This is a genomic window from Streptomyces sp. DvalAA-43 (assembly GCF_900091725.1).
GTDB classification, from domain to species: Bacteria; Actinomycetota; Actinomycetes; order Streptomycetales; family Streptomycetaceae; genus Streptomyces; species Streptomyces pulveraceus.
On the sequence record NZ_FMBW01000045.1, the window covers coordinates 1 to 57671 of the forward strand.

Consider the following 57671-nt stretch of genomic DNA (forward strand, 5'->3'; position numbering starts at 1 on the left):
GACCCCGGCTCCGGCTGGTCGGCCTCGCCCTGACGCTCGTCATGCTGACGTTCGTCGTCCGGCTGCTCCAGGTCCAGGCCGTCGACGCCAGCGCGTACGCGGCCAAGGCCAAGGTGAACCGCTACCTCAGCTACACGATCTCCGCCGAGCGCGGCGAGATCACCGACCGCAGCGGGGTCGCCCTGGCCACCAGCGTCGACGCGTACAACATCACCGCCGACCCCTCGATGTTCACGCCCGAGTTCAGCAAGGCCCCCGACGCGCCCCGGCAGGCGGCGGCGCTCCTCGCCCCGATCCTCCGCACCGACGCCGCCGGGCTGACCCGGAAGCTGTCCCAGAAGGGCCGCTACGTCGTCCTGGCCCGCCGTCAGACCCCGCAGGTCTGGAACCAGATCAAGGACCTCAAGTCCGTCTTCGCCGAGAAGGCGGGCAAGGACCGGGCGAGCGGCGGCCCGGGAGCCAATGTGCTGGCCGGGGTCTTTCAGGAGGCGACCACCAAACGGGTCTACCCCAACGGAGGTCTCGCCGCCGGGATACTGGGTTACGTCAACGCCGACGGCAAGGGCGCGGGCGGCCTCGAATCGCAGCTGGACAAGGAGCTCGCGGGCGAGGACGGCAAGATCAGGTACGCCCAGGCCGGCGGCCGGCGGGTGCCCACCGCGGGCACCAAGGAGGTCCCGGCCGTCCCCGGGGCCGACATCGAGCTGACCATCGACCGCGACATCCAGTGGGCCGCCCAGCAGGCCATCACCGACCAGGTGAAGGAGTCCAAGGCCGACCGCGGCTACGTGGTCGTCCAGAACACCAGGACCGGCGAGGTCCTCGCCATGGCCAACGCGCCCGGCTTCGACCCCAACGACCTCTCGCAGGCCGACGCCGCCTCGCTGGGCAACGCCGCCCTCCAGGACGTCTACGAGCCCGGCTCCACCAGCAAGGTCATGTCCATGGCCGCCGTGCTGGAGGAGGGGGCCGCCACCCCGGGCACCCACGTCACCGTCCCCAACCGGCTGCACCGCGGCGACCGGCTCTTCAAGGACGACATCGACCACGCCACCTGGTACCTGACGCTCAACGGCGTACTCGCCAAGTCCAGCAACATCGGCACCATCCTGGCCACCGGAGAGCTGGGCAAGACGCAGGCCCAGGCCAACAAGGTCCTCTACTCCTACCTGCGCAAGTTCGGGATCGGCTCGCCGACCGGTCTCGACTACCCGGGCGAGACCCCCGGCATCCTCGCCAAGCCCGAGGACTGGTCGACCTCGCAGCAGTACACCATCCCGTTCGGCCAGGGCCTCTCGCTCAACGCCATGCAGGCCGCCTCCATCTACTCGACGATCGCCAACGACGGGGTCCGCATCGCGCCCTCGCTGGTACGCGGCACCCGGGGCGCCGACGGCCGCTTCGAGGCCGCCGCACCCCCCGAGCGGACCAGGGTGGTCAGCGCCAAGACCGCCAAGACGCTCGCCACCATGCTGGAGTCGGTGGTCGGCGACGAGGAGGGCACCGGGACGAAGGCCAAGATCCCGGGATACCGGGTGGCGGGCAAGACCGGTACGGCCAACCGGGTCGACCCGGTGCGCGGCGGCTACCACGGCTACACCGCGTCCTTCGCGGGCTTCGCCCCCGCCGACGACCCGCAGATCACCGTCTACTGCGCGATCCAGAACCCGACCAAGGGCAGCTACTTCGGCGGCCAGATCTGCGGACCGATCTACAAGCAGGTCATGGAGTTCGCGCTCAAGACCCTCCAGACCCCACCGTCCGGCAGCACGCCCGCCCGGCTGCCGGTGTCCTTCAAGCCCGGCGAGTGAACTCGGGGAAACCATCCAGTGACAACCATCACGCCAGATCCCGGGAACCGGAACGAGAACCACCGGAACCCCGGCCCCTCACTTCGCGAGAGGCCGGGTGCGCCCGGTACGCTCACCGCCGTGCCCCACGCTGATCAGTCCCAAACCACCCAGAAGGCCGCCCCTGTGAACTACCCGGGAGCGCCCCGTCCGGACCGGATCGGGCCCACCGCGCTCGGTGAACTGGCAGCCCGGCTGGGAGTCGAGCCGCCGGGAACCGGCGAGGTCACCGGCATCACCCACGACTCGCGGGCGGTACGCCCCGGCGACGTCTACGCGGCCCTGCCGGGCGCCCGCTTCCACGGCGCCGACTTCGCGGCCCAGGCTGCCGGCCTCGGCGCCGCGGCGATCCTCACCGACCCGGCGGGCGCCGAGCGCGCCGCCGCCACCGGACTTCCGGTGCTGGTCACCGAGGACCCGCGCGGCCGGATGGGCGAGCTCGCCGCCGAGATCTACGGGCAGCCCGGTGCCGACCTCCTCCGGATCGGCATCACCGGAACATCCGGCAAGACCACCACCGCCTATCTGATCGAGGGCGGATTCCGCGGCGCCGGCCGTGCCACCGGGCTCATCGGCACGGTGGAGACGCGGATCGGCGACGAGCGCATCAAGTCCGAGCGCACCACCCCCGAAGCCACCGACCTGCAGGCCCTGTTCGCCGTCATGCGCGAGCGCGGCGTCGACTCGGTGACCATGGAGGTCTCCAGTCACGCCCTGGTGCTCGGCCGGGTCGACGGCTGCGTCTTCGACGTCGCGGTCTTCAACAACCTCAGCCCGGAACACATGGAGTTCCACTCCGGGATGGAGGACTACTTCCAGGCCAAGGCACAGCTCTTCACCCCCCGGCGCAGCCGGCAGGGCGTCGTCAACTTCGACGACGCGTACGGCCGCAGGCTGATCACCGAGGCATCCGTCCCGGTCGTCACCTTCTCCGCCGAGGGCCACCCGGACGCCGACTGGCGCGCCGAGGACGTCGAGGTCGGGCCGCTCGGCTCCACCTTCACCGTCGTCGGCCCCAAGGGCGAGCGGATCACCGCCAGGGCCCCGCTGCCCGGCCCGTTCAACGTCGCCAACACCCTCGCCGCGATCGTCACGCTCGCCGTCGCGGGCATCGACCCGCAGACCGGGGCGGACGGGGTCGCGGCCGTGCCGGGCGTACCCGGCCGGCTGGAGCGGGTCGACGCCGGACAGCCGTACCTCGCGGTCGTCGACTACGCGCACAAGACCGATGCCGTCGAATCCGTGCTGCGCTCCCTGCGGAAGGTCACCGAGGGCAGGGTGCACATCGTCCTCGGCTGCGGCGGCGACCGCGACACGACCAAACGCGGCCCGATGGGCGCCGCCGCGGCCCGCCTCGCCGACACCGCCGTACTGACCTCCGACAACCCCCGTTCCGAGGACCCCCTCGGAATCCTCGCCACCATGCTCGCGGGCGCCGCCGAAGTGCCCGTCCACGAGCGGGGCGACGTCCTGGTCGACGCCGACCGGGCCGCCGCCATCGACGCCGCGGTGGCCCGCGCCGAGCCCGGTGACACCGTGCTGATCGCCGGCAAGGGCCACGAGCAGGGCCAGGACATCCACGGCGTGGTACGCCCCTTCGACGACCGCGTGGTCCTGCGCGCGGCCATCGAGCGGTCCCTGGGGCACGCGCGTACCGAGAGCGCCGACCACCGCGCCCACACCCACGAGAACAACAGTCAGGGATGACCAAGTGATCACCCTTTCCCTCGCCGAGATCGCCGAAATCGTCGGCGGGCAGACGCACGACATACCCGATCCGGCGGCAACCGTCAGCGGGCCCGTCGTCATCGACTCCCGAGAGGTGGAACGAGGCAGTCTCTTCGTCGCCTTCGCCGGCGAGCGCGTCGACGGCCACGACTATGCGCAGCGCGCCGTCGAGGCGGGCGCGGCAGCCGTGCTGGCCGCCCGCCCCGTCGGTGTTCCGGCGATCGTCGTCGACGACGTCCTGGCCGCACTCGGCGCGCTCGCCCGCACCGTCACCGGCCGCCTCGGCACCACCGTCGTCGCCCTCACCGGCTCCGCGGGCAAGACCTCCACCAAGGACCTCATCGCCCAGCTCCTCGAACGCAAGGGACCCACCGTCTACCCGGCGGGCAACCTCAACAACGAGATCGGCCTGCCGCTGACCGCGCTGCGCGCCACCGAGGACACCCGTCACCTCGTCCTCGAAATGGGTGCACGCTACATCGGCGACATCCGCTACCTCACCGAGCTCGTCCCGCCCCGCGTCGGCCTGGTCCTCAACGTCGGCACCGCCCACATCGGCGAGTTCGGCGGCCGCGAGCAGATCGCCCAGGCCAAGGGCGAGATGGTCGAGTCGCTGCCCGAGGACGGCGTCGCCGTACTCAACGCCGACGACCCGCTCGTACGCGCCATGTCCTCCCGCACGAAGGCCCGTGTGCTGCTCTTCGGGGAAGCCGCGGAAGCGGACGTACGGGGCGAGAAGGTCCGTCTCACCGAGGACGGACGCCCCGCATTCCAGCTCCACACACCCACCGGGTGCAGCGACGTGACCATGCGCCTGTACGGTGAGCACCACGTGTCGAACGCGCTCGCCGCGGCCGCCGTCGCCCATGAGTTGGGCCTGTCCGCAGACGAGATCGCCGAAGGGCTCTCCGAGGCGGGCACCCTCTCCCGCTGGCGCATGGAGGTCACCGAGCGTCCGGACGGCGTGACGTTCGTCAATGACGCCTACAACGCGAACCCCGAATCCATGAAAGCCGCGCTGCGCGCGCTGGCCGCCATGGGGAAGGGCCGTCGCACGTGGGCGGTGCTCGGCCAGATGGCCGAGCTCGGCGACGCCTCGCTCGCCGAGCACGACGCGGTCGGACGGCTCGCCGTCCGGCTCAACGTCAGCAAGCTCGTCGCGGTCGGGGGCAGAGAGGCCTCCTGGCTGCAACTGGGCGCATACAACGAGGGTTCGTGGGGTGAGGAGTCGGTGCACGTGTCCGACGCACAGGCCGCGGTCGACCTGCTGCGCAGTGAACTGCGCCCGGGAGACGTCGTGCTGGTGAAGGCGTCCCGGTCGGTCGGCCTGGAGCAGGTCGCCATGGCACTGCTGGAGAACGCGTCCGAGGGCGAGGTCGCCGGCCGATGAGGCAGATCCTCTTCGCGGGGGCCATCGGGCTCTTTCTGACCCTGGTCGGAACTCCGCTGCTGATCAAACTGCTGGCCCGCAAGGGGTACGGGCAGTTCATCCGGGATGACGGCCCGCGTACCCACGGGTCGAAGAAGGGCACGCCCACCATGGGCGGCATCGCCTTCATCCTGGCGACGATCATCGCGTACATCGCGGCGAAGCTGATCACCGGCGAGGAGATGCGATTCTCCGGCGTGCTGGTGCTCTTCCTGATGGCCGGCATGGGGCTGGTCGGCTTCCTCGACGACTACATCAAGATCGTCAAGCAGCGTTCGCTGGGTCTGCGGGCCAAGGCGAAGATGGCGGGCCAGCTGATCGTGGGCATCGCCTTCGCGGTGCTCTCGCTCCAGTTCGCGGACAAGCAGGGCAACACCCCGGCCTCCACCAGGCTGTCGTTCGTCGCGGACTTCGGCTGGTCGATCGGCCCGGTGCTGTTCGTCGTCTGGGCGCTGTTCATGATCCTGGCCATGTCCAACGGCGTGAACCTGACGGACGGTCTGGACGGCCTGGCCACCGGCGCGTCGGTGATGGTCTTCGGCGCGTACACCTTCATCGGGCTGTGGCAGTTCCAGGAGTCCTGCGTCAACGCGGACACCCTGACCAACCCCAACGCCTGTTTCCAGGTACGAGATCCACTCGACCTCGCGGTCGTCGCCTCGGCGTTGATGGGTGCCTGCTTCGGCTTCCTGTGGTGGAACACCTCACCCGCCAAGATCTTCATGGGTGACACCGGTTCGCTGGCCCTCGGCGGTGCCCTCGCCGGCCTGGCGATCTGCTCCCGCACCGAGTTCCTGATGGCCATCCTCGGCGGCCTCTTCGTGATGATCACCATGTCCGTGGTCATCCAGGTCGGTTCCTTCAAGATGACCGGCAAGCGGGTCTTCCGCATGGCGCCGCTCCAGCACCACTTCGAACTCAAGGGGTGGTCCGAAGTCCTTGTCGTGGTCCGCTTCTGGATCATCCAGGGCATGTGCGTGATCGTCGGACTCGGACTCTTCTACGCGGGATGGGCAGCCGAGAAGTGAGCGACCAGGACTGGCAGGGCAAGCACGTCACCGTCGCGGGACTCGGGGTCTCCGGAATCCCCGCGGCCAAGGTGCTGCGCGGCCTCGGGGCCGTCGTCACGGTGGTCAACGACGGGGACGACGAGCGTTCCCGTACGCAGGCCGCGGAGCTGGAGGCGCAGGGGATCACCGTGCGTCTCGGCGACGGGGCGACCCTGCCCGAGTCCACCGAGCTCATCGTCACCACCCCGGGCTGGAAGCCCGACAAGCCGCTCTTCACCGCAGCCGCCGAGGCGGGCGTCCCCGTCTGGGGCGACGTCGAACTCGCCTGGCGGCTGCGGGGGCCCGGCGCGGCCCCCTGGCTCGCGGTCACCGGCACCAACGGCAAGACCACGACCGTACGGATGCTCGCCTCGATCCTGGAGGCGGCGGGGCTGCGCACCGCGGCCGTCGGCAACATCGGCGTCTCCCTCCTGGACGCCGTCCTCGGCGACCAGGAGTACGACGTGCTCGCCGTCGAGCTGTCCAGCTACCAGCTGCACTGGGCGCCCTCGCTGCGCGCCGACTCCGCCGCCGTCCTCAACCTGGCCCCGGACCACCTCGACTGGCACGGCTCCATGGCGGCGTACGTCGCCGACAAGGGCCGGATCTACGAGGGCAACCGGGTCGCCTGCGTGTACAACGCGGCCGACCCGGCGACCGAGGAGCTGGTCCGCGAGGCGGACGTCGAGGAGGGCTGCCGGGCCATCGGCTTCACCCTGAACACCCCGGGCCCGTCCCAGCTGGGCGTGGTCGACGGTATCCTCGTCGACCGCGCCTTCGTGGCGAACCGGCAGAAGCAGGCCCAGGAGCTCGCCGAGGTCGAGGACATCGACCCGTCGGCCCCGCACAACATCGCCAACGCCCTCGCGGCGGCGGCCCTGGCCCGCGCCTTCGGCGTCGAGCCCGCGGCCGTGCGCGACGGACTGCGGGCCTTCCGCCCCGACCCGCACCGCATCGAGCACGTCGCGGACGTCGCCGGGGTCGCGTACGTCGACGACTCCAAGGCCACCAACACCCATGCCGCCGAGGCCTCCCTGGCGGCCTACGACCCGATCGTCTGGATCGCCGGCGGCCTCGCCAAGGGCGCCACCTTCGACGAGCTGGTGACCGGGGCCGCCGGGCGGCTGCGCGGCGTCGTCCTGATCGGCCGGGACCGGGAACTGATCCGCGAAGCCCTCGCGCGACACGCCCCCGAGGTCCCGGTCGTCGACCTCGGCCGGACCGACACTGGGGCGATGTCCGAGGCGGTCCGAGAGGCGGCACGGCTCGCCCGGCCGGGAGACACCGTACTGATGGCCCCGGCCTGCGCCTCGATGGACATGTTCGTCAACTACAACAAGCGGGGCGAGGCGTTCGCGGACGCGGTCCGCGCACTCGCCGCCGAGAGCGCCTGACGGGCCCGGACCCCGCGCCGTACCGTCACGGCCGTCGGCCCTCGGCGGCGGTCCCGGGTACGAGCAGTGGAGGGGACAGCGACAATGCCGGCCGAAGAGAGCTCCGCCGGGCCCCGTGGGGACCGCTCACGGGCCGCCGCGGCGATCAGCCGGGCACTCACCCCGCCCCTGCTCACAGGGGCGGGTGCGGGCGCTCCGGTGCCGCTCGGCCCTGCCCTCAGGGTCCGGTCGGCTCCCGGCTCCCGGCGCCCCGCGGCGCCGCGCTCCAGGAACCGCTCCACGGGCGGCGGCCCGCGCACTCCCCGGGGCGGTGTGCGGCGGATCCAGGAGCGGATGCGCAGGGCCTGGGACCGTCCTCTGACCGCGTACTACCTGATCCTGGGCGCGGGCCTGCTGATCACCGTGCTCGGCCTGGTGATGGTCTACTCCGCCTCGATGATCAAGGCCCTGGAGCTGGACAAACCGGGCACCTACTTCTTCCGTAAACAATTCCTCGCCGCCGTCATCGGCGCCGGACTGATGGCGCTCGCCGCCCGGATGCCCGCCAAACTGCACCGGGCGTTCGCCTATCCGCTGCTCATGGGGACCGTCTTCCTGATGGTGCTGGTCCAGGTGCCGGGGATAGGGATGTCGGTCAACGGCAACCAGAACTGGCTCTACCTGGGCGGCCCCTTCCAGCTCCAGCCCAGCGAGTTCGGCAAGCTCGCCCTGGTCCTGTGGGGTGCGGACCTGCTCGCCCGCAAACAGGACAAGCGGCTGCTGACGCAGTGGAAACACCTGCTCGTCCCGCTCGTCCCGGTCGCCTTCATGCTCCTCGGGCTGATCATGCTCGGCGGCGACATGGGCACTGCGATCATTCTCACCGCGATCCTGTTCGGACTGCTCTGGCTGGCCGGTGCGCCCACCCGGCTCTTCGGCGGGGTGCTCGGCTTCGCCGCGCTGATCGCCTTCCTGCTGATCAAGACCAGCCCGAACCGGATGTCCAGGCTCGCCTGTATCGGCGCCAGCGAGCCGGGACCGGGGGACTCCTGCTGGCAGGCGGTGCACGGCATCTATGCTCTGGCGTCCGGCGGATGGTTCGGTTCCGGGCTCGGTGCGAGTGTGGAAAAATGGGGCCAACTGCCTGAACCGCACACCGACTTCATCTTCGCCATCACCGGGGAGGAACTGGGGTTGGCGGGGACGCTGTCGGTACTCGCCCTCTTCGCGGCTCTAGGCTATGCGGGTATCCGCGTGGCCGGACGCACGGAGGACCCCTTCGTGAGGTACGCCGCGGGAGGTGTGACCACCTGGATCACGGTGCAGGCCGTGATCAACATCGGTGCGGTGCTCGGCCTGCTGCCGATCGCCGGTGTCCCGCTCCCGCTGTTCTCCTACGGAGGATCGGCCCTGCTGCCGACCATGTTCGCCGTCGGGCTGCTGATCGCGTTCGCGCGAGAGGATCCTGCGGCGAAGGCGGCCCTGGCCGTGCGGAAGCCCGGGGTGAGATGGAAGACGATGAGACGGCGCGTCAAGAAGCGTCCGTCCGGAGAGCGGTGAATTTCGGTGCATGTCGTACTCGCCGGTGGGGGGACCGCCGGCCACATCGAGCCCGCGCTTGCCCTCGCGGACGCCCTGCGCAGGCAGGACCCGACCGTAGGCATCACTGCCCTCGGCACGGAGCGCGGACTGGAGACCAGGCTCGTACCCGAGCGGGGGTACGAACTCGCCCTGATCCCGGCCGTGCCGCTGCCGCGCAAGCCCACCCCGGAACTGATCACCGTCCCGGGACGGCTGCGCGGCACCATCAAGGCCGCCGAGCAGATCCTGGAGCGCACCAAGGCGGACTGCGTCGTCGGCTTCGGCGGCTATGTCGCCCTGCCCGGCTATCTCGCCGCCAAGCGGGCCGGGGTGCCGATCGTCGTCCACGAGGCCAACGCCCGTCCCGGCCTGGCCAACAAGATCGGTTCGCGCTACGCCCACGGCGTCGCCGTCTCCACCCCCGACAGCAAGCTGCGCGGCGCCCGCTACATCGGCATCCCGCTGCGGCGCACCATCGCCACCCTGGACCGGGCCCGGGTCCGCCCCGAGGCGCGCGCCACGTTCGGCCTCGACCCCAACCTGCCGACGCTGCTGGTCTCCGGCGGCTCGCAGGGCGCCCGGCACCTCAACGAGGTGGTCCAGCGGGTCGCTCCGCTGCTCCAGCGCTCCGGCATCCAGATCCTGCACGTGGTCGGACCGAAGAACGAATTGCCGCGCGTCGACAACATGCCCGGGATGCCGCCCTATATCCCGGTACCGTACGTGGACCGGATGGATCTCGCGTACGCCGCGGCCGACATGATGCTCTGCCGCGCCGGCGCGATGACCGTCGCCGAACTCTCCGCCGTCGGGCTCCCGGCCGCCTACGTCCCGTTGCCCATCGGCAACGGCGAACAGCGGCTCAACGCCCAGCCGGTGGTCAACGCCGGCGGCGGCCTGCTGGTGGACGACGCGGCGCTCACCCCCGAGTGGGTGCAGGGCAACGTCCTCCCGGTGCTCGCGGATCCGCACCGGCTGTACGAGATGTCCCGCGCCGCCGCCGAGTTCGGCCGCCGGGACGCCGACGACCTGCTCGTCGGCATGGTGTACGAGGCGATCGCCGCACGCCGAGGCGCGTGAGGCGGACGGGTCCGGGGGCGGCGCCCCCGGACCCGGCATAAGGAGCGAGCGTGGCCGGACCGACGACCGCCCAGCGCGGATCAGCGCAGCAGAAGGACTCCCCGGCCCGCCCGCCGCGTCCGCGCCCCGAAGGGCGCCGACTGCCCAGCCGCAGAACGCTGATCGTGAGCGGCGTGCTCACGCTGCTGCTCGCCTCCGGCGCCGTCTGGGCGCTCTACGGCTCCTCCTGGCTCCGGGCCGAACAGGTCAGGACCACCGGTGTCGACGTACTGACACCGGCCGAGGTGGAGGCCGCCGCGGCGGTTCCGATCGGGGTCCCGCTGATCTCCGTGGACACCGACGCCATCGCGGCCCGATTGCGCCAGAAGTTGCCTCGTATCGACTCCGTGGATGTCGTACGGTCATGGCCGCACGGAATCGGACTTAAGGTGACGGAACGACAGCCGGTCCTGCTGGTCAAAAAGGGTGCGAAGTTCATTGAAGTGGACGCGAAGGGTGTGCGTTTCGCGACGGTGGACAAATCGCCCGGTGGTGTGCCTCTGCTGGAACTGAAACCTGATCAGTCCGCGAGTCTGCGCCGCTTCGGCAGCGCCCGGCTGGTGCGGGAAGCGGTCCGGGTCGCGGGCGAACTCCCGGGCGGCGTCGCCAAGGACACCAGGGTCGTACGGGTCACCTCGTACGACTCGATCTCCCTGGAACTCACCCGGGGGCGCACGGTGGTCTGGGGCAGCGGCGAAGGAGGGCCGGTGAAGGCGAAAGTTCTCACCGCTCTCATGAAAGCGGCTCCCAAAGCGGGACACTTCGACGTGAGTGCACCCACCGCCCCTGCCGCGTCGGGCAGTTGACGCACATTTGGCCTGGCCAGCACCCTGGTTGGTCAGCGCTACGGGTGATCACATAGGGTGAAAAGAAAAACGGGAGGTTCGGCGTGTTCGTTGAACGTGCGCCACTTGTCGACTTAGTGTCCTGTTCGGAAGAGTCCATGAAGCAGACACACTGGTAACCCTAAACTTCAGCGTTAGGGTTTGGGTCGGCGTTTCGGACCGCCCCAATCGGCATCCGTCGTCGCGGCGGGACTACCGCGAAGCGACGACACGTAACTCGAGGCGAGAGGCCTTCGACGTGGCAGCACCGCAGAACTACCTCGCAGTCATCAAGGTCATCGGTGTCGGCGGCGGTGGTGTCAATGCCATCAACCGAATGATCGAGGTCGGTCTCAAGGGCGTCGAGTTCATCGCGATCAACACTGATGCGCAAGCCCTGTTGATGAGCGACGCCGACGTCAAGCTCGACGTCGGCCGCGAACTCACCCGCGGCCTTGGCGCCGGCGCCAACCCGGCAGTCGGTCGCAAGGCGGCAGAGGACCACCGTGAGGAGATCGAGGAGGTCCTCAAGGGGGCCGACATGGTCTTCGTCACCGCCGGAGAAGGCGGCGGCACCGGCACCGGCGGCGCCCCCGTCGTCGCCAACATCGCGCGCTCGCTCGGCGCCCTGACGATCGGCGTGGTCACCCGCCCGTTCACCTTCGAGGGCCGGCGGCGCGCGAACCAGGCGGAGGACGGTATCGCCGAGCTCCGCGAAGAGGTCGACACCCTCATCGTCATTCCCAACGACCGGCTGCTGTCCATCTCGGACCGCCAGGTCAGCGTGCTCGACGCGTTCAAGTCGGCCGACCAGGTACTGCTCTCGGGCGTCCAGGGCATCACCGACCTGATCACCACCCCGGGCCTGATCAACCTCGACTTCGCCGACGTCAAGTCGGTCATGTCCGAGGCCGGATCGGCACTCATGGGCATCGGCTCGGCCCGTGGCGACGACCGCGCGGTGGCCGCCGCGGAGATGGCGATCTCCTCGCCGCTCCTGGAGGCGTCCATCGACGGCGCCCGCGGTGTCCTGCTCTCCATCTCCGGCGGCAGCGACCTCGGTCTCTTCGAGATCAACGAGGCCGCCCAGCTGGTGAGCGAGGCGGCGCACCCCGAGGCGAACATCATCTTCGGCGCGGTCATCGACGACGCGCTGGGCGACGAGGTGCGCGTCACCGTGATCGCCGCGGGCTTCGACGGCGGACAGCCGCCGGCCCGCCGGGAGAACGTCCTGGGCGCCAACTCCGCCAAGCGCGAGGAGCCCTCCGCGCCGGTCAGGACCCCCGAGCCCGTGCGTCAGACCGGTGGGCTGGGCTCCGTGCCCACCCGCGAGGAGCCGCCGGTCCAGGCGGAGCCCGTACCGGTGGTGAGCGAGAGCCACCTGCCGCCGGTCGTCTCGCCGCACGTCCCGCCGGCCCGTCCCGCGTACCAGGACTCCCAGGCCGAAGAGCTGGATGTCCCGGACTTCTTGAAGTGATAGCTCAGCACGACGCACTGTCCTCGGCGGGCGGCGCCCATTTCTCCTTCACCGACAGGTGGGGCGGAGTGAGCGCCGCTCCGTACGGGGAGCTCAACCTCGGCGGCGCGGTCGGAGACGACCCCGCCGCCGTTCTGGCCAATCGCGAGCGCGCCGCCCGGGATCTAGGTCTGGACCCGGCGCGGGTCGTCTGGATGAACCAGGTGCACGGGCGGGACGTCGCGGTCGTCGACGGGCCGTGGGGAGACGCGTCGCCGGTCCCCGCGGTGGACGCGGTGGTGACCGCCCGACGCGGGCTCCCGCTCGCCGTGCTCACCGCCGACTGCACCCCCGTACTGCTCGCCGACCCGGTCGCCGGCGTCGCGGCGGCGGCGCACGCGGGCCGTCCGGGTCTGGTCGCCGGGGTCGTCCCCGCCGTGGTCGAGGCCATGGCCGGGCTCGGCGCCGACACCTCCCGGATCGTCGCCCGTACCGGGCCGGCGGTCTGCGGGCGGTGCTACGAGGTCCCGGCCGCCATGCGTGCCGAGGTCGCGCGGGAGGTCCCGGCCGCCTGGTCCGAGACCAGCTGGGGCACTCCGGCCGTGGACGTCACCGCCGGGGTCCATGCCCAGCTCGAAGCGCTCGGGGTCGTGGACCGGCAGGCCTCTTTGGTCTGCACCCTCGAATCGAGTGACCACTTCTCGTACCGCCGCGACCGCACCACCGGGCGGCTCGCCGGATATGTCTGGTTGGACTGATAGGGCATGACGGACCGTAAGGCTCAACTCGCCGAAAATCTGGCGCGGGTGGAGGAACGTATCGTTTCCGCCTGTGCCGCCGCCGGTCGCGCGCGGGAAGAGGTGACCCTCATCGTGGTCACCAAGACCTACCCCGCGAGTGATGTGCGGATTCTGCATGGACTGGGTGTGCGTCATGTCGCGGAGAATCGTGACCAGGACGCGGCTCCCAAGGCAGCCGAATGTGCGGATCTGTCGCTCACCTGGCACTTTGTCGGTCAATTGCAGACGAATAAGGTTCGTTCTGTGACGAGTTATGCCGATGTTGTGCAGTCGGTGGACCGGATCAGACTGGTCACGGCCCTCTCGGCGGCCGCCGTGCGCGAGGGCCGTGAACTCGGCTGCCTCATCCAGGTGGCGCTCGACGCGGAGAGCGGCGAGCGGGGCGACCGGGGCGGCGTCGCGCCGGACGGGGTCGAGGAGTTGGCCGCCGCGGTCGATTCCGCGCCGGGGCTGCGGCTCGGCGGCCTGATGACCGTCGCACCGCTCGCCGGACCGTACGCGGGACGGCAACGGGCCGCTTTCGACCGGCTGATGGAATTCTCATCCCGCCTGCGCGGGAACCATCCTGCTGCGAACATGGTCTCCGCGGGGATGAGCGCGGACCTCGAGGATGCGGTCGCGGCCGGAGCGACACATGTGCGCGTCGGTACGGCGGTACTCGGAGTCCGACCCGGGCTCGGGTAACGTCGCCAAGCAGGTCGGACCACAGCAGAAAATATGGTCATTCCCGCCTATGGCGGGCAGACCTCAGTGGATCGCGGGGCACTTGGTGACAGATGCCGATCCACCACAGAGCGGAGGACTCGGAGCATGGCCGGCGCGATGCGCAAGATGGCGGTCTACCTCGGCCTCGTGGAGGACGATGGGTACGACGGTCCGGGGTTCGACCCCGACGACGAATTCGAACCCGAGCCGGAGCCGGAGCGCGACCGGCGGCGGCACCAGCCCGCGCATCAGGTGGAGCGGGAGCGGGACGAACCGGTACGAGCGGTGCAGCCTCCCGCGCAGCGGGAGCCGGTTCAGATCCCGGCGGAAAGAGAACGACCCGCCCGGATCGCACCCGTGGCATCCATCACACCTGAACGCCCGAACATGGAGAAGAACGCACCGGTGATCATGCCCAAGGTCGTGTCCGAGCGGGAGCCGTACCGCATCACCACGTTGCACCCTCGGACCTACAACGAGGCCCGTACCATCGGGGAACACTTCCGTGAGGGCACTCCGGTGATCATGAATCTCACGGAGATGGACGATACGGATGCAAAGCGACTTGTCGACTTTGCCGCAGGACTCGTCTTCGGTCTCCATGGCAGCATTGAGCGTGTGACGCAGAAGGTGTTCCTGTTGTCGCCTGCTAACGTCGATGTCACGGCGGAGGACAAGGCCCGTATCGCTGAGGGCGGATTCTTCAACCAGAGCTGAGAACACGACACCGGGAACAACCCGGCCGCGAGGCCGGAGCTACGAGAGCCAGGGGAGAGGGAAGCGCGAAATGGGCGTCGCAGTACAGGTTGTCTATATCGCGCTGATGTGTTTCCTCATCGTGCTGATCTTCCGGCTGGTCATGGACTACGTCTTCCAGTTCGCACGTTCATGGCAGCCCGGCAAGCCGATGGTGGTCATACTTGAGGCCACCTACACTGTCACCGATCCACCGCTCAAGCTTCTGCGGCGGTTCATTCCGCCGCTGCGTCTCGGGGGCGTGGCACTCGACCTGTCCTTCTTCGTTCTGATGATCATCGTCTACATCCTGATCAGCATCGTGATCAGGCTGTGAGCGATACGGTCTTGCCGACTGCCGACGACTACGTAGAGGTGAAGAAGAGATGCCGCTGACTCCTGAGGACGTGCGGAACAAGCAGTTCACGACCGTCCGCCTCCGAGAAGGCTATGACGAGGACGAGGTCGATGCCTTCCTCGACGAGGTCGAGTCCGAGCTGACCCGCCTGCTCCGTGAGAACGAGGATCTGCGCGCGAAGCTGGCCGCTGCCACGCGTGCCGCCGCGCAGAACCAGCAGCAGGGCATGCGCAAGCCGGAGCCGCAGGACCGGCCCGGGGCGCCTGTGCCCGCCGCCATATCGGGTCCGCCGGTCCAGCAGCAGCCGCCGCAGATGGGTCCGCCCCAGCTGCCCGGTGGTGCTCCGCAGCTGCCCGCCGGTCCCAGCGGTCACGGTCCTGGTCCCCAGGGCCCGCACGGCCCCGGTCCGCAGGGCCCGCACGGCCCCGGCCCGATGCAGGGCGGTCCCATGGGTGGCCCGATGGGCGGCCCCATGGGTGGTCACGCCCCGCAGCAGCAGATGCAGCAGATGCAGCAGCCCCCGCAGATGCAGCAGCCCGGTCAGGGCCCCGGTGGCGACAGCGCCGCCCGTGTCCTCTCGCTCGCGCAGCAGACCGCCGACCAGGCGATCGCGGAGGCCCGTTCCGAGGCCAACAAGATCGTCGGCGAGGCGCGCAGCCGCGCCGAGGGCCTGGAGCGGGACGCGCGCGCCAAGGCGGACGCCCTGGAGCGGGACGCGCAGGAGAAGCACCGCGTGGCGATGGGCTCGCTGGAGTCGGCCCGCGCGACGCTGGAGCGCAAGGTCGAGGACCTGCGTGGCTTCGAGCGCGAGTACCGGACCCGTCTGAAGTCCTACCTGGAGAGCCAGCTGCGTCAGCTGGAGACCCAGGCGGACGACTCGCTGGCCCCGCCGCGGACCCCGGCGACCGCTTCGCTGCCGCCGTCGCCCTCGCTGGCTCCGGCCGGTGCGGGTGCGATGGGCCACGGCATGGGCGGCAACCACGGCAGCCAGCCGATGGGCGGCAACCCGTCCATGGGCGGTGGACCCTCGTACGGCGGCCAGCAGCAGATGTCGCCGGCGATGACCCAGCCGATGGCGCCGGTGCGGCCGCAGGCTCCGCAGCCGATGCAGCAGGCTCCTTCGCCGATGCGTGGGTTCCTGATCGACGAGGACGACAACTGAGCCGGGTGCGCGCGTTGAGCGCGTAGCCGTCGGCAGGCTGAGGGCCGGGCCCCGGGGTTTCCCCGGGGCCCGGCCCTTTTTGCTGTGCGGGTGGGGGCGGGGGCCGGTGTGGGGTGTGGGTGCTGCGCGGGGCTGTTCCCCTACCCGCCCCTTCCCGAAACTGGGGCTCTGCCCCAGAGGGGCTGGACGACGATGCCGGGAGTGGCTGGGAGGGGCGTGGGGGCGGAGGGAAGAGGACGTCGGGAGTGACTGGGAGGGGCGTGGGGTGGGGGAAGGAGACGACTGGAGGAGCTGGAAGGGGACGCCGGGGCGGGTTGCGGGAGGCTGGGGGAAACAGGAGGAGGGCCCGGTCGGAATGGTGTCCGGCCGGGCCCTCTTCTTGTTCTTTGCGGTTACTGCTCCGTCTTGCGGAGGCGGAACGTCAGGGACAGGCCCTCGTCCTCGAACGGCTCGCCGTACGTCGTGTCCGCCTCGCCCTGGGCGTACTCCAGGGCCAGGACCTCGTCCGCGATCAGGGCCGCGTGCTCGGTCAGGGCCTCGGTTGTCGCGGATGACGTGGACGTCCAGCGGACGGCGATGCGGTCGGCGACGTCCAGGCCGCTGTTCTTGCGGGCCTCCTGGATGAGGCGGATCGCGTCACGGGCGAGGCCCGCGCGTCGCAGCTCCGGGGTGATCTCCAGGTCAAGGGCGACCGTCGCGCCCGAGTCGGACGCCACCGACCAGCCCTCGCGCGGGGTCTCGGTGATGATCACCTCGTCGGGGGCGAGGGTGATCGTCTCGCCGTCGACCTCGACCGACGCCGTGCCCGCGCGCAGGGCCAGCGAGAGGGCCGCCGCGTCGGCGTTCGCGACCGCCTTGGCCACCGCCTGGACGCCCTTGCCGAACCGCTTGCCGAGCGCCCGGAAGTTCGCCTTCACCGTGGTGTCGACCAGCGAGCCGCCGACCTCCGAGAGGGATGCCAGCGAGGAGACGTTCAGCTCCTCCGTGATCTGGGCGTGCAGTTCGGGGGAGAGCGCCTCGAAGCCGGCCGCCGCGACCAGGGCGCGGGACAGCGGCTGACGGGTCTTGACGCCGGACTCGGCGCGTGTGGCCCGGCCCAGCTCGACCAGACGGCGGACCAGCGCCATCTGGGTGGAGAGGGCGGGGTCGATCGCCGCCGGGTCCGCCTTCGGCCAGCCCGAGAGGTGCACCGACTCGGGGGCGTCCGGTGTGACCGGGACGACCAGGTCCTGCCAGACCCGCTCGGTGATGAACGGGGTGAGCGGGGCCATCAGCCGGGTCACCGTCTCGACGACCTCGTGCAGGGTGCGCAGCGCCGCCTTGTCGCCCTGCCAGAAGCGGCGGCGCGAACGGCGTACGTACCAGTTGGAGAGGTCGTCGACGAAGGCGGACAGGAGCTTGCCGGCGCGCTGGGTGTCGTAACCGTCCAGGGCCTGCGTGACCTGGTCCACCAGCGCGTTCAGCTCGCTCAGCAGCCAGCGGTCCAGGACCGTGCGGTCCGCCGGGGCCGGGTCGGCCGCGGAGGGGGCCCAGTCGGACGTACGGGCGTACAGGGCCTGGAAGGCGACCGTGTTCCAGTACGTCAGGAGGGTCTTGCGGACGACCTCCTGGATCGTGTTGTGGCCGACGCGGCGTGCCGCCCAGGGAGAGCCGCCCGCCGCCATGAACCAGCGCACCGCGTCCGCACCGTGCTGGTCCATGAGGGGGATGGGCTGGAGGATGTTGCCCAGGTGCTTGGACATCTTGCGGCCGTCCTCGGCGAGGATGTGGCCCAGGCAGACCACGTTCTCGTAGGACGACTTGTCGAAGACCAGGGTGCCGACCGCCATCAGCGTGTAGAACCAGCCGCGGGTCTGGTCGATGGCCTCCGAGATGAACTGCGCCGGGTAACGGCTCTCGAAGAGCTCCTTGTTCTTGTACGGGTAGCCCCACTGCGCGAACGGCATCGAACCCGAGTCGTACCAGGCGTCGATGACCTCCGGGACGCGGTACGCCTCCAGCTGGCAGTTCTCGTGCGAGCAGGTGAACGTGATCTCGTCGATGAACGGGCGGTGCGGGTCGAGGCCCGAGAGGTCGGTGCCGGTGAGCTCGCTCAGCTCGGCGCGCGAACCGACGCAGGTGAGGTGGCTGTCCTCGCAGCGCCAGATCGGCAGCGGGGTGCCCCAGTAGCGGTTGCGGGACAGCGCCCAGTCGACGTTGTTGTTCAGCCAGTCGCCGAAGCGGCCGTTCTTGACCGAGTCCGGGAACCAGTTGGTCTTCTCGTTCTCCTGGAGCAGCCGGTCCTTGATGGCGGTCGTGCGGATGTACCAGGACGGCTGCGCGTAGTAGAGCAGTGCGGTGTGGCAGCGCCAGCAGTGCGGGTAGCTGTGCTCGTACGGGACGTGCCGGAAGAGCTTGCCGCGGGCGGCCAGGTCCTCGGTGAGCGTCTCGTCGGCCTTCTTGAAGAAGACACCGCCGACCAGCGGCACGTCCTCCTCGAAGGTGCCGTCGGGGCGGACCGGGTTCACGACCGGCAGGCCGTACGCCTTGCAGACCAGGAGGTCGTCGGCGCCGAACGCGGGGGACTGGTGGACCAGACCCGTACCGTCCTCGGTCGTCACGTACTCGGCGTTGACGACGTAGTGCGCCTCGGCGGGGAAGTCCACCAGGGCGAACGGGCGCTCGTAGGTCCAGCGCTCCATCTCGCGGCCGGTGAAGGTCTCGCCGGTGAGCTCCCAGCCCTCGCCCAGTGCCTTCTCGACGAGCGGCCGCGCGACGACGAGCTTCTCCTCGCCGTTCGTCGCGACGACATAGCTGACGTCGGGGTGCGCGGCGACGGCGGTGTTGGAGACCAGGGTCCAGGGGGTGGTCGTCCAGACGAGCAGGGACGCCTCGCCGGCCAGCGGGCCGGAGGTGAGCGGGAAGCGGACGAAGACCGAGGGGTCGACGACCGTCTCGTACCCCTGGGCCAGCTCGTGGTCGGAGAGGCCGGTGCCGCAGCGGGGGCACCAGGGGGCGACGCGGTGGTCCTGGACCAGGAGGCCCTTGTTGAAGATCTCCTTCAGCGACCACCACACCGACTCGACGTACTCGGGGTCCATCGTGCGGTACGCGTCGTCGAGGTCGACCCAGTAGCCCATACGGGTCGTGAGCTCGGTGAACGCGTCGGTGTGGCGGGTCACGGACTCACGGCACTTGGCGTTGAACTCGGCGATGCCGTACGCCTCGATGTCCTTCTTGCCGTTGAAGCCCAGCTCCTTCTCGACCGCGAGCTCGACCGGCAGCCCGTGGCAGTCCCAGCCGGCCTTGCGGCCGACGTGGTAGCCCTGCATGGTCCGGAAGCGGGGGAAGACGTCCTTGAAGACGCGGGCCTCGATGTGGTGGGCGCCGGGCATGCCGTTGGCGGTGGGCGGGCCCTCGTAGAAGACCCACTCGGGGCGGCCCTCGGACTGTTCGAGGCTCTTGGCGAAGACCTTGCTGTCGCGCCAGAAATCGAGCACGGCGTGTTCCAGTGCGGGCAGGTCGACCTGGGCGGGTACCTGGTGGTACTGCGGCGATGTCATGGGCGGACTTCCTCCGGCGGACGTTTTCCACTTCCGTCGGAGGGACGAGGGCCTCGTCGGCTCCCGCGGTACCACCCTCCTTGGCCCCGGGCGTGTGCCCGTGACCCCCTCATTGGGGTCGCGATGCCGGGTCTACTCGCCTTGCGCCCGTGGGCGGAGCCCACGGTCCAAAGCTTTCTTCCGACGGCTCCGGGTGATCTTCACGACGCGCTCGCCCCCGGGCTTCCACCGTCCCCGGGTCGCTCCTGGCTGCGTACGACGCTACTCGTCCCATCCACGCCTCTCGCTGGGCCCAGTGTACGGGCCCGTACGGGCGACGGCCGACCGGTTTAACCCGGGGGGCGGGGCGTGACCCGAATGGGCAGACGGCGGGGCACGGAGTCCGGGAGGAGGGCCGGGAGGCGGATTACCGGGCGGTGAGCTGGGCACAACCGATGCAGGCAGGTCGGTGTCCGGACGCGGGGAGGGGCGATTCGGCGGCGTGCCCCGTTGCCGCGGGGCTGGGGTCGATTTATCGTCCCAGCACGATTCGCGTGCAAGATCACAATATGTGAAGGGGCCGCGGCCATGGTGGCGAAGAAGACCGCCGCAAAGAAGACGGCGTCGGCCGGATCCACGGGCCCGGCGGCCGGGGAGACGGGCGGCGACGCGGGTATGGAGACCGTCCCGGAGGCCGGTGCGACGAAGGCCGCGGCGAAGAAGGCCGCCGGGAAGAAGGCCGCGGCGAAGAAGACCGCGGCGAAGAAGTCCGCGGCCGGTACGAGGGCGGCGTCCGCCGGGCACATGGACGCCGGGCACGAGGCGCCGGTCAAGAAGGCGGCTGCGAAGAAGAGCGTGGCCAAGAAGGCCTCGAAGAAGGCCGCGGACGCGGCCGAGGGGGCGGCCGAAGCCGCCGGGAAGACGGGAGCCCACACGGTGGTAGCCAAGAAGAGCGCGGCCCGGACCCGCACGGCCGGCACGGGCGCGGCGCCCGTGCCCCCGGCCCGCGGGGTCGCCACGACAGCCCCCGGCGAGCTGGCGGTCCGGCCGGGCGAGGCCCCCTGGACCCCGGAGGAGGTGGCCGAGGCGCGGGCCGGGCTGAGCAGCGAGATCCTGCGGCTGCGCAGCGAGCTGGAGACCGCGAGCGCCGCGCTCGCCGGACTGATGCGTGACTCCGGCGACGGCGCGGGTGACGACGAGGCGGACACCGGCACCAAGAACATCACCCGCGAGCACGAGATGTCGCTCGCCGCCAACGCCCAGGAGATGCTGGAGCAGACCGAGCGGGCCCTGGCCCGGCTCGACGCCGGGACGTACGGACTGTGCGAGATCTGCGGCAAGCCGATCGGCAAGGCGCGGATGCAGGCGTTCCCGCGCGCCACGCTCTGTGTGGAGGACAAACAGAAGCAGGAGCGACGCGGCTGATCCCCGGCGGCGTGTCGTACCCTCGTCTCAGTCAGGAACCTAGGTTGAGGGATTCACGTGGCAGAGGCGGAGAGCATCATCGGTACGCCGGACATCCCCGATGCCGAGGGGACCGCAGAGGACGGGGCAGCGGACCGGGCCGATGACCGGGGCGAGGAGACCGCGCCGGGCCGGGGCAAGCGCAGGATCATGGTGCTCTTCGCCGTGGCCGTGTTCGCCTACCTCATCGACCTGATCAGCAAGATGCTCGTGGTCGCGAAGCTGGAGCACCACGCTCCGGTCGAGATCTTCGGCGACTGGCTGCAGCTCAGCGCGATCCGCAACGCCGGTGCCGCGTTCGGTATCGGTGAGGCGTACACCGTCATCTTCACGTGCATCGCGGCGACCGTCATCGTCGTGATCGCCCGGCTCGCGCGCAAGCTCTACAGCCTGCCGTGGGCCATCGCGCTCGGTCTGCTGCTCGGGGGTGCGCTCGGCAACCTCACCGACCGCATCTTCCGGGCCCCGGGCACCTTCCAGGGCGCGGTGGTCGACTTCATCGCTCCCGCGCACTTCGCCGTCTTCAACCTCGCCGACTCCGCGATCTGCTGCGGCGGCGTTCTGATCGTGATCCTCTCGTTCAAGGGCCTGGACCCCGACGGCACCGTGCACAAGGACTAGATCCCGCAAGGCATACTCGAACGGTGAGTACGTATCCCGAGGTCCGCACCCTGCCCGTACCCGATGGTCTGGAAGGTGAGCGTGTCGACGCCGCCATTTCCCGGATGTTCGGTTTCTCCCGCACCAAGGCCGCCGAGCTCGCGGCCGCCGGGAAGGTGCAGGTGGACGGCTCGGTGGTCGGGAAGTCCGAGCGGGTCCGGGGCGGTGCCTGGCTGGAAGTGGAGATGCCGCAGGCGCCCGCTCCGGTGCAGATCGTCGCCGAGCCCGTCGAGGGCATGGAGATCGTGCACGACGACGACGACATCGTCGTGATCGCGAAGCCGGTCGGGGTCGCCGCCCACCCGAGCCCCGGCTGGACCGGGACGACCGTCATCGGGGGCCTCGCCGCCGCCGGGTACCGGATCTCGACGTCCGGTGCCGCCGAGCGCCAGGGCATCGTCCACCGTCTCGACGTCGGCACCTCCGGCCTGATGGTCGTCGCCAAGTCCGAGCGGGCCTACACCCTGCTGAAGGCGCAGTTCCGCGACCGGGTCGTCGAGAAGAGGTACAACGCGCTGGTGCAGGGCCACCCGGACCCGATGAGCGGCACCATCGACGCCCCCATCGGACGCCACCCCAACCACGACTACAAGTGGGCCGTCACCGCCGAGGGCAAGCCCTCCGTGACGCATTACGACCTCATCGAGGCCTACCGCTCCGCCAGCCTCCTGGACATCAAGCTGGAGACGGGCCGTACGCACCAGATCCGGGTGCACATGTCCGCCCACCGCCACCCCTGCGTCGGCGACCTCACCTACGGCGCCGACCCGACGATGGCCAAGCGCCTCGGCCTGACCCGGCAGTGGCTGCACGCCGTCCGGCTCGGCTTCGAGCACCCGTCCGACGGCAGCTGGGTGGAGTTCACCAGCGGCTACCCGGACGACCTCCAGCAGGCCCTGGACAAGATCGCGGCGGAGAGCGAATGACCTCCGCGCCCGCCCCGTACACCACGCGTACCGTCGCCGACGAGCAGGACCTCGCGGCCTGCTTCCTGGTCCGCAAGGACGTCTTCGTCGGTGAGCAGGGCGTGTCCGAGGAGATCGAGTACGACGCGTACGACGAGGTCGCCCTGCATGTCCTCGCCGTCGCGGCGGACGGCTCGGCGCTGGGCACCGGGCGGCTGCTGCACGGACCGGCCGCCGCCGACAGGACCGGCGGCGACCCGGCCGTGGGTTCCCTCGGCAGGCTCGCGGTGACCAGGAAGGCCCGTGGCCTCGGGGTCGGCGCCGCGCTGGTGCGGGCCATCGAGGACGCGGCCCGTGAGCTCGGTCTGGACGCCGTCGACCTGCACGCCCAGACCCATGCGACGGGTTTCTACGAGCGCCTCGGTTATGTGGCGTACGGCCCCGAGTTCCCGGACGCGGGCATCCCCCACCGGGCGATGCGCCGCGCCCTGCGGGACTGAGGGCCGCCCGGACCGACTCAGTCCGGCAGGCCCCAGCGGGTCCACGCGCCGTTCGACGGCACATCGCGCGGGACCGTACGCGGGGGGCGTGAACCCCGTGGGGTGACCACCGCGGTGGAGCCGCGCGGCAGCGCGACCGTGATCCGGCCCGGCCCGGTCTCCCGCCAGCGCAGCGGGTGCCCGTGCGCGTCCCGTACCTCGATCCGGCCCTTGATGGAGTGGTCCAGGGTCAGCGGCGCGCCCGCCTCGCTGTGCACCCGTACCCAGCGCGTAGCGCCGCCCGAGCGGTCCGCGTCCACCAGGAAGGCGCCCTGGGTCCGCAGCGAGGCGATCGACGCGTCCGCCCAGCGCTCCGAGACGGACGGGAAGACCCTCACCACCCCCTCGTGCCCCTGCACCACCATGTCGAGCATCGACTGGGCGGCGGACAGCGGGCTCTCCAGGGCGAGGTTCTTGCCCTCCCGGTACATCGTGTTGACCGTCATCGCGCAGTCCGCGACCACGTTCAGATCGGTGAAGAAGGTCAGGAAGTCGAGGGCCTTCTCCGGCTCGTCCATGCTTGAGTACATGGACGAGGCGGTGGCGTAGCTGTAGCCGTGCCACAGCTGCCGCATGGAGACCCAGTGGTCCATGGAGCGCCGCATCATGGCGTGGTCCCCGGGCCGGTCCCAGCTCCGTTCGCGCAGCGGGTACAGCCAGAGCAGGTGCGAGTGGTGCCGGTGCGAGTCGGCGAGCGGGACGTCCTTGCCGATCATGACGCCGGCCGCCGGGTCCTCGGCGTACGGGGTGAGCCTGCGGTCGATGTCCTGCCAGCGCTTCAGCCGCGGATCGTCGTTCCGCAGCAGCTTCGCCGACGCGATCAGGGTGCGCACGCCCCAGCGGATCAGCGAGAGGTCGTAGGTGCAGTCCACGGCGTTGGCGTACTCCGGGGAGCGGGTCTCCGGCAGGTGCAGCCGGCCGTCCGGGCCCTCGTACAGGAAGTGCGCGTAGAAGTGGACGGCCTTCGCGAGGATCGGGTGCACCACGTCGCGCAGGACCGACAGGTCCATCGAGTGCCGGTAGGACTGCCAGACGTTGTGCAGCGCCCAGGTGAGGTTGCCGAAGTTGTCGGAGACATGGGACGAGCCCGGGGCGCCGACGTCGTACGTATCGCCCGCGCGCAGCTGCCAGTCGGAGGGGTGGCCCAGCGCGTAGCTCTCGCCGTCGCGGTGGTCGGCCGGGACCGAGGCCGGGAGGTTGTGTTCGAAGCGGCGGAAGGCGCCGGTCACCGAGTCGAGCTCGGGGTGGTTGGAGCCGTGGACGGGGGCCATGCCGATCTGGACGTTGAGATTCCACCAGACCGCGGTCCAGTTGTTGCCGACCTCGGGGAACCACGGGCCCCATTCGGAGATCGTCGGGCCGTCGGCCCTGGTCGACGCGGCGAGCTTGTAGAGCTGGAGGAGATAGAAGCTCTGCAGCCGCTTGTCCGGTACGGAGAGGAAACTGCGCCGGTAGTACGCGTGCCACCAGCGGCGGTGCCGGTCCACCAGCCGGTCCGGGGCGGTGGCGAGGGTGCGGTCCACGGCCCGCAGCGCGTCGGCGGTCGCCTCGGAGACCCGGCCGGGGAAGCGGTACACGAGGTGCGCGGCGAGCAGCCGCCCGGTGCCCTCGCGCCGTTCGCGCCAGGCGGTGGTCCAGCCGCCGCCCGCCAGGAGCGGCTGCTCGACGAAGCCGTCCCCGGTCCGTGGGTCCGGGTTGGGCGTGTAGTCCTCGGGCTTGCCGCTGGTGCGGGTGGTGGCGGCCCGGAGCCACTGGAAGGACCAGGCCGAGGGTTCCTCGCCGGGGGTGGGGCGGGTGGAGACCAGCAGGGCGCCGGTGTCGTTCTGGACCAGGGCGGAGAAGGCCAGCGAGCCGCGGGTGGTGGTGACGGTGCCGCGCAGCTCGGCGTCGTACGGATCCAGGGTCCAGTCGACGGCGGTGATCTCCCCGGCGAGGGTCAGGGTGAAGTGGCCGATGGGGAGGCGGGAGAAGCCGATGCCGCCGCGCCACTGGCCGCGCTGGTCCTGCACCTCGCTGTGACTGAGCATCAGCTTCAGGGTGTTGGCGGTTCTTCCGGCGTACAGCTGGGCCCCGAGGCGGCCGTTGGCGAGGAACGGGGCCTGCTGCCAGCCGGTGGGGAGCGTGCGCCAGGTCATGGCGGCGTCGCGGACGGTCTTCTCGTGGACGTCGATGGCGGGGTGCTCCGTCGGTTCGGGGCCGGCCGCCGCCCATGAGGTACGGGATCCGGCCAGCCAGAGCGCGGAGGTTCCGGCAGCGGCGGTGGAGACGAAATGCCTTCGGGAGAACGCGGGCACGTGGCTTCTCCTGCCAGTCATATACGTGGTGACGGTCATGTACGTGGTGACGGTTCCTGTCCTTGAATCACGCACGCCGCATACTGCCGGTCGTGCGAGGGCAGCGGAAGGGGGTCGACCGTATAGACATCGGAGGAATGCCGGTCCAGGGGGCGGGAATGAGGGGGTGTTGTCTGGATTGCGGGCCTCGCATGGCAGGCTTTTGGCTGAGATCCGCCGATCACGGAGATCGGCGCCCCGCGCTCCGGAAGGCACCCTGTGGACCAAATGGCACTGCTCCTCCTGCTGTTGCTCGGGGCTGTGGTCACGGTCCCGCTGGGGGAGCGTCTCGGGCTTCCCGCGCCGGTGCTGATGACGCTCGCCGGGGTCGGGATGGCGTTCCTCAGCTTCGTGCCGAATGTGGACATCCCGCCCGAGATCATCCTTCCGGCACTGCTGCCGCCCCTCCTCTACGCCTCCGTGCAGCGAACCTCCTGGCGACAATTCGCCGCCAATAAACGACCGATCTTTCTCCTGGCCGTGGCGCTGGTGTTCATCACGACGGCCGCCGTCGCCGCGGTCGCCAACGCGATCGTCCCCGGGCTGCCCATCGCCGCGGCCGTGGCGCTCGGCGCGCTCGTCGCGCCGCCCGACCCGGTCGCGGCGACGGCCGTCGCCGGTTCGGTGGGGCTGCCGCGCAGGCTCGTCTCCATCCTGGAGGGCGAGGGGCTGTTCAACGATGTGACCGCGATCGTGCTCTACCACGTGGCGATCGCCGCCGCCGTGAGCGGGAGCTTCTCGCTGCCGGAGGCCTTCGGGCTGCTGATCCTCTCCGCGGTGGTGGCCGTGGTGGTGGGTCTGGTGCTCGGCTGGCTCACCATCAAGCTCATGGGCCTGCTCGGCGACGCCACGCTCCAGGTCGGCCTCACCCTGCTGGTGCCGTTCGTGAGCTATGTGCTCGCGGAGGAGCTGATGGGGTCGGGCGTCCTCGCCGTCCTCACCACCGCCCTCTTCCTCGCCGAGCACACCGCCGACGCCGACGACGTCCTCGGGCGGCTCACCGGCCGTACCTTCTGGGAGATCGTCGACACCCTCGTCACCGGGGTCGCCTTCGGGCTGATCGGCCTCGAACTGCACAACGTCTTCGGGACCGCGGACGGGCGCGAACTCCAGATGCTGGGCTGGGGGCTCGCCGTGGTCGTGGTCGTGGTCGGGGCGCGGCTGCTCTATCTGCTGCCCGCCACCTGGCTCGCCAAGCGGCTGCACACCCGGCGCGACGTCAGCGAGGAGATCCCCACCAGCTGGCGGGAGACCGTCGTCATGTGGTGGGCCGGGATGCGCGGCGTGGCCTCGGTCGCGCTGGCGCTCGCGATCCCGCTGAAGACGGACGACGGGAAGCCGTTCCCGGGCCGCGACGAGATCGTCTTCATCGCCTTCGCCGTGATCATGGCCACGCTCGTCATCCAGGGGCTCACCCTGCCGTGGCTGGTCCGCAAGCTCCGGGTCAAGGCGGACACGGACGCCGAGGAGGCCCTGGAGAAGGACCTCGCGATCCGGGCCGCGAAGGCCGCGAAGCAGCGCCTCAAGGAGATCCAGGAGGTCGAGGAGTTCCCGGACGAGGTCACCGAGCGGCTCCAGCGGCTGGCCTACGACGTGGGGGCGCGGATCAGCCCCGACATGGTCGACGACGAGCGCCGCGAGGCGTACGCGAAACGGGCCGAGCGCTTCAAGGCGGTCAGCCGCGTCCAGCGCGAGATGATGTCGGCCGCCCGCCACGCGGTGCTGTCGGCACGCAACGAGGCGGGGGCGGACCCGGAGATCGTCGACCGGGTCCTGCGCCAGCTGGACGTCCGCAGCCTGCGGTGAGGTGCGTGGGCGGCTGCCCGCGGTGAGGCGGGCGGCCCCGTCTCCGCCCGCCGCCCCGTCAGCCGCGCCCCGTGCGGGGCGACCTGTCCCGGTCCGCGGGCCGCTCGTGCGCCGGGCCGGGCGGGTGCGGCCCGGCGTCGGGCGCGAGCGCCGCGGGGGCCGTCGCGATCCTCGGCAGCGCGTACGGATGGTGGTCGCGCAGCCAGCCGATGAGCTGCTCCCTTACCGCGCAGCGCACCGTCCAGATGTCGGACGAGTCCTTCGCCGTGACCACCGCGCGGACCAGGATCGTCGACGGCGTGGTGTCCGTGACGGCGAGGGACCAGTCGCGGCCGTCCCAGGCGGCGCACTCGCCCAGGATGTCCCGCAGCTGCTCGCGCATCGCGGCGACCGGCGCCGCGTGGTCGAGGTGGAAGAAGACCGAGCCGGTCATCTGCGCACCGCCGCGCGACCAGTTCTCGAACGGCTTGCTGGTGAAGTACGAGACCGGCATCGTGATCCGCCGCTCGTCCCAGGTCCGCACCGCGAGGAAGGTCAGCGTGATCTCCTCGATCGTGCCCCACTCGCCGTCCACCACCACCGTGTCGCCGATGCGCACCATGTCGCCGAACGCGATCTGCAGCCCGGCGAAGAGATTGCCCAGCGTCGACTGGGCGGCCACGCCCGCGACGATGCCGAGCACACCGGCCGAGGCCAGCATCGAGGTCCCGAAGGTCCGCATCGCCGGGAACGTCAGCAGCATCGCGCCCACGGCGACCGTCGCCACGATCGCGGTGACCACCCGCTGGATCAGCGTCACCTGGGTGCGGACCCGCCGCACCCGTGCCGGATCGGGGGTGTTCGCCGCGTACCGCGCGTAGAGGGAATCGACGACGGCCGTCGCGATCCGCACCACCAGCCAGGCCGAGCCCCCGATCAGCACCAGGGTCAGGACCTGGCCGATCCCCGCCCGGTGGTCGTTGATCACTTCGAGCCGGGTGTGGGTGTACGAGCCCCGCAGCAGAGCCGCGCACAGCGTCAGCTGGAGCGGTATCCGGCAGCGTCGCAGCAGCCCCCACAGCGGAGTGTCGGGGTGCCGGCCGTCGGCCCGTCTGAGCAGCAGATCGACCAGCCAGCCGACCACCAGTGTGATCACGACCGAGCCGCCGACGACGATCAGCGGGCGCAGTATGTTCTCCATCCCGTCGTTCTCCATGCTCCTGACCGTAGCTGGCACCATGGGTCCCATGAACATCATGCTTTTCCACTCGACGTACGGTCTGCGCCCCGCGGTGCACGCGGCGGCCGACCGGCTTCGTGCCGCCGGGCACGAAGTGCAGGTGCCCGATCTCTTCGAGGGGCACACGTTCGACACCGTCGAGGAAGGGCTGGCCTTCAAGGAAGAGGTGGGCAAGGACGAACTGCTCAGGAGGGCCGTGCTGGCCGCCGCCCCCTACTCCGACCGGGGCCTGGTGTACGCGGGCTTCTCGTTCGGCGCCTCCACCGCGCAGACCCTGGCGCTGGGCGACGAGAAGGCCCGCGGTCTGCTGATGTTCCACGGCACCTCGGACATCGCCGAGAACGCCTCCGTGGACGAGCTGCCCGTACAGCTGCACGTCGCCGACCCGGACCCGTTCGAGACGCACGACTGGCTGAACTCCTGGTATCTCCAGATGCAGCGGACCGGCGCCGATGTCGAGGTCTACCGCTACCCGGGCGCGGGCCATCTCTTCACCGACGCCGAACTGCCCGACTTCGACCAGGCGTCGGCCGAGCTGGCCTGGAAGGTCGCGCTCGGTTTCCTCGCCACGCTGTGACGTGGTCAGGGGCCCCGCACCGGGCAGGGCCCCTCGGGCGGATCAGCCCCGGTACGCGGTCCAGCTGTCGCTCATCCGCTGCACCTGGCCCGCGGTGAACTGGGTCATGCACGAGTCGTAGGTGTAGTCCATGAAGTTGTGGATCGGGTCGACCCCGGTCTTGTTGGTGCAGGTGTCGCGCCCGGTCGGGCACTCGTACGCGGCGCTCTTCTCGGCCGGGGTGTCGGCGACGTAGTCACCGTTTCCATTGCAGCCGCCCTGGAAGGTGTGGTACAGCCCCATCCAGTGGCCGACCTCGTGGGTGGCGGTGTCGCCCTCGTTGTAGTTGGTGGCGGAGCCGCCGGGCAGCGAGGCGTCGAGGATGACGACGCCGTCGTCCGAGGGGTTGGACTTGTACGAGCTGGGGAACGTGGCCCAGCCCAGCAGCCCGCCGCCGAGGTTGGCGGTGTAGATGTTGAGGGCGTTGGCACCGCCCTTGCGCAGCGAGGACTTCATGGCCGTCTCGGCGGCGGAGCCCGGGGAGACGCCGTTGTACCAGGAGCTGTTGTCCGTGTAGTCCGTGCCGGCCAGCGTGTACTGGAAGCCGGAGTTCGTGTTGCCCGATCCCTGTCCGCTGTAGGCGGCGTTCAGGACGTTCATCTGGCTGGTGATCGCGGAGGCGCTGAGCTTGCCGGTCGTCCCGGAGTGCACGACGTGGAAGTAGACCGGGATCGTCGCGCCCGCGGCGAGCGAGGGGCCGCTGAGCCGGCGGTCCGCGAGTCTCTGCTTCAACTGCGCGTCCATGGATTTGGCCTGGGCCGCGGTCAGCTCATTGGGGTCGTCGGTGTGGGCGGCGCCCGAGGGGCGGGCCTCCCGTGCCGTGGCGTTGGTGCCCGCGTCGTCCCCGCACTTCTGGGCGGACGAGGCGGAGACCTTGGAGGCGGCGGAAGCGGCGGAGCCGGAGGGAGCGGAGAGCGGTGCCAGGGCCAGAGTTCCGGCCAGAACGGCGGTGCCGATCGCACGGTTACGCATACGTGGCGATATACGGGCAAGAGTGCGCACGTGGACTCCTCGCGGATGTGTGGGGGAGGTATTTCCTCACCCGCCGCCGGGAGATTACGTGGGCATGTCATTCCTGGAGGAGGAATGATCAGGCCCAATCAGATATTCGCCAAAGGGTGGAAACCGGGAGGAATCTTTCTTCGCATTCCAGAGTTTGAGACAGTGACGTAAACGTAAGCGTTACCCCGGCGGGTGGTGTGTCCCCATTCGAGCCATGGGACACACCACCCGCCGTAGCGATGTCATGCACCGTCAACATATGCGGGGGTGGCCGAAAAAGATCCCTCAGCGCACCGGGCTGTCCACCCGCTCGACCTTCTGCGTTCCGCTGAGCGTCCGGTACGAACGCGTCCAGGCGGAGGTCGCGTCCCGCTTCGTCCGGTCGGAGACCGCGTAGTAGTCCATCTGGGAGCGCTCGGCGGTCACGTCGAGGACGCCGTAGCCGTGCGAGTCCATGTCCACCCACTTCACGTGGCGGTTGGCGGCCTTGACCGCAGCGGCCGCGACCACCGAGACCGTCTGCGGCGCCACGTGCAGGATGTCGTCGATGTTGTCCGAGGTCACCGACGTCACCACGAACTCGGTGGCGGCCGAGGCGGAGAGCGGATACGTCGCCGCCTTCACCGGCACGTCATTGGCCCACGCCATGTGGATGTCACCGGTCAGGAAGACCGTGTTGGTGATCGACCGGTCCCGCAGGTGCGAGATCAGCTCCTTGCGGTCGTCGGTGTAGCCGTCCCACTGGTCGACGTTGACCGCGAGGCCCTCCTTGGGCAGCCCCAGCAACTCGGCCAGCGGTGCCAGCAGATGGGCCGGGACGGCGCCGAACGCGACCGGCGAGATCATCACCGAGGTGCCGACCAGCTGCCAGGTGGCGTCCGAGCCGGCCAGCCCCGACTTCAGCCAGTCCAGCTGCGCCCGGCCGGTGATGGTGCGCTCCGGGTCGTCGACCGCGCCGCTGCCGACCGACGCCTGCTGGGAGCGGAAGGTACGCAGGTCCAGAAGATGGAGATCGGCCAGGTTGCCGAAGCGCAGCCGCCGGTAGACGGTCCCCTCGGTGGAGGCACGGACCGGCATCCACTCGAAGTACGCCTGCTTGGCGCCCGCCGCCCGGTCCGCCCAGGAGCCCTCCACGCCCGGGGTGTGGTTCTCGGCCCCGCCCGACCAGGCGTCGTTGGCGAACTCGTGGTCGTCCCAGATCGCGATCACCGGGTGGGTGGCGTGCAGGGTCTGGAGGTCGGTGTCCGTCTTGTACGTGGCGTGCCGGGTGCGGTAGTCGGCGAGGGTGAGGATCTCGTGCCTCGGCTCGTGCGGCCGTACGGTGTAATTCGCGTCCGGGTAACCGCCCGAGGCGTACTCGTAGATGTAGTCGCCGAGGTGCAGGACCGCGTCGAGGTCGGCGCGGTCGGCGAGGTGGCGGTACGGGGAGAAGTACCCGGCCTCCCAGTTGGCGCACGACACCACCCCGAACCGCACACCGGGCGTGGCGGCCCCGGCCGCCGGAGCCGTCCTGGTGCGGCCGGCCGGCGAGACGGTCCGGGCACCGTCCCCCGCCGAGAAGCGGAACCAGTACGTGGTGGCGGGGGACAGGCCCCGCACATCGGCCTTGACCGTGTGGTCGGAGGCGGCCCTCGCGACGGTCGTGCCCTGGGCGACGACCCGGGCGAAGGCCTTGTCCTCGGCGACCTCCCAGCGCACCGCCGTGTCGGCGCCGCGGCCCGAACCCGGCACCGCGTCGGGGGACGGGGTCACGCGGGTCCAGAGGAGGACGCCGTCGGGGAGCGGGTCGCCGGAGGCCACGCCGTGCAGGAAGGCGGGCCCGTCCGCGGCGCGCGCGGAGGCGGCGGAGCCCAGCACGGGGGCCGCGACGGCGGTGGCGGCGGCGGCCTTGACGACCGTGCGGCGGCTGGGGGCGGAGAGCGGCGAGAAAAGGTGTCGACTGGTCACGGAGCAGCACCCTACTGACCGGTAAGACGAACGGGCAGGCGAACGAAGGAAGTTCGCCTGCCCGTCGGGAAGCCGCTGCCGGGATGTCGCCGGCCGGTCAGCCCTTCAGCGCGGCCGTGATCGCGGTGTTGAAGGCCTCCACCGTCATCGGGGCGTTCTCGCTCTGGCCGTCGGTGAGCGCCTTGCCGTTCATCTTCAGCGTCGGGGTGCCCCGCACGCCACTCTTGTCGAACGCCTCGGACATCTTCATCGCCCAGCTGTCGAACGTGCCGTCCTTGACGTTCTTCTGGAAGGCGGCGTTGCCCTTGAGCGCGTCCACCGAGTCGGCGACCTTGATCAGGTAGGAGTCGTCCTTGAACTTGTCGACGGTCTCCTCCGGGTGGAACTTCGCGGAGTAGAGCGCGTACTTGTAGTCGAGGAAGGCCTCAGGGCTGACATCGAGCGCCGCGCCGAGCGCGCTCAGCGCGTTCTTCGAGCCCTCGCCGTTGGCCGCGTTGTCGATGAACGTGGCACCGATGTACTTGATCTTGTACTTGCCGGCGTCGACGTCCTTGTGCACCGTCTCGCCGACGGTCTGCTCGAACGTGGCGCAGACCGGGCAGCGCGAGTCCTCGTACAGCTCCAGGGTCTTCTTGGCGCTCGACTTGCCGATGACGACCGTGGTGCCGTTCTCGCCCGAGGTGTTCTTGGGCGCGGTCACCTTCTTCTCGTCCTTGGCCGCCTCCCAGTGGGACGGCTTGGTCAGCTGCATGATGCCCCAGGTGCCGGCGCCCACGACGGCCAGGACGCCGACGATCGAGACGCCGACGATGATCTGCCGGCGGACCTTGTCCTTCTTGGCCTGGCGCTCGCGCTCGGCGCGCAGCCGCTCGCGGGCCGCGGACTTGTTGGCCTGGCTGTTGCGCTTGCTCATGTCTGTGTCTCCAGGGTGTGGGGTACGTCGTCGGGGATGTGCGTGCTCAGGCGATGGCGCAGGCCGAGCGCGGCGGTCCCCTCCGTCCCACGGAGTGCACGAGCAGACGGATGTGTACGAGCAGATGCGGGCCGTGTCCGGCGGGCCGCATCCGGCGGCGTACCGCGCGGTGGGCCGTACCGGCCGCGGCGACCGCGACCAGCAGTGGCCGGAACGCCAGCAGGGCGGCCGCCTCCAGCAGACCGGCCAGCGCGGACTCGCCCCGCCGGAGCCAGGCCGCGGCGAGCAGGCCGACCGACACATGGGCGGCGAGCAGCAGCCAGGGCACCGCGGGTCCGGGCGAGGCCAGCAGCGCGGCCGTCGTGTGTCCGGCATCGGCCACCGAGGCGAGCGGGATGACCCCGGCACCGGCCCGCGCCGCATCGGTACCGAACTGGCCGCCGCACAGCACATCGACGCCGACCGAGCGCAGCGGACCCGCGATCGGGCCGCCGGCCGCGCCATAGCAGACGTGCTGACCAGTGGTGAAGACGGTGTCGGCGGCCAGCTCCAGCGGGACCAGCAGTCCGGCGATCGCCCCGAAGCCGCGCTCCCGGCCGGCCAGCGCGTACGCCACGGCGAACACCACGCCGGCCAGCAGGGCGACGGCGGTCAGCGGCAGCGGGACCCGGGAGAGCAGCACATGGGACGCGGTGGAGAGCGTCACGACGAGCGCTGTGAAGAGCGCCGCGCGAACGACTCTGAGCTGCGTCCTGGATATGTCCATCGTCGAGGAGTGTCGCATGCCAACCTGTCAGTGACCCCCGAAGGGGCGTGACTGCGGGGAGAACCGTGGCCGCGGGAGCGACGGAGAAGCCCGACGCGGGAGCTAGAGCCCCGGGATGCGGCCGTTGCGGAAGAGGTCCACGAAGATCTGGTGGTCGGCGCGGGCACGGGCGCCGTAGCTGTGGGCGAAGTCCACCAGGAGGCCGGCGAAGCCCTCCTCGTCGGCCGCGATCGCCGCGTCGATGGCCCGCTCGGTGGAGAACGGCACCAGTGAGTGGCCGCTCTCGTCGTCCGCGGCGGAGTGCATCGTCGCCGTCGCCCGGCCGAGATCGGCGACGACCGCCGCGATCTCCTCCGGCTCGTCGATGTCGGACCAGTCCAGATCGACCGCGTACGGGGACACCTCGGCGACCAGCTGGCCCGCCCCGTCCAGCTCGGTCCAGCCGAGCCACGGGTCGGCGTGCGCCTGGAGGGCGCGCTGCGAGATCACCGTGCGGTGGCCCTCGTGCTGGAAGTACGCGCGCACGGACGCGTCGGTGATGTGCCGGGAGACCGCGGGGGTCTGCGCCTGCTTGAGATAGATCACCACGTCGTTCTCCAGGGCGTCGCTGTTGCCCTCCAGGAGGATGTTGTACGAGGGCAGCCCGGCCGAGCCGATGCCGATGCCACGACGGCCGACGACGTCCTTCACCCGGTACGAGTCGGGGCGGGTCAGGCTCGACTCCGGCAGTGTCTCCAGATAGCCGTCGAAGGCGGCCAGCACCTTGTAGCGCGTCGCCGCGTCCAGATCGATGGAGCCGCCGCCCGGGGCGAACCGGCGCTCGAAGTCGCGGATCTCCGTCATCGAGTCCAGCAGCGAGAACCGGGTCAGCGACCGGGCGTCGCGCAGCGCGTCCAGCAACGGGCCCTCGGCCGTGTCCAGCGTGAAGGGCGGCAGCTCGTCGGTCTTCGCGCCCGTCGCCAGCGCGTGGATCCGCTCGCGGTAGGCCGCCGCGTAGACCCGGACCAGCTCGGTGATCTGGTCGTCGCCCAGCGCCTTCGCGTAGCCGATCAGGGCGACGGAGGCGGCGAACCGCTTGAGGTCCCAGGTGAACGGGCCGACGTACGCCTCGTCGAAATCGTTCACATTGAAGATCAGCCGGCCGTTGGCGTCCATGTACGTGCCGAAATTCTCCGCGTGCAGATCGCCGTGGATCCACACCCGGCCGGTCCGCTCGTCCAGGTAGGGGCCGCCGTGCCGCTCCCTTTCCAGGTCGTTGTAGAACAGGCACGCCGTGCCCCGGTAGAAGGCGAACGCCGAGCCCGCCATCTTGCGGAACTTGACCCGGAAGGCGGCCGGATCGGCGGCCAGCAGCTCCCCGAACGCGGTGTCGAAGACCTCAAGAATCTGCTCCCCGCGCTGCGCCGCGCCGGTCTGCGCTTCCGACATCTCTGGGTGCCTCCTGGTACCTGACGTGCGTGACGACGTACATGACAAATGGGACGGGTGTTCCCGCCCTTCCAACGCGTGACCGTATCCGGGAGTGCCCGTCGATCGTCCCCTCGGAGACGTAGACTTCCACGCTGTCCCCCCAGTCAGCCATCGCCCGTTTCCCGGAGGCACAGCGCCGTGACCAAGCCGCCCTTCACGCACCTTCACGTCCATACCCAGTACTCGCTGCTGGACGGTGCCGCGCGGCTCAAGGACATGTTCGCTGCCTGTAATGAAATGGGCATGTCGCACATCGCGATGACGGACCACGGCAACCTGCACGGGGCGTACGACTTCTTCCACTCGGCGCAGAAGGCGGGCGTCACCCCGATCATCGGGATCGAGGCGTACGTCGCCCCCGAGTCGCGCAAGCACAAGCGGAAGATCCAGTGGGGCCAGCCGCACCAGAAGCGCGACGACGTGTCGGGTTCGGGTGGTTACACCCACAAGACGATCTGGGCGTCCAACGCGAAGGGCCTGCACAACCTCTTCAAGCTCTCCTCGGACGCGTACGCCGAGGGCTGGCTGCAGAAGTGGCCGCGCATGGACAAGGAGACCATCGCCCAGTGGTCCGAGGGCCTGATCGCGTCCACCGGCTGCCCCTCGGGCGAGGTGCAGACCCGGCTGCGGCTCGGCCAGTTCGACGAGGCCGTCCAGGCCGCCTCCGACTACAAGGACATCTTCGGCGAGGGCAAGTACTTCCTGGAGCTGATGGACCACGGCATCGAGATCGAGCGCCGGGTCCGTGACGGACTCCTCGAAATCGGCAAGAAGCTGAACATCCCGCCGCTGGTGACCAACGACTCGCACTACACCTACGCGCACGAGGCCACCGCGCACGACGCCCTGCTCTGCATCCAGACCGGCAAGAACCTCTCCGACCCGGACCGCTTCCGCTTCGACGGCACCGGCTACTACCTCAAGACGACCGACGAGATGTACGCCGTCGACTCCTCCGACGCCTGGCAGGAGGGCTGCGCCAACACCCTGCTGGTCGCGCAGCAGATCGACACCACCGGCATGTTCGAGAAGCGCGACCTGATGCCGAAGTTCGAGATCCCGGACGGCTTCACGGAGATCACCTGGTTCCAGGAAGAGGTCCGCGTCGGCATGGACCGGCGCTTCCCGGGAGGTGTCCCCGAGGACCGGCAGAAGCAGGTCGAGTACGAGATGGACATCATCATCCAGATGGGGTTCCCGGGGTACTTCCTGGTCGTCGCCGACTTCATCATGTGGGCGAAGAACAACGGCATCGCGGTCGGCCCCGGCCGAGGCTCCGCCGCCGGTTCGATCGTGGCGTACGCGATGGGCATCACCGACCTCGACCCGATCGAGCACGGACTGATCTTCGAGCGGTTCCTCAACCCCGAGCGCGTCTCCATGCCCGACGTCGACATCGACTTCGACGAACGCCGGCGCGTCGAAGTGATCAGGTACGTGACGGAGAAGTACGGCGCCGACAAGGTCGCCATGATCGGCACGTACGGAAAGATCAAGGCGAAGAACGCCATCAAGGACTCCGCCCGGGTCCTCGGCTACCCGTACGCCATGGGCGACCGGCTCACCAAGGCCATGCCCGCCGACGTCCTCGGCAAGGGCATCGACCTCAACGGCATCACCGACCCCAAGCACCCGCGCTACAGCGAGGCGGGCGAGATCCGGGGGATGTACGAGAACGAGCCGGACGTCAAGAAGGTCATCGACACCGCGAAGGGCGTCGAGGGCCTGGTCCGGCAGATGGGCGTGCACGCCGCCGGCGTCATCATGTCCAGCGAGCCGATCGTCGACCACGCCCCGATCTGGGTACGGCACACCGACGGCGTCACCATCACGCAGTGGGACTACCCCCAGTGCGAGTCGCTCGGCCTGCTGAAGATGGACTTCCTGGGCCTGCGCAACCTCACCATCATGGACGACGCCGTGAAGATGGTGGAGTCCAACAAGGGCGTCAAGCTGGACCTGCTCGGCCTCCCGCTGGACGACCCCAAGACGTACGAGATGCTCTGCCGCGGCGACACGCTCGGCGTGTTCCAGTTCGACGGCGGGCCGATGCGCTCCCTGCTGCGCCAGATGCAGCCCGACAACTTCGAGGACATTTCCGCCGTCTCGGCCCTGTACCGGCCGGGCCCGATGGGCATGAACTCGCACACGAACTACGCCGAGCGCAAGAACGGCCGCCAGGAGATCACCCCGATCCACCCGGAGCTGGAGGAGCCCCTCAAGGAGGTCCTCGGCCTCACCTACGGCCTGATCGTGTACCAGGAGCAGGTGCAGAAGGCCGCCCAGATCGTCGCCGGCTACTCGCTCGGCGAGGCCGACATCCTGCGCCGCGTGATGGGCAAGAAGAAGCCCGAGGAGCTGGCGAAGAACTTCGTCCTCTTCGAGGCGGGCGCCAAGGAGAAGGGCTTCTCCGACGCCGCGATCAAGGCCCTGTGGGACGTGCTGGTCCCGTTCGCCGGATACGCGTTCAACAAGGCGCACTCCTCCGCGTACGGCCTGGTCACCTACTGGACCGCGTACCTCAAGGCGAACTACCCCGCCGAGTACATGGCGGCGCTGCTGACCTCGGTCAAGGACGACAAGGACAAGTCGGCTGTCTACCTCAACGAGTGCCGCCGCATGGGCATCAAGGTGCTCCCGCCCAACGTCAACGAGTCGCTGTCGAACTTCGCGGCCCAGGGCGACGACGTGATCCTCTTCGGCCTCACCGCCGTGCGCAACGTCGGCCAGAACGTCGTCGACTCGATCATCCGGTGCCGCAAGGCGAAGGGGAAGTACAGCACCTTCCCCGACTTCCTGGACAAGGTCGAAGCGGTCGTCTGCAACAAGCGCACCGTCGAATCGCTGATCAAGGCCGGGGCCTTCGACGAGATGGGCCACACCCGCAAGGGCCTGGTCGCCCACCACGAACCCATGATCGACAACGTGGTGCAGGTCAAGCGCAAGGAGGCCGAGGGACAGTTCGACCTCTTCGGCGGCATGGGCGAGGAGGAGAGCGACGAGCCGGGCTTCGGGCTCGACGTGGAGTTCTCCGACATCGAGTGGGAGAAGTCCTACCTGCTGGCCCAGGAACGCGAGATGCTCGGCCTGTACGTCTCCGACCACCCGCTCTTCGGCCTGGAGCACGTGCTGTCCGACAAGGCCGACTCCTCGATCTCCCAGCTGACCGGCGGCGAGCACGCCGACGGCGCCGTCGTCACCGTCGGCGGCATCATCTCCGGCCTCCAGCGCAAGATGACCAAGCAGGGCAACGCCTGGGCCATCGCCACCGTCGAGGACCTGGCCGGTTCCATCGAGTGCATGTTCTTCCCGGCCACCTACCAGCTGGTCTCCACCCAGCTCGTCGAGGACACCGTCGTCTTCGTCAAGGGCCGCCTGGACAAGCGCGAGGACGTGCCCCGGCTGGTCGCCATGGAGATGCAGGTCCCCGACATCTCCAACGCCGGCACCAACGCCCCCGTGGTGCTGACCATCCCCACCGTCAAGATCACCCCGCCGATGGTCAGCCGCCTCGGCGAGGTCCTCAGCAGCCACCGCGGCGACACCGAGGTACGGATCAGGCTCCAGGGCCCCCGCAAGACCACGGTGCTCCGGCTCGACCGGCACCGGGTCAAGCCCGACCCGGCGCTCTTCGGCGACCTGAAGGTGCTGCTCGGCCCGTCCTGCCTGGCCGGCTGAGCCCGCCGCCGACGCACGGGAGGGGCGCCCCGCGAAAGCGGGTGCGCCCCTCCCGGCCACCCGGCCCTTGGCCGGACCGCGGACGTCTCCGGTCAGTTGTGGCCGAAGCGCCGCTGGTGCTTACGGGCAACATCAGCAGGGCTGCCCTGGGCCTGCGACTGAGGCTGTATCTGCGACTCGTACGAGGTCGCCGCGCCTTCTTCCGCGCCGCGCTCCGGACCGGACGCGCGGTTCTGCCGGCTGCCCTGCTTGCGGTTCTTGTTCTTGGCCATGGTCTTCCTCCTGTGGGGACTCTCGGGGCCAGGACCGCGTTCAGATTCACATAGCGGGACATGCCGTGCATGTTGGATCATTACCGTGCGTAGTGAGGATGCGGGACGCGTCGTTTTCCCGATCCGCCACGCCGATGATCGAGTTCCGGACGTCAAGCCCTGCGCGGTCGGGCAGACTCGAAGGAAACCCTTGGCAAGGACCGCACCCGAACTTCTGGAAGAGGGTGGATCGCGTGGACCGTTGCGTCGTCCTGGTGGACGCCGGCTACTTGCTGGGCGCAGCCGCGAGCCTGCTGGCCGGGGAGCCCGCCCGTTCCCGCATCACCGTCGACCACGCGGCCCTCATCCGGGGCCTGCGCGAGCGCGCCGAGGCCGATACGCAGCAGCCGCTGCTGCGGATCTACTGGTTCGACGGCGCCCCCGACCGCGTTCCCCAGCCCGAGCACCGCAGACTCCGCGTGATGCCCAGGGTGACCGTCCGGCTCGGCGCCCTCACTCGTAGTGACGGGCGCTGGGCGCAGAAGGGCGTCGACGCCGCCATGCACGCCGAACTCACCGAGCTGGCCAGGAACCGGGCCTGCTCCGACGTGGTGCTGGTGACCGGCGACGGGGACCTGCTGCCCGGCCTGATGTCCGCCAAGGAACACGGCGTCGCCGTCCATCTGTGGGCCGTCCAGGCCGCCGACGGCGACTACAACCAGTCCGAGGACCTGGTGGCCGAGGCCGACGAACGCAGGGTGCTCGACCGGGCCTGGATCACCCAGGCGGTACGGCCCAGGGAGACCGGCGGTGTCTGCGCCCCGCCGCCCGTGCCCCGCCCGGAGATCGCCGCGATCCTCTCCGCGCCGCTGCCCGAGGCCGCCCTCGCCGCCTCCGCCGAGCGGGCCTCGGAGGCCAGGGCGGCGGAGGCGGCGGGCGACGCCCCGGCACAGCCCGAGGAAGGCGCCGCCACCGACCGGCCCGCGCACGGTGGCCGGGCCGTCCCCACCCCCAAGGACCTGGCGGGCAGCCTGCGCGGCCCCGGCACCCCGCCCGACCGCCACCTCCCCCAGCCGACGCCCGCCGCGACCCTGCGCTGGTCCTCCGACAAGAGCTGGACGGAGCGCGGCGGACCGCTGGGCGAGCCCGCCGAGACCGCCTCCCTGCCGACGCTGGCCCAGCTCACCAGCGCCGAGCAGCGCTGGGCGGACCGCGAGGAGGACATCACCACCGTCGGCGGCGACCCCTTCGAGGTCGGCCAGGTCTTCGCCCGTCGCTGGATGGAGCGACTCCCGGAGACCGTCCATCTGCAGAAGCTGTCGACCATGTATCCGCGCATCCCGCACCGCATCGACGGCGAGCTGCTGCGCTACGCGGCACGGTTCGGCCTGCTCGCCCACAAGGACGACCAGATCGACGAGCACGACCGCTACGCGATCCGGGCGGGATTCTGGCGGGAGATCGATGTACGCGCCGCGGCCGAGCACACCCCCGCGGCGGAGCGCACCGCCCCGTCCACGGGCTGACGGCCGGGCGGGACGACGGGCGGGCGACCCGGCCGCCGATCACCGCGCCGGCCCCCGGCCGGTGTGGCCCCGGGCGCAATCCGGGGCATCCGACCCCGTACTCTCGTACCTCGTGAGTACGGGCACAGCACAGGCGCAGACGGCGACCGGGACCGTGTGCGCGGTGCGTGATCTGGTCAAGACCTATCCCGCCGTCCGCGGCCGCCGCGGAACACCCGCCGCACCCGAGGTCCGTGCCACCGACGGGATCAGCCTGGACGTGCGGCGCGGCGAGATCTTCGGCCTCCTCGGCCCCAACGGCGCCGGCAAGTCCAGCCTGGTGCGGCAGCTCACCGGGCTGATGCGCCCCGACTCCGGCAGCGTCACCGTGCTGGGCCACGACCTCGTGCGCCATCCCGAGCGGGCCTCCCGGCTGATCGGCTACCTCGGGCAGGAGTCCACCGCCCTCGACGAGCTGACCGTGTCGCTCGCCGCCGAGACCACCGGACGGCTGCGCGGCCTCACGGCGGCGGACGCCCGCGCCGAGCGCGACGCCGTGCTCGGCGAACTGGGCCTCACCGAGATCGCCGGACGCCCCCTGAAGAGGCTCTCCGGGGGACAGCGGCGGCTCGCCTGCTTCGCGGCCGCGCTGGTCGGCGAGCGGCCGGTGCTGGTGCTGGACGAGCCGACGACCGGCATGGACCCCGTCGCCCGGCGGGCCGTCTGGGCCGCCGTGGACCGGCGCAGGGCCGAGCGCGGCACCACGGTGCTGCTCGTCACCCACAACGTCATCGAGGCCGAGACGGTCCTCGACCGGGTCGCCGTGATCGAACGCGGCCGGGTCATCGCCTGCGACACCCCGACCGGGCTCAAGGAACGCGTCGCGGGCGAGGTCCGGGTCGAGCTGGTGTGGCGCGAACGGGCGCCCCTGGACGTACCGGAAGTGGCCGCGCTGCGCGGCTCGGCCCAGGAGTCCGGGCGGCGCTGGGTGCTGCGGCTCGCCCCCGACGAGGCACGGGCGGCGGTCGCCGCGGTGACCGGCGGCGCGGCCTTCGCCGCACTCGACGACTTCACGCTGGCGACGCCCAGCCTGGAGGACGTCTATCTCGCGCTCGGCGGGGACGCGACCAAGGGGCTGGTGAAGTCATGACCGCGGTGAGCGGGACGACCGGGTGCGGATGCGTGGCCGGGCAGGGAGCGAACAGGAGCAGCGCCAGGTGACGAGCATCGTTCCCGCGCACGCGGTGACCGGACCCGTCCGGGCCCCGGAGGACAGCCGTGCCGGGTCCCTCGGCGACGGCTCCGGGGGTGCGGGGGAGCCCGCGCCGCTCGCGCCGCGGGCCCGGCTGTTCCCCTCGCTCGCGGCCGTCTACCGTGCCCAGCTGTCCCGGGCCAGGGTCGCCCGTATCCCGCTGCTCTTCGTCGCGACGTTCCAGTCCGTCGGGATCATGGTGCTGATGCGCGGGGTCGTCGACGGCGGCTCCGAGGCACGGGCCGTCGTCGCCGGTTCCAGCGTCCTCGTCGTGGCCTTCGTGGCGCTCAATCTCCTCGCCCAGTACTTCGGGCAGCTGCGGGCCGGCGGCGGGCTCGACCACTACGCCACCCTGCCGGTGCCGCCCGCCGCGGTGGTGCTCGGTGCCGCCGGGGCGTACGCCTCCTTCACCGTGCCCGGCACGATCGTCACGGCCGTGACGGGGAGCGTGCTGTTCGGGCTGCCGCTGACCCATCTGTGGGTGCTCGTCGCCGTCATCCCGCTCTCCGGGGCGGCGCTCTCCGGGCTCGGCGCGGCGCTGGGGCTGCTCGCGCCCCGGCAGGAGCTGGCCACGCTCCTCGGCCAGCTGGGCATGTCGGCGGCGCTGCTGCTCGGTGTGCTCCCGGCCGACCGGCTGCCCGCGCCGGTCGGCTGGGCGCGCGATCTGCTGCCCTCGACCTACGGTGTCGAGGCGCTCTCGCGGTCCTTCGACGCCCGGCCGGACTGGGCGGTCGTCGCGCTGGACCTCGCCGTCTGCGCGGTGGTCGGCCTGCTCTCGCTGGCCGTGGCGACCTGGGCGTACCGCAGGGCAGCGGTCCGGTGAGGCGCGGCGCGGGGGCGCCTGGCACGATGGCACGGTGACCGCACCTCTGACGCCGCCTCACCAGCCCTCGTCCAACGACCCCTGGCAGACCCCGCCGAACTGGGGCGGCCCGGGGGGCTCGCACCTGATCGGTGCGCACCAGCCGGGAGGGCTGCCGGGAGCGCCCGAGGAGAAGGCGCTCGCGCCGGAACTGCGCCGGGCCGCGGTCGTCGCCCTGCTCCTCACCGTCTGCGGTGTCGCGCTCGGGTTCCTCTGGCTGTGGCTGGCGCCGAGGGTTCCGCTGATCTCCGACAGCACCGCCGTCTTCCTGAACGACAGCGAGGGCGAGGAGGCGATCGGCGCCGACGGTACGTTCGTGCTGCTGGGCCTGGCCTTCGGGGCGGTCTCCGCGGCGCTGGTCTTCTGGTTCCAGCGGCGCGGCGGGATCGCCCTGGTGGTGGCGCTCGCGCTGGGCGGGCTGCTCGGTTCGCTGCTGGCCTGGCGGCTGGGGGTGTGGCTCGGGCCGACCCAGGACGTGGTCGCGCACGCGCGGGCGGTCGGCAAGGGAGTGGTCTTCGACGCGCCGCTCCAGCTGCGGGCGAAGGGGGCGTTGCTGGCGTGGCCGCTGGGGGCGATGGCGGTCCATCTCGCGTTGACCGCGTTGTTCGGGCCGCGGGATCCGGAGCCGGAGTGGGGGGTGTTTCCGGGTGGGCCGTGGGCGCCGGGGGCGCCTGGGGCCGGTGGGCCTGTCGCCGGGGCGCCCGGGTTCGGTGGGCCTGAGGCCGGTGGGCCCGCGGGTGGGGGCGTGCCGCCTGTGCCGCCGGCGCAGCCGTAGTTCTGGGGGTGCGGTGCGTGGTGGACGGGTGTGGGTGCGGTTGGGCCCGGTGGGTGGGCCGCTGCGCGGGGCTTGTCCGCTGCCCGCCCCTTCCCTGAACCGGGGCTCTGCCCCGGACCCCGGTCCTCAAACGCCGGACGGGCTGAATCGGGCCGACGGGCTCAATAGCGCTGACGAGCTGAGCGGCGTCGGGCGGGCGGGGCAGCGCCGGTGGGCTGGTGCCAGGAGCTGAGTAGTGCCGGACGGGCCGAGCAGCGCTGACGGGCTGAACAGCTCCGGGCGGGCCGAGCAGTGCGACGGGCTGGGTGGCGTCGGACAGGCCGAGCAGTGCCGACGGGCTGAACAGCTCCGCGCAGGCGCCCGGCTACCCCCGGCCGATTTCCGCGAACACCGCGTCCGTCAGCGATGCCAGGTCCCCGGGGGAGAGCTCGACCTCCAGGCCGCGGCGGCCCGCCGAGACGCAGATCGTTGCGTGGGAGCGTGCCGACGCGTCCAGCACCGTGCGCAGCCGCTTGCGCTGGCCCAGTGGGGAGATCCCGCCTCGTACGTAGCCGGTGGTGCGTTCCGCGGCCGCCGGGTCGGCCATGGTGGCCCGCTTGCCGCCCACCGCGGAGGCCAGGGCCTTGAGGTCCAGCGTGCCGGCCACCGGGACGACCGCCACGGTCAGGGTGCCGTCGACGTCCGCGACCAGGGTCTTGAACACCCGGTCGGGGGAGACGCCCAGCGCCTGGGCCGCCTCCTCGCCGTAGGAAGCCGATGCCGGGTCGTGGTCGTAGGAGTGGACGGTGAACGCCGTGCCGGACGCGGTCAGGGCGACCGTCGCCGGGGTGCCGCCGGACTGTTGCTGCTTCTTCGGCTTCTTCGCCACGGGGAGACGGTCCTCGGTCGGTCGACGGGGCGGTCGGATCAGTTGGGGTGGGTCGGGGCGCGGGTCAGGTCCACCGCGGGCAGGGACGGCAGATGGCGGATGACGGCGGTCTCGGAGCGCAGCAGCGTCAGTTCCTCGCGCAGCCGGGCCGCCGAGTCGGGTGCCTGGAGCAGCCGCTGTCTGGTCGGTACGTCGAACACGGCCGCCGCCGCGACCAGATAGGAGACGACCATGGGGTCGTCGGGCAGGTCGGCGCCGGTCGTGAGGGAGCGTTCGCTCGCCCCGGCCAGCCGCTTCTGGTAGGTGCGGAAGGCCCGCAGTACGCCCTCGGCGAGCGCGCCCGCCTCCTCCCCGGGCTCCTCGTCCAGCTCTTCGAGCTCGGCCGTCAGACAGGGGCCGCTCGCGTCGACGGAGAGCAGCTTGACCCGGGTGGTGCCGGTCGCCAGGACCTCGAAGCTGCCGTCCGGCCGCTCCCGGATCTTGGCCGCGTCGGCGATGCAGCCGACCTGGTGGAAGGTCTGGATCGGGTCGGGGCCGAAGCCGTCCGCGGGGCCGCGTTCGGCGGGGGTGTTCACCGCGTCCGGCATCCCGGAGCCCGTCGGGGCGGTCTCGTGGCCGTCGCGGATCGCGACCACGGCGAAGCGGCGGGGTTCGTCCTCGTCGGTCTTCAGGAGCTCACGCATCATGGCGCGATATCGCTCCTCGAAGACGTTCAGCGGCAGCACGAGGCCGGGGAACAGCACCGCGTTCAGCGGGAACAGAGGCAGGCGAGCGGTGGTCACAACGGTCAAGCGTAATGGCCGCCGGGCCCGCCGCGGTCGGCCCGTCCCGGGATCGGTGCCGCGCAGGCCACCCGGAGCCGGGTGTCGTCCCGCGCCTCCAGGAACCGGCCGAGCGGATCCTCGGAGACCGACGACCACGGGAACGACGCCGCGAGGGGCCCGATCCGCCGGAACTGCTCCAGCGCTTCCTCCCAGCGGCCCCGGGCGACCAGCACGAACGCCAGCAGATTGCGGACCTCGGCGGGCCAGGGGTCGCCCGGAGTGAACGAGGCGGACAGCTCGATGGCCAGATCCGCCGCCGCGTCGATCCGCTCCTCCTGCACCGAGGTGGTCCGTGCGCCGGGGCCCTCCATCAGCAGGGCGAACGCGGCCCGCAACGGCAGCGCCCGCACCAGCGAGCCGGGCAGCGCGTCCTCGGCCGCCCGCTCGGCGAAGTCGAAGCACTCGCGGTGCGAGCCGTACCAGGCCGCGGAGAGGTACCGCAGCGCCGCGACATGGCAGCCGTAGTGGTGCGAGGAGCGCCGTACCGCCTGCTCCCACAGCGCCTCGAACACGGTGTGCGTGGCGTGGGTGCCGCGCGCGTGGTCGAGCGCCAGGCGCCAGGGCACCGGGTCGCGCGGATCGCTCTCGGCCGCCGCCGTGATCAGCGGCCCCACCTCGCGCAGCTGCTCGGCCCGGACGGGCGACTCCCAGGCCCGGCGGACCGCCAGCTCGGCCTTGACCAGCAGCGCGTCCGGGTCGTGCGGGGCGGCGGCGAGCCAGTCGGTCAGCCAGCCGTCCCGGCTGCGGGCGAAGGTGACGAGCCGGCCGAGGTAGCGGTCCCGGTTCTCCCACTCGGCGCCGTCCCGGGTGGTGGCGAGGAGTTTCGCGGCCGGTCCGTACTCCCCGAGGGCGGCGGCGACGAGCGCCGGGGAGAGCCGCTCGTCGGGGGCGTCGAGCAGCACCTCGTCGTCCGCGGGCAGTCCGGCGGGGCGCTGGGAGCGGCGCCGGATCGTGCACGCGGCACGGAGCAGAGCACGAAGGATTGGCATGGTGCAGACCATTGAAAAGCGCTGGTCGGGACGGCGCCAGAGGTGCGCTGTGAAGCTTTGGTGCCGAGTGAAGGGGTTGTACCGGACCGAGTCAAGAAGAAGTAAAGGAAAGCGTGGAATCTGGCTTGTTCCTGATGCTCCGGCCGAGGGCGTCCGGCCGTTCGGACGCGGCTCGGGCGGCCGTTCGACCACGGCCCACGGGGCCGCGTCGACCGTTCGGCGGAAGGTGCTCCGAACGGTCCGACGCCGCACCGGCTGGTCGGCCGTGGCCGGATCCGGTCAGCCCCGGCGCAGCAGCCGCGAGGCGCCCGCCGCGACGGTGGTGGCCAGTATCCAGCCGAGCAGGACGAGCACCGCCGCCGCCCACTGCCAGCCGCCCTCCATCCGCCAGTAGCCGTCCTGGCCCAGATTGATCACCGGGATCAGCAGATCCAGCGCGTACAGCGCCGGGTTCCACTGCGGGGCCTCGTCCTGCTTGATCGCGTGCGGCACGTGCTGGGCGAAGGCCAGCGTCCCCGCAGCCCACAGCAGAGCCATCCACACCGCGGCCCGCCCCGGCCGGTAGCCGTACGCCACCGTCCAGTCCTGGAGGAAGCCCCAGAGCTTCGCCGCGAGCGGCAGCGTCTCGCGCCGCCGCCGCTGCTTGGCCAGCAGCACCTCCCGGGCGTCCGCGTCCTCCCCGCAGTTGCGCAGCACCGTCGCGAGGCGCTCGTACGGCTCCGGTACGTACTCCGGGGTCGCCGCCGCCACCCACTCCAGGCGCCGGGAGAGCGGGAAGTGTCCGTACGGGACGAGGTTCTCGTAAACGAAACCGCCCATCGCCAGCCCGCCGGGCCCCGGCCAGCTGGTCGACACGTCGATCAGCGTGACGACCCTCGCGCCGTTCAGCACGACCCGGCCCTCGTCCGGCCGTTCCGCGTTGAACCGCAGCTCCGGGGTGACGATCCGGCGCAGCGACAACTCCTCGTACCGGCCCAGCACGAACCGCGCCTTGTGCAGATCGACCGCGTCGCCGAACCGCCCGTCGTCCAGGCGCACCCCGCCGCGGCACTCGAAGACCTGCGAACGCGTGCCGTTCGCCGGGGTCGACGCCATGACGATGCCGAACGGGGGAGTGGTGCCCTGGATCCCGGTGTCGACGCTCACCCACGCCTCGCTCATGTACAGCGTCCGCTCCACGGTCAGCTGCGGGGCGTTGAGCGCGCGCCGCCCCTCGCTGCCGCGCAGTCGGCTGCCGCGCAGGCTCAGCGAACCGCCGACCTTCGCCCCGCGCAGACTCAGCTCGCCGCGCGCCTCGATCAGCTCCGCCTGGAGGTCCTGGGCGACCGCCAGCCCGTCACCGGCCAGCGCGCGCCCGCCCCGGTCCGTGCCGATCTCGATCTGGTTGATCAGCAGATCGGTGCCGATCTGCGCGTCGGTGAGCCGGATCCCGCGCGGGATCCGGCAGCGCGGCAGATGCAGATCGCCCTCGGTGCGCAGCCGGGCCGCCTCCAGCCTCGGCATCGCACAGCCGACGATCCGCAACGTCGTGAAGTGGCATTCCGGCAGCACCACCTCGTTCTCGAAGCGGCACCCGGTCATCTCCACGTACGGAGCGACGCGCCCGCCCGCGAGATCGAGCGTTCCGGTGATCCGTACTCCCCGGAGCTTCAGCGCCGCGACCCGGCCGGGCCGCGGCGGCGGACCCGAGAGCAGCAGACGGGCGACGACGCGCCCGTCCACACTGCGCTCCGGTCCCCAGACGCGCGGCGCGAACGGATCGTCCCGCGCCGGGTCGCGGGCGCGCAGATCGTAGGTACTGCCGTTCCGAAAGGCCTGCCACATGCCCAGCTCGGCCGCGCTCAGACCGTCCGGAAAATCGCCGTCGTGCGGTTCGGTCACGGGTGCCCCTTCCGCTCGGAGCTGTTCTTCCCTCTGAGTGACCATGTGAAAGCTATTGGTCAGCAGTGACGTCCGGGACATGTATCAGCCAGTGATACGGGCGACCGGACGCCGCGGGCGGTCTGCGAGAATTGCGGTGTGATCTCTCGAATCGATCTGCGCGGCGATGCCCTCCCCGAGGGCGGAGCCCTGCGCGACCTGCTGCCCCGTGCCGAGTTCGACGTGGAAGCCGCCCTGGAGACGGTGCGGCCCATCTGCGAGGACGTACGCCATCGTGGCTCCGCGGCAGTGATCGAGTGGGGGGAGAAATTCGACGGCGTACGGATCGACTCGATCCGGGTCCCGGCCGCGGCGATCGCCGAGGCCGTCGAGGGGCTCGATCCGGCCGTGTGGGCCGCCCTGGAGGAGTCGATCCGCCGCGCCCGTCTCGTCCACCGCGAGCAGCGCCGCACCACGCACACCACCCAGGTCGTCCCCGGCGGCACCGTCACCGAGAAGTGGGTACCGGTCGAGCGCGTCGGGCTCTACGTCCCGGGCGGGCGCTCCGTCTACCCCTCGTCCGTGGTCATGAACGTCGTACCGGCCCAGGAGGCGGGCGTCGAGGGCATCGCCGTCGCCTCCCCGCCGCAGAAGGACTTCGGCGGCCTGCCGCACCCCACCATCCTCGCCGCCTGCGCCCTGCTCGGCGTCGACGAGGTGTACGCGGCCGGCGGCGCCCAGGCGATCGCGATGTTCGCGTACGGAACGGCCGAATGCCGCCCGGTGGACCTCGTCACCGGCCCCGGCAACATCTACGTCGCCGCCGCCAAGCGCCTCCTCAAGGGCCGCATCGGCATCGACGCGGAGGCCGGACCCACCGAGATCGCGATCCTCGCGGACTCCACCGCCGACCCGGTCCACGTCGCCGCCGACCTGATCAGCCAGGCCGAGCACGACCCGATGGCCGCCGCCGTCCTGGTCACCGACTCCGTCGAACTGGCCGCGGCCACCGAGGCCGAGCTCAAGCCGCAGATCGCCGCGACCAAGCACGTCACCGACCGGATCGAGCCCGCCCTGGCCGGCCGCCAGTCCGCGATCGTCCTGGTCGACGACCTGGAGGACGGCCTCAGGGTCGTCGACGCGTACGCCGCCGAGCACCTGGAGATCCAGACCGCCGACGCCGCCGCCGTCGCCGACCGGGTCCGCAACGCCGGCGCCATCTTCGTCGGCCCCTGGTCCCCGGTCTCGCTCGGCGACTACTGCGCCGGCTCCAACCACGTCCTGCCCACCGGCGGCTGCGCCTGCCACTCCTCGGGCCTCTCCGTGCAGTCCTTCCTGCGCGGCATCCACATCGTCGACTACACGCGCGACGCGCTCGCCGAGGTCACCCACCACGTCGTGACCCTCGCCGAGGCGGAGGATCTCCCCGCCCACGGCGCCGCGCTCAAGGCCAGGTTCGGCGGAGAGGTCCCGCAGCAGTGACGAACGGCGACACCCCCCGCACGACCAAGCGCATCGACGATCTCCCGATCCGCGACGAACTGCGCGGCAAGTCCCCGTACGGGGCGCCGCAGCTCGACGTACCCGTGCGGCTGAACACCAACGAGAACCCCTACCCGCCGCCCGAGGCGCTCGTCGACCGGATCGCCGAGCGGGTCCGCGAGGCCGCCCGCGACCTCAACCGCTACCCCGACCGGGACGCCGTCGAGCTCCGTACCGAACTGGCCCGCTACCTCACCCGCACCGCCGGGCACGCGGTCACGGCCGCCCACGTATGGGCCGCCAACGGCTCCAACGAGGTCCTCCAGCAGCTGCTGCAGACCTTCGGCGGACCCGGCCGCACCGCGATCGGCTTCGAGCCCTCGTACTCCATGCACGCCCTCATCGCCCGCGGTACCGGCACCGGCTGGATCTCCGGACCGCGCAACGAGGACTTCACCATCGACGTCGAGGCCGCCCGCGCGGTCATCGCCGAGCTCCGCCCCGACGTCGTCTTCATCACCTCCCCCAACAACCCCACCGGCACCGCCGTCGACGCGGAGACCGTGCTCGCGCTGTACGACGCAGCCCAGGCGGCCAAGCCGTCGATGGTCGTCGTCGACGAGGCGTACGGCGAGTTCAGCCACCACGCCTCGCTGCTCCCGCTGATCGAGGGCCGGCCGAACATGGTGCTCTCGCGCACCATGTCGAAGGCGTTCGGCGCCGCCGGACTGCGCCTGGGCTACCTCGCCGCCGACCCGGCCGTGGTCGACGCGGTCCAGCTGGTCCGGCTGCCGTACCACCTCTCCTCCATCACCCAGGCCACCGCGCTCGCCGCCCTGGAGCACACCGATACGCTGCTCGGATACGTCGGCCGGCTCAAGAGCGAGCGCGACCGGATCGTCACGGAGCTGCGCGCGCTCGGCTACGACGTCACCGACTCGGACGCCAACTTCGTCCAGTTCGGCCGCTTCGCCGACAGCCACACCGTCTGGCAGCGGATCCTCGACCGGGGCGTCCTGGTCCGGGACAACGGCGTACCGGGATGGCTGCGGGTCTCCGCGGGCACCCCGGCAGAGAACGACGCGTTCCTCGACGCGGTACGCGAACTCAAGAAGGAGCACGACGCATGAGCCCCCGCGCAGGCCGCGTACCGCATCTCCCGGGGGACGACCCCCGGACCCCCAGCCGACATGGGGCCGACCGCGATCCGGCCCGGCGAGGCGAGCACAACCAAGGAGCAAACGCATGAGCCCCCGCGTAGGCCGCGTGGAACGCACCACGAAGGAAACCTCCGTACTGGTCGAGATAAACCTCGACGGCACCGGCAAGGTCGACGTGTCGACCGGGGTCGGTTTCTACGACCACATGCTCGACCAGCTCGGCCGGCACGGGCTCTTCGACCTCACGGTCAAGACCGACGGCGATCTGCACATCGACTCGCACCACACCATCGAGGACACCGCCCTCGCCCTCGGCGCCGCGTTCAAGCAGGCCCTCGGCGACAAGGTCGGCATCTACCGCTTCGGCAACTGCACCGTCCCGCTGGACGAGTCGCTCGCCCAGGTCACCGTCGACCTGTCCGGCCGCCCCTACCTGGTGCACACCGAGCCGGAGAACATGGCGCCGATGATCGGCGCGTACGACACGACGATGACCCGGCACATCCTGGAGTCCTTCGTCGCGCAGGCCCAGATCGCCCTGCACGTCCACGTGCCGTACGGGCGCAACGCCCACCACATCGTGGAGTGCCAGTTCAAGGCGCTCGCCCGCGCGCTGCGCTACGCCAGTGAGCACGACCCGCGCGCCGCGGGCATCCTCCCTTCCACGAAGGGCGCGCTGTGACCGGCCTCAACACCATCCTGATCGTCCTCGGCCTCTTCCTGGCCGGCGGCGTCTACTCCTTCTCGAAGCAGGGCATGCCCAAGGGCGTCATCGTCCTGCTCTCGATCGCCTCCGTGATGTGCCTGCTGGCAGGCATCCTGCGGATCCAGGGACTCTGGGACTGAGGAACGAGCTGTGAGCGACAACAAGAAGGTCGTCGTCTTCGACTACGGCTTCGGGAACGTCCGCTCCGCCGAGCGGGCCCTCGCCCACGTCGGCGCGGACGTCGAGATCACCCGCGACTTCGACCGGGCGATGAACGCGGACGGGCTGCTGGTCCCCGGTGTCGGTGCCTTCTCCGCCTGCATGGACGGGCTGAGGAAGGCCCGCGGGGAATGGATCATCGGCCGCAGGCTCTCCGGCGGCCGCCCCGTCATGGGCATCTGCGTCGGTATGCAGATCCTCTTCGAGCGCGGCATCGAGCACGGTGTGGAGACGGAGGGCCTGGACGAATGGCCCGGCACCGTCGCCCCGCTGAAGGCCCCGGTCGTCCCGCACATGGGCTGGAACACCGTGCGGGCCCCCGAGGACTCCCAGCTCTTCGCCGGTCTCGACCCCGAGGCCCGGTTCTACTTCGTGCACTCCTACGCGGTGCACGACTGGAGCCTGGAAGTCACCAACCCCAAGATCCGCGCCCCCCGGGTCACCTGGGCCACCCACGGCGAGCCGTTCGTCGCCGCCGTGGAGAACGGTGCTCTGTGGGCCACCCAGTTCCACCCCGAGAAGTCCGGCGATGCCGGCGCCCAGCTGCTGACCAACTGGATCGAGACGCTGTAATGCCGAAGCTTGAACTGCTCCCCGCCGTCGACGTCCGCGACGGCCAGGCCGTCCGCCTCGTGCACGGCGAGTCCGGCTCCGAGACCTCCTACGGCTCCCCGCTGGAGGCCGCCCTCGCCTGGCAGCGCGCCGGGGCCGAGTGGCTGCACCTGGTCGACCTGGACGCCGCCTTCGGCACCGGCGACAACCGGGCGCTGATCGCCGAGGTGGCCGGTGCCATGGACATCAAGGTCGAGCTGTCCGGCGGCATCCGCGACGACGCCTCGCTCGCCGCCGCCCTCGCCACCGGCTGCCGCCGGGTCAACCTCGGCACCGCCGCCCTGGAGACCCCGGAGTGGGTCGCCAAGGTCATCGCCGAGCACGGCGACCAGATCGCCGTCGGCCTCGACGTCCGCGGCACGACACTGCGCGGCCGCGGCTGGACCCGCGACGGCGGCGACCTCTACGAGACGCTCGCCCGCCTCGACTCCGAGGGCTGCGCCCGCTACGTCGTCACCGACATCGCCAAGGACGGCACGCTCCAGGGCCCCAACCTGGAGCTCCTGAAGAACGTCTGCGCCGCCACCGACAAGCCCGTCGTCGCCTCCGGCGGCGTCTCCTCGCTGGACGACCTGCGGGCCATCGCCTCGCTCGTCCCGGACGGCGTCGAGGGCGCGATCGTCGGCAAGGCGCTGTACGCGAAGGCGTTCACCCTCGAAGAAGCGCTCCAGGCGGTCTCCGGATGAGCGACTCCGTCAACCGTGTCTCCTCCGGTGCCCCGTGGGAGGAGAAGTTCGGCTACTCCCGCGCGGTGGAGCTGCCGAACGGGCTCGTCCTGGTGGCCGGCTGCACCTCGGTGGAGAACGGGGAGATCTCCGCGGGCGGCCCGTACGAGCAGGCCGTCACCTCCTTCCGGGTCGCCTTCGACGCGCTGAAGCAGCTCGGCCTGGGCCGCGAGGACGTCGTCCGCACCCGGATGTACCTCACGCACGCCCGGGACGTGGACGAGGTCGGCCGCGCCCACAAGGAGCTCTTCGACGACGTCCGCCCCGCCGCCTCGATGATCATCGTGTCCGGTCTCGTGGATCCGAGCCTGGTCGTCGAGGTCGAGGTCGAGGCGTACCGGGCAGGTGCGCGATGAGCCTCGCGGTACGCGTCATCCCCTGCCTGGACGTCGACAACGGCCGGGTCGTCAAGGGCGTCAACTTCCAGAACCTGCGCGACGCGGGCGACCCCGTCGAGATGGCGAAGCTGTACGACGCCGAGGGCGCCGACGAGCTGACCTTCCTGGACATCACCGCCTCCAGCGGCGACCGGGAGACGACCTACGACGTGGTGCGCCGCACCGCCGAGCAGGTCTTCATCCCGCTCACCGTCGGCGGCGGCGTCCGCACCGCCGACGACGTCGACAAGCTGCTGCGGGCCGGCGCGGACAAGGTCGGCGTCAACACCGCCGCCATCGCCCGCCCCGACCTCATCCGGGAGATCGCCGAGCGCTTCGGCCGCCAGGTCCTGGTGCTCTCCGTGGACGCCCGGCGCACCTCCGGGGGCACCTTCGAGGTCACCACGCACGGCGGCCGCAAGGGCACCGGCATCGACGCCGTCGAATGGGCGCACCGGGCCGCCGAGCTGGGCGCGGGCGAGATCCTGCTCAACTCGATGGACGCGGACGGCACCAAGGACGGCTACGACACCGAGATGATCACGGCGGTACGCAAGCACGTGACCGTCCCCGTCATCGCCTCCGGCGGCGCCGGCCGGCTCGCGCACTTCGCACCCGCCATCGAGGCGGGCGCCGACGCGGTGCTCGCCGCCTCCGTCTTCCACTTCGGCGATCTGCGGATCTCCGAGGTCAAGGGCGCGCTCAGGGAGGCCGGACACCCGGTCCGCTGAGCAGCCGCACCTACGAGCCCGACGCCGGGCGGAGCCGGGCAACCGGCCCCGCCCGGCGTCGGGCTTTTCCGCCGTCCCCTCCGCCGTCCAGGTGTCTCCTCGGCCGTCCGGAATCCCGCAGCTTTTATTGCGCAAGAAAGATTGCGCAAGTTTCCTTTTCCATCTACGGTCGGGGACATGGCAAGCAAGGAATCACGCCGGGTCTCGGACCTGGAGACCCTGAAGGCGTTCGGTCACCCGCTGCGGATGCGGCTCTACCGGGCGCTCTACATCGCCCGCGAGGCCACCGCCTCCCAACTGGCCGACCAGGTCGACGAGGCGGTGTCGCTGGTCAGCTACCACCTGCGCAAGCTCGCCGACCACGGCCTGATCGAGGAGGCCGAGCAGCAGGGCACGGACGGCCGCGAGCGCTGGTGGCAGCCCGCCTCGAAGGGGCTGAACTTCCACGAGGAGGACTTCGACGACGCCCCCGAGAAGGCCGCCACGCACGCCGCCGTCGGCCGGCTCTCCTTCGACCAGCACATCGAGCTGTACCGCCGCTACCTCGACTCGGCCCGGAGCTGGCCGCTGGATTGGCGCCGCGCCGCCTCCAGCTCCGAGTACCTGGCCCGGCTCACCGCCGAGGAGCTCGCCGCGCTCACCCGCGAGATGCACGAGGTCGTCGACCGGTACGAGGGCCTCGGCCGCGCCCGCGAAGAGGCCGGGGACACGGAGGGCCGCGAGAACGTCGCCGTGCACCTGTACACCTTCCCGTTCCGCCCCTGACCCGCCGCCCCGGGAGGCCGACCCCATGACCGTCACCGACACCGGAACCCCCGCACCGGCCGCCGAACGCCCCGCCCACCGCGATGCCAACGTCATGCGCTGGCTCGGCGCCTACACCGCCTCGATGATCGGCGACAGCGTCTACTACATGGCGCTCGCCTGGGCTGCCGCCCGCACCGGCAGCGACGCCCGGACCGGGATCGTCCTCGCCGTCGGCTCCATACCCCGGGCCGTGCTGATGCTCGGCGGGGGAGTGCTCGCCGACCGGATCGGCCCGCGCCGCGTCGTCATCGGCAGCGACGCCGCCCGCTGCCTGGTCGTCCTCGGCCTGGCCGGTGCGCTGCTGCTCACCTCGCCCGCCTTATGGATGCTGATCGCCGTCGCGCTCGTCTTCGGCGTGGTCGACGCCCTCTTCCTGCCCGCCGTCGGCGCCCTGCCGCCCCGGGTCACCGCCCCCGGACAGCTCGCCCGCGTCCAGGGAATGCGCGGGCTCGCCACACGTCTCGCCAATGTCGTCGGAGCCCCGCTCGGCGGCGTCGCCGTGGCCCTCGGCGGACCGACGCTCGCGTTCGCCGCGGCCGGGGTGCTCTTCGCCCTGTCGCTGCCGCTGCTCCTGTCCCTGCGGATCCGCCCGCTGCCCGACCGCAAGGACGCCGAACCGTCCGGCACCGCCTGGCACGACCTGGCCGACGGGCTGCGCCACATCCGCCGCCACCCGCTGCTCGGACCGCTGATGCTCGTCGTCGCCGTCAGCGAGCTGGGCTTCGTCGGGCCGCTCAACCTCGGCCTGATCCTGCTCGCGAAGGAGCGCCACTGGGGCGCGTCCGGCATGGGCTGGATCATCGCCGCCTTCGGTATCGGCGCCGGAGCGACGGCCCTGCTCCTCGCCGTGCGTGGCCGGGTGCCGCGCGCCGGACTGGTGATGTGCCTGGCCGTACTGACCGGTTCGGTCGCCGTCGGCGCCCTGGCCCAGCTGCCCTCGGTGGCCCTCGCCGCCACCGCCGCGCTCTGCGTCGGGCTCTTCGCCGGCCTCGGCGGCTCCCTGTGCGGGGCCCTGATCCAGACCGTCACCGAGCCCGCCTACCTCGGCCGGGTCACCTCGGTCTCGACGCTCTTCACCCACGCGATCGCCCCGCTCAGCTACCCGGTCACGGGAGCCGCCGTCGCCGCATGGGGGACCGGCCCGGTCTTCGCCGCCAGCGCCTCGCTGTGCGCCGCCGGGGCGCTGACGGGCCTGGCCTTCGTCCGGCTGCGCCGCGCGGAACTCCCGGGCTGAGCCCGCCCCCGTACGCCCTACATTCCCAGCTCCGCCGTGCGCAGCCGGTCCACCGCCTCCGTGTCGCCCTCCACGCCGACCGTCGCCGCGTCCTGCCGCCCGAACGCGAAGAGCAGCAGCTCGCCCGGCTCGCCGGTGACCGTCACCACCGGGGTGCCCTTGTGCGCCACCGCCGTCTGGCCGTCCGGGCGGCGCAGCACCAGCCCCACCGGGGACCTGCGGCCCAGCAGCCGGGCCGTCCGCTCGGCCCGCGACCACAGCACATCCGCGAAGACCGGGTCCAGCTCGCGCCGCGACCAGTCCGGCTGGGCCCGGCGGACGTCCTCCGTATGGATGTAGAACTCCACGGTGTTGGCGGCCTCGTCGATCTGCTTCAGACCGAACGGGGACATCCTCGGCGGCCCGGTACGGATCAGCTGGATCAGCTCCTCGTACGGCTTCGCCGCGTACTCCGCCTGCACCCGGTCGAGGCGGTTCTTCAGTACGCCGAGCACCGCTCCCCCCGCCGCGTCCGGCCGCCGCTCCCGGACCACCACATGGGCGGCCAGGTCCCGGGCCGTCCAGCCGTGGCACAGGGTCGGTGCCTCCGGTCCCGCCGCCTCCAACAGGTCGGCGAGCAGAAGTCGTTCGCGCTTCGCATGGGTCGACATGGTCGCCAGCGTACGACCGCCGCACGCGGTCCGCCCAGTGGACGCCGCACGGAGAGGCCCCCGCGGCCACGGCACAATGGGCGCATGACCAGCGCGCCCACGCCCAGCACTCCGCCGCCGTCCGGCAACCTCGACCCGGCCATCGCGGCCCGCCTCAAGCGCGGTGCCGACGGACTCGTCCCGGCCATCGCCCAGCAGTACGACACCGGCGAGGTGCTGATGCTCGGCTGGATGGACGACGAGGCCCTGCACCGCACCCTCACCACCGGCCGCTGCACCTACTGGTCCCGCAGCCGCCAGGAGTACTGGGTCAAGGGCGACACCTCGGGCCACATCCAGCAGGTCAAATCCGTCGCCCTCGACTGTGACGCCGACACCGTCCTCGTCCGGGTCGACCAGACGGGTGCCGCCTGCCACACCGGCGACCGCACCTGCTTCGACGCCGACGTCCTCCCGCTCGCGCAGTAAAGGGCCAGCCGCCATGGATCTCGACACCTTCCGCAAACTCGCCGTCGACCGGCGTGTCGTCCCCGTCAGCCGCAGGCTCCTCGCGGACGGCGACACCCCGGTCGGGCTCTACCGCAAACTCGCGGGCGAGCGCAGCGGCACCTTCCTCCTGGAGTCCGCGGAGAACGGCCGCACCTGGTCGCGCTACTCCTTCATCGGGGTACGCAGCGCCGCCACCCTCACCGCACGCGACGGACAGGCCCACTGGCTGGGCGTCCCGCCCGTCGGCGTCCCCGTCGACGGCGACCCGCTCCAGGCCCTGCGCGC

General features: G+C 71.0%; 51 protein-coding genes (1 of these 51 running past the window's edge). 37 read left to right on the plus strand and 14 right to left on the minus strand.

Annotated features, from left to right (window positions below; all coding sequences use genetic code 11):
- From GA0115234_RS19535 to GA0115234_RS19605, 14 genes are all read left to right on the plus strand, one after another.
- The coding region (locus GA0115234_RS19535) for a peptidoglycan D,D-transpeptidase FtsI family protein (RefSeq protein WP_237541559.1) at positions 1 to 1811 on the plus strand (1811 nt) is incomplete at its 5' end.
- 18 nt (positions 1812 to 1829) lie between these two features.
- Complete coding sequence (locus GA0115234_RS19540) at positions 1830 to 3557, plus strand: UDP-N-acetylmuramoyl-L-alanyl-D-glutamate--2,6-diaminopimelate ligase (RefSeq protein ID WP_093543425.1); 1728 nt, start codon at positions 1830 to 1832, stop codon at positions 3555 to 3557.
- 4 nt (positions 3558 to 3561) lie between these two features.
- The gene (murF, locus tag GA0115234_RS19545; protein WP_093543427.1) at positions 3562 to 4968 is read left to right on the plus strand and encodes a UDP-N-acetylmuramoyl-tripeptide--D-alanyl-D-alanine ligase; all 1407 of its coding nucleotides are present in this window, start codon (positions 3562 to 3564) and stop codon (positions 4966 to 4968) included.
- Positions 4965 to 6035 carry a phospho-N-acetylmuramoyl-pentapeptide-transferase gene (gene mraY, locus GA0115234_RS19550; protein WP_093543429.1) on the plus strand — a complete coding sequence of 357 codons (1071 nt, stop codon included), beginning with the start codon at positions 4965 to 4967 and terminating at the stop codon, positions 6033 to 6035. The genes murF and mraY overlap by 4 nt, the downstream gene beginning before the upstream one ends.
- The gene (gene murD, locus GA0115234_RS19555) at positions 6017 to 7450 is read left to right on the plus strand and encodes a UDP-N-acetylmuramoyl-L-alanine--D-glutamate ligase (protein WP_176729212.1); all 1434 of its coding nucleotides are present in this window, start codon (positions 6017 to 6019) and stop codon (positions 7448 to 7450) included. The genes mraY and murD overlap by 19 nt, the downstream gene beginning before the upstream one ends.
- 84 nt (positions 7451 to 7534) lie before the next feature.
- A complete protein-coding gene (gene ftsW / locus GA0115234_RS19560) occupies positions 7535 to 8989 on the plus strand; it encodes a putative lipid II flippase FtsW (protein ID WP_202553917.1) in 1455 nt (484 codons plus the stop codon).
- A 6-nt stretch (positions 8990 to 8995) separates the two neighbouring features.
- Complete coding sequence (murG, locus tag GA0115234_RS19565) at positions 8996 to 10090, plus strand: undecaprenyldiphospho-muramoylpentapeptide beta-N-acetylglucosaminyltransferase (protein WP_093543433.1); 1095 nt, start codon at positions 8996 to 8998, stop codon at positions 10088 to 10090.
- 50 nt (positions 10091 to 10140) lie between these two features.
- Positions 10141 to 10935, plus strand: a complete 795-nt coding sequence (locus GA0115234_RS19570; RefSeq protein ID WP_093543434.1) for a cell division protein FtsQ/DivIB — start codon at positions 10141 to 10143, stop codon at positions 10933 to 10935.
- A 277-nt stretch (positions 10936 to 11212) separates the two neighbouring features.
- Positions 11213 to 12430, plus strand: a complete 1218-nt coding sequence (gene ftsZ, locus GA0115234_RS19580; RefSeq protein ID WP_093543437.1) for a cell division protein FtsZ — start codon at positions 11213 to 11215, stop codon at positions 12428 to 12430.
- Positions 12427 to 13167, plus strand: coding sequence for a peptidoglycan editing factor PgeF (pgeF, locus tag GA0115234_RS19585; RefSeq protein WP_093543439.1), 741 nt, complete (start codon positions 12427 to 12429; stop codon positions 13165 to 13167). Before ftsZ ends, pgeF begins: the two co-directional genes overlap by 4 nt.
- 6 nt (positions 13168 to 13173) lie before the next feature.
- Entirely contained in the window at positions 13174 to 13893 is a 720-nt protein-coding gene (locus GA0115234_RS19590; RefSeq protein WP_093543440.1) for a YggS family pyridoxal phosphate-dependent enzyme, read from the plus strand.
- Between the two features lie 126 nt (positions 13894 to 14019).
- Positions 14020 to 14631, plus strand: coding sequence for a cell division protein SepF (locus GA0115234_RS19595; RefSeq protein ID WP_093543442.1), 612 nt, complete (start codon positions 14020 to 14022; stop codon positions 14629 to 14631).
- A gap of 70 nt (positions 14632 to 14701) precedes the next feature.
- Positions 14702 to 14986 (plus strand): YggT family protein, encoded by a 285-nt coding sequence (locus GA0115234_RS19600; protein WP_093543444.1) that lies wholly within the window; start codon positions 14702 to 14704, stop codon positions 14984 to 14986.
- Positions 14987 to 15035: 49 nt separating this feature from the next.
- The gene (locus tag GA0115234_RS19605; protein ID WP_093543445.1) at positions 15036 to 16169 is read left to right on the plus strand and encodes a DivIVA domain-containing protein; all 1134 of its coding nucleotides are present in this window, start codon (positions 15036 to 15038) and stop codon (positions 16167 to 16169) included.
- A 392-nt stretch (positions 16170 to 16561) separates the two neighbouring features.
- On the opposite strand, the gene ileS is transcribed toward GA0115234_RS19605, so the two are convergent.
- Positions 16562 to 19711 (minus strand): isoleucine--tRNA ligase, encoded by a 3150-nt coding sequence (ileS, locus tag GA0115234_RS19610; protein ID WP_093543446.1) that lies wholly within the window; start codon positions 19709 to 19711, stop codon positions 16562 to 16564.
- A 567-nt stretch (positions 19712 to 20278) separates the two neighbouring features.
- On the opposite strand from ileS, the gene GA0115234_RS19620 reads away from it, so the two are divergent.
- Genes GA0115234_RS19620 through GA0115234_RS19635 form a run of 4 tightly spaced genes read left to right on the plus strand, consistent with a single transcriptional unit; the run spans position 20279 to position 23219 of the window.
- The gene (locus GA0115234_RS19620) at positions 20279 to 21115 is read left to right on the plus strand and encodes a TraR/DksA family transcriptional regulator (protein WP_176729213.1); all 837 of its coding nucleotides are present in this window, start codon (positions 20279 to 20281) and stop codon (positions 21113 to 21115) included.
- Positions 21116 to 21172: 57 nt separating this feature from the next.
- Positions 21173 to 21775: a signal peptidase II gene (lspA, locus tag GA0115234_RS19625; protein WP_093543447.1), complete on the plus strand. Its 603-nt coding sequence runs from the start codon at positions 21173 to 21175 to the stop codon at positions 21773 to 21775.
- Between the two features lie 23 nt (positions 21776 to 21798).
- Entirely contained in the window at positions 21799 to 22740 is a 942-nt protein-coding gene (locus GA0115234_RS19630) for an RluA family pseudouridine synthase (protein ID WP_093543449.1), read from the plus strand.
- Positions 22737 to 23219 (plus strand): GNAT family N-acetyltransferase, encoded by a 483-nt coding sequence (locus GA0115234_RS19635; RefSeq protein ID WP_093543451.1) that lies wholly within the window; start codon positions 22737 to 22739, stop codon positions 23217 to 23219. Before GA0115234_RS19630 ends, GA0115234_RS19635 begins: the two co-directional genes overlap by 4 nt.
- A gap of 17 nt (positions 23220 to 23236) precedes the next feature.
- On the opposite strand, the gene GA0115234_RS19640 is transcribed toward GA0115234_RS19635, so the two are convergent.
- The gene (locus GA0115234_RS19640) at positions 23237 to 25552 is read right to left on the minus strand and encodes a glycosyl hydrolase family 95 catalytic domain-containing protein (RefSeq protein WP_093543453.1); all 2316 of its coding nucleotides are present in this window, start codon (positions 25550 to 25552) and stop codon (positions 23237 to 23239) included.
- Between the two features lie 258 nt (positions 25553 to 25810).
- On the opposite strand from GA0115234_RS19640, the gene GA0115234_RS19645 reads away from it, so the two are divergent.
- Positions 25811 to 27397 carry a Na+/H+ antiporter gene (locus tag GA0115234_RS19645; protein WP_093543455.1) on the plus strand — a complete coding sequence of 529 codons (1587 nt, stop codon included), beginning with the start codon at positions 25811 to 25813 and terminating at the stop codon, positions 27395 to 27397.
- Between the two features lie 58 nt (positions 27398 to 27455).
- Here the strand turns inward: GA0115234_RS19645 and GA0115234_RS19650 are convergent, their stop codons facing one another.
- Positions 27456 to 28577 carry a mechanosensitive ion channel family protein gene (locus GA0115234_RS19650; RefSeq protein ID WP_093543542.1) on the minus strand — a complete coding sequence of 374 codons (1122 nt, stop codon included), beginning with the start codon at positions 28575 to 28577 and terminating at the stop codon, positions 27456 to 27458.
- A 37-nt stretch (positions 28578 to 28614) separates the two neighbouring features.
- On the opposite strand from GA0115234_RS19650, the gene GA0115234_RS19655 reads away from it, so the two are divergent.
- Positions 28615 to 29193, plus strand: coding sequence for a dienelactone hydrolase family protein (locus tag GA0115234_RS19655; protein ID WP_093543457.1), 579 nt, complete (start codon positions 28615 to 28617; stop codon positions 29191 to 29193).
- Positions 29194 to 29235: 42 nt separating this feature from the next.
- Here GA0115234_RS19655 and GA0115234_RS19660 read toward each other — a convergent pair whose 3' ends face one another.
- The 5 genes from GA0115234_RS19660 to GA0115234_RS19680 all read right to left on the minus strand — a co-directional run bounded on the left by GA0115234_RS19660 (position 29236) and on the right by GA0115234_RS19680 (position 35288).
- Positions 29236 to 30204, minus strand: a complete 969-nt coding sequence (locus tag GA0115234_RS19660; protein WP_093543459.1) for a zinc metalloprotease — start codon at positions 30202 to 30204, stop codon at positions 29236 to 29238.
- Between the two features lie 315 nt (positions 30205 to 30519).
- The gene (locus GA0115234_RS19665) at positions 30520 to 32181 is read right to left on the minus strand and encodes an alkaline phosphatase D family protein (RefSeq protein WP_093543462.1); all 1662 of its coding nucleotides are present in this window, start codon (positions 32179 to 32181) and stop codon (positions 30520 to 30522) included.
- Positions 32182 to 32278: 97 nt separating this feature from the next.
- Positions 32279 to 33094: a DsbA family protein gene (locus GA0115234_RS19670; RefSeq protein WP_093543464.1), complete on the minus strand. Its 816-nt coding sequence runs from the start codon at positions 33092 to 33094 to the stop codon at positions 32279 to 32281.
- Between the two features lie 46 nt (positions 33095 to 33140).
- Positions 33141 to 33860 (minus strand): hypothetical protein, encoded by a 720-nt coding sequence (locus GA0115234_RS19675; protein ID WP_093543466.1) that lies wholly within the window; start codon positions 33858 to 33860, stop codon positions 33141 to 33143.
- Between the two features lie 102 nt (positions 33861 to 33962).
- Positions 33963 to 35288 carry a DUF2252 domain-containing protein gene (locus GA0115234_RS19680; RefSeq protein ID WP_093543468.1) on the minus strand — a complete coding sequence of 442 codons (1326 nt, stop codon included), beginning with the start codon at positions 35286 to 35288 and terminating at the stop codon, positions 33963 to 33965.
- A 180-nt stretch (positions 35289 to 35468) separates the two neighbouring features.
- On the opposite strand from GA0115234_RS19680, the gene dnaE reads away from it, so the two are divergent.
- On the plus strand, positions 35469 to 39008 hold the full coding sequence (dnaE, locus tag GA0115234_RS19685) for a DNA polymerase III subunit alpha (protein WP_093543470.1): 3540 nt from the start codon (positions 35469 to 35471) through the stop codon (positions 39006 to 39008).
- Between the two features lie 92 nt (positions 39009 to 39100).
- On the opposite strand, the gene GA0115234_RS19690 is transcribed toward dnaE, so the two are convergent.
- On the minus strand, positions 39101 to 39280 hold the full coding sequence (locus tag GA0115234_RS19690) for a hypothetical protein (RefSeq protein WP_093543472.1): 180 nt from the start codon (positions 39278 to 39280) through the stop codon (positions 39101 to 39103).
- A 224-nt stretch (positions 39281 to 39504) separates the two neighbouring features.
- Between GA0115234_RS19690 and GA0115234_RS19695 the strand changes: the two genes are divergently transcribed.
- The 4 genes from GA0115234_RS19695 (at position 39505) to GA0115234_RS19710 (ending at position 43653) form a co-directional block, all read left to right on the plus strand.
- Positions 39505 to 40785, plus strand: coding sequence for an NYN domain-containing protein (locus tag GA0115234_RS19695; protein WP_093543473.1), 1281 nt, complete (start codon positions 39505 to 39507; stop codon positions 40783 to 40785).
- A 154-nt stretch (positions 40786 to 40939) separates the two neighbouring features.
- Complete coding sequence (locus GA0115234_RS19700) at positions 40940 to 41914, plus strand: ABC transporter ATP-binding protein (RefSeq protein ID WP_176729216.1); 975 nt, start codon at positions 40940 to 40942, stop codon at positions 41912 to 41914.
- A 28-nt stretch (positions 41915 to 41942) separates the two neighbouring features.
- Positions 41943 to 42839 (plus strand): ABC transporter permease, encoded by an 897-nt coding sequence (locus GA0115234_RS19705; RefSeq protein ID WP_093543476.1) that lies wholly within the window; start codon positions 41943 to 41945, stop codon positions 42837 to 42839.
- A gap of 34 nt (positions 42840 to 42873) precedes the next feature.
- The gene (locus tag GA0115234_RS19710; protein ID WP_093543478.1) at positions 42874 to 43653 is read left to right on the plus strand and encodes an ABC transporter permease; all 780 of its coding nucleotides are present in this window, start codon (positions 42874 to 42876) and stop codon (positions 43651 to 43653) included.
- Positions 43654 to 44017: 364 nt separating this feature from the next.
- On the opposite strand, the gene ybaK is transcribed toward GA0115234_RS19710, so the two are convergent.
- From ybaK to GA0115234_RS19730, 4 genes are all read right to left on the minus strand, one after another.
- On the minus strand, positions 44018 to 44521 hold the full coding sequence (ybaK, locus tag GA0115234_RS19715; protein WP_093543479.1) for a Cys-tRNA(Pro) deacylase: 504 nt from the start codon (positions 44519 to 44521) through the stop codon (positions 44018 to 44020).
- A gap of 38 nt (positions 44522 to 44559) precedes the next feature.
- The gene (locus GA0115234_RS19720; protein ID WP_093543481.1) at positions 44560 to 45303 is read right to left on the minus strand and encodes an LON peptidase substrate-binding domain-containing protein; all 744 of its coding nucleotides are present in this window, start codon (positions 45301 to 45303) and stop codon (positions 44560 to 44562) included.
- A 5-nt stretch (positions 45304 to 45308) separates the two neighbouring features.
- The gene (locus GA0115234_RS19725) at positions 45309 to 46346 is read right to left on the minus strand and encodes a hypothetical protein (protein ID WP_093543483.1); all 1038 of its coding nucleotides are present in this window, start codon (positions 46344 to 46346) and stop codon (positions 45309 to 45311) included.
- Positions 46347 to 46613: 267 nt separating this feature from the next.
- Positions 46614 to 48215 (minus strand): oxidoreductase, encoded by a 1602-nt coding sequence (locus tag GA0115234_RS19730; RefSeq protein WP_093543485.1) that lies wholly within the window; start codon positions 48213 to 48215, stop codon positions 46614 to 46616.
- Between the two features lie 138 nt (positions 48216 to 48353).
- Here GA0115234_RS19730 and hisD point away from each other — a divergent pair, with 138 nt between their 5' ends.
- The 10 genes from hisD (at position 48354) to GA0115234_RS19775 (ending at position 56247) form a co-directional block, all read left to right on the plus strand.
- Positions 48354 to 49676 carry a histidinol dehydrogenase gene (gene hisD, locus GA0115234_RS19735; protein WP_093543486.1) on the plus strand — a complete coding sequence of 441 codons (1323 nt, stop codon included), beginning with the start codon at positions 48354 to 48356 and terminating at the stop codon, positions 49674 to 49676.
- Positions 49673 to 50806, plus strand: coding sequence for a histidinol-phosphate transaminase (locus GA0115234_RS19740; protein WP_370804533.1), 1134 nt, complete (start codon positions 49673 to 49675; stop codon positions 50804 to 50806). Before hisD ends, GA0115234_RS19740 begins: the two co-directional genes overlap by 4 nt.
- Positions 50807 to 50921: 115 nt before the next feature.
- On the plus strand, positions 50922 to 51518 hold the full coding sequence (gene hisB, locus GA0115234_RS19745; RefSeq protein WP_072483182.1) for an imidazoleglycerol-phosphate dehydratase HisB: 597 nt from the start codon (positions 50922 to 50924) through the stop codon (positions 51516 to 51518).
- Positions 51515 to 51682, plus strand: coding sequence for a hypothetical protein (locus GA0115234_RS42360; RefSeq protein WP_176729214.1), 168 nt, complete (start codon positions 51515 to 51517; stop codon positions 51680 to 51682). Before hisB ends, GA0115234_RS42360 begins: the two co-directional genes overlap by 4 nt.
- Positions 51683 to 51692: 10 nt before the next feature.
- Positions 51693 to 52334, plus strand: a complete 642-nt coding sequence (gene hisH / locus GA0115234_RS19750; protein WP_093543488.1) for an imidazole glycerol phosphate synthase subunit HisH — start codon at positions 51693 to 51695, stop codon at positions 52332 to 52334.
- On the plus strand, positions 52334 to 53059 hold the full coding sequence (gene priA, locus GA0115234_RS19755) for a bifunctional 1-(5-phosphoribosyl)-5-((5-phosphoribosylamino)methylideneamino)imidazole-4-carboxamide isomerase/phosphoribosylanthranilate isomerase PriA (RefSeq protein ID WP_093543489.1): 726 nt from the start codon (positions 52334 to 52336) through the stop codon (positions 53057 to 53059). Before hisH ends, priA begins: the two co-directional genes overlap by 1 nt.
- Positions 53056 to 53454, plus strand: a complete 399-nt coding sequence (locus tag GA0115234_RS19760) for a RidA family protein (RefSeq protein ID WP_093543491.1) — start codon at positions 53056 to 53058, stop codon at positions 53452 to 53454. Before priA ends, GA0115234_RS19760 begins: the two co-directional genes overlap by 4 nt.
- Complete coding sequence (gene hisF / locus GA0115234_RS19765; protein WP_093543492.1) at positions 53451 to 54206, plus strand: imidazole glycerol phosphate synthase subunit HisF; 756 nt, start codon at positions 53451 to 53453, stop codon at positions 54204 to 54206. The genes GA0115234_RS19760 and hisF overlap by 4 nt, the downstream gene beginning before the upstream one ends.
- A gap of 177 nt (positions 54207 to 54383) precedes the next feature.
- Positions 54384 to 54971: an ArsR/SmtB family transcription factor gene (locus GA0115234_RS19770; protein ID WP_093543494.1), complete on the plus strand. Its 588-nt coding sequence runs from the start codon at positions 54384 to 54386 to the stop codon at positions 54969 to 54971.
- Positions 54972 to 54996: 25 nt separating this feature from the next.
- The gene (locus tag GA0115234_RS19775; RefSeq protein ID WP_093543496.1) at positions 54997 to 56247 is read left to right on the plus strand and encodes an MFS transporter; all 1251 of its coding nucleotides are present in this window, start codon (positions 54997 to 54999) and stop codon (positions 56245 to 56247) included.
- A 17-nt stretch (positions 56248 to 56264) separates the two neighbouring features.
- Here the strand turns inward: GA0115234_RS19775 and GA0115234_RS19780 are convergent, their stop codons facing one another.
- The gene (locus GA0115234_RS19780; protein ID WP_093543498.1) at positions 56265 to 56897 is read right to left on the minus strand and encodes a TIGR03085 family metal-binding protein; all 633 of its coding nucleotides are present in this window, start codon (positions 56895 to 56897) and stop codon (positions 56265 to 56267) included.
- A gap of 84 nt (positions 56898 to 56981) precedes the next feature.
- Here GA0115234_RS19780 and hisI point away from each other — a divergent pair, with 84 nt between their 5' ends.
- Both hisI and GA0115234_RS19790 read left to right on the plus strand, forming a co-directional pair.
- On the plus strand, positions 56982 to 57365 hold the full coding sequence (hisI, locus tag GA0115234_RS19785) for a phosphoribosyl-AMP cyclohydrolase (protein WP_093543499.1): 384 nt from the start codon (positions 56982 to 56984) through the stop codon (positions 57363 to 57365).
- A protein-coding gene (locus GA0115234_RS19790) for an anthranilate synthase component I (protein ID WP_305123103.1) crosses the window boundary here: on the plus strand, positions 57301 to 57671 show its start. Its footprint extends 1201 nt past the window's final position; the window shows 371 of its 1572 coding nt (coding positions 1-371); it begins with the start codon at positions 57301 to 57303; its stop codon lies off the right edge, out of view. The genes hisI and GA0115234_RS19790 overlap by 65 nt, the downstream gene beginning before the upstream one ends.

What these genes read in the sequence shown, in the direction of transcription:
- GA0115234_RS19650 (WP_093543542.1), bottom strand. Translation starts at nt 28,577, where the DNA reads ATGGAGAACATACTGCGCCCGCTGATCGTCGTCGGCGGCTCGGTCGTG.
- GA0115234_RS19595 (WP_093543442.1), top strand. Translation starts at nt 14,020, where the DNA reads ATGGCCGGCGCGATGCGCAAGATGGCGGTCTACCTCGGCCTCGTGGAG.
- GA0115234_RS19680 (WP_093543468.1), bottom strand. Translation starts at nt 35,288, where the DNA reads ATGTCGGAAGCGCAGACCGGCGCGGCGCAGCGCGGGGAGCAGATTCTT.
- GA0115234_RS19620 (WP_176729213.1), top strand. Translation starts at nt 20,279, where the DNA reads ATGGTGGCGAAGAAGACCGCCGCAAAGAAGACGGCGTCGGCCGGATCC.
- hisB (WP_072483182.1), top strand. Translation starts at nt 50,922, where the DNA reads ATGAGCCCCCGCGTAGGCCGCGTGGAACGCACCACGAAGGAAACCTCC.
- hisF (WP_093543492.1), top strand. Translation starts at nt 53,451, where the DNA reads ATGAGCCTCGCGGTACGCGTCATCCCCTGCCTGGACGTCGACAACGGC.
- GA0115234_RS19670 (WP_093543464.1), bottom strand. Translation starts at nt 33,094, where the DNA reads ATGAGCAAGCGCAACAGCCAGGCCAACAAGTCCGCGGCCCGCGAGCGG.
- GA0115234_RS19690 (WP_093543472.1), bottom strand. Translation starts at nt 39,280, where the DNA reads ATGGCCAAGAACAAGAACCGCAAGCAGGGCAGCCGGCAGAACCGCGCG.
- GA0115234_RS19760 (WP_093543491.1), top strand. Translation starts at nt 53,056, where the DNA reads ATGAGCGACTCCGTCAACCGTGTCTCCTCCGGTGCCCCGTGGGAGGAG.
- GA0115234_RS19675 (WP_093543466.1), bottom strand. Translation starts at nt 33,860, where the DNA reads ATGGACATATCCAGGACGCAGCTCAGAGTCGTTCGCGCGGCGCTCTTC.
- ileS (WP_093543446.1), bottom strand. Translation starts at nt 19,711, where the DNA reads ATGACATCGCCGCAGTACCACCAGGTACCCGCCCAGGTCGACCTGCCC.
- GA0115234_RS19660 (WP_093543459.1), bottom strand. Translation starts at nt 30,204, where the DNA reads ATGCGTAACCGTGCGATCGGCACCGCCGTTCTGGCCGGAACTCTGGCC.
- GA0115234_RS19770 (WP_093543494.1), top strand. Translation starts at nt 54,384, where the DNA reads ATGGCAAGCAAGGAATCACGCCGGGTCTCGGACCTGGAGACCCTGAAG.
- GA0115234_RS19775 (WP_093543496.1), top strand. Translation starts at nt 54,997, where the DNA reads ATGACCGTCACCGACACCGGAACCCCCGCACCGGCCGCCGAACGCCCC.
- GA0115234_RS19655 (WP_093543457.1), top strand. Translation starts at nt 28,615, where the DNA reads ATGGGTCCCATGAACATCATGCTTTTCCACTCGACGTACGGTCTGCGC.
- GA0115234_RS19590 (WP_093543440.1), top strand. Translation starts at nt 13,174, where the DNA reads ATGACGGACCGTAAGGCTCAACTCGCCGAAAATCTGGCGCGGGTGGAG.
- murD (WP_176729212.1), top strand. Translation starts at nt 6,017, where the DNA reads ATGGGCAGCCGAGAAGTGAGCGACCAGGACTGGCAGGGCAAGCACGTC.
- GA0115234_RS19780 (WP_093543498.1), bottom strand. Translation starts at nt 56,897, where the DNA reads ATGTCGACCCATGCGAAGCGCGAACGACTTCTGCTCGCCGACCTGTTG.
- priA (WP_093543489.1), top strand. Translation starts at nt 52,334, where the DNA reads ATGCCGAAGCTTGAACTGCTCCCCGCCGTCGACGTCCGCGACGGCCAG.
- GA0115234_RS19725 (WP_093543483.1), bottom strand. Translation starts at nt 46,346, where the DNA reads ATGGTCTGCACCATGCCAATCCTTCGTGCTCTGCTCCGTGCCGCGTGC.
- ftsW (WP_202553917.1), top strand. Translation starts at nt 7,535, where the DNA reads ATGCCGGCCGAAGAGAGCTCCGCCGGGCCCCGTGGGGACCGCTCACGG.
- GA0115234_RS19600 (WP_093543444.1), top strand. Translation starts at nt 14,702, where the DNA reads ATGGGCGTCGCAGTACAGGTTGTCTATATCGCGCTGATGTGTTTCCTC.
- mraY (WP_093543429.1), top strand. Translation starts at nt 4,965, where the DNA reads ATGAGGCAGATCCTCTTCGCGGGGGCCATCGGGCTCTTTCTGACCCTG.
- GA0115234_RS19605 (WP_093543445.1), top strand. Translation starts at nt 15,036, where the DNA reads ATGCCGCTGACTCCTGAGGACGTGCGGAACAAGCAGTTCACGACCGTC.
- GA0115234_RS19635 (WP_093543451.1), top strand. Translation starts at nt 22,737, where the DNA reads ATGACCTCCGCGCCCGCCCCGTACACCACGCGTACCGTCGCCGACGAG.
- hisI (WP_093543499.1), top strand. Translation starts at nt 56,982, where the DNA reads ATGACCAGCGCGCCCACGCCCAGCACTCCGCCGCCGTCCGGCAACCTC.
- GA0115234_RS19705 (WP_093543476.1), top strand. Translation starts at nt 41,943, where the DNA reads ATGCGTGGCCGGGCAGGGAGCGAACAGGAGCAGCGCCAGGTGACGAGC.